Raw genomic sequence first — 57,671 nt, 5'->3', positions numbered from 1 at the left:
CGGCCTTTGATTGGGAGGCCTTTCAAGACCGGGACGCCCGGCGAAAAAGCATCCTTTTCGAACTGGAAGAACTTCGCCGCCAGCGCAACCAAGTGTCCGACGAAGTCGCCCGCATGAAACGCAGCGGAGAGAATCCCGACGCGATCATCGAGCGAATGCGGGATGTATCCGCGACCATCAAGAACCTGGAAAAAGACCTTGGTGAAGGTGAATCGGCCATCGACGAAATGGTCATGGCCATGCCCAACATCCCCCATGCCAGCGTACCGGTGGGCAAAAACGAAACGGATAACCCCGTGGTCAAAACGGTGGGTGACCCCACTGTCTTCTCCTATGCGCCCTTGCCCCATTGGACCATCGGGGAGAACTTGGGCATCCTGGATTTTACCCGTGCCGCCAAAATCGCCGGTGCACGCTTCCCTCTCTACCTGGGAGTGGGAGCACGCCTGGAGCGCGCCCTGATCAACTTCATGCTGGACCTGCACACCACCGAGCACGGGTATAAAGAGGTGCTGCCGCCATTTATCGTCAACCGGAAAAGCATGACCGGCACCGGCCAGCTGCCCAAGTTCGCGGCGGACCTCTTCAAGCTCGAGGGGTTGGACTATTTTCTCATCCCCACAGCGGAGGTCCCGGTCACCAACATCTACCAGGAGGAAATCCTGGACGAATCCCAGCTGCCGGCCTATTTCACGGCCTACACACCCTGTTTCCGCTCCGAGGCCGGGTCCTACGGCAAGGATACGCGCGGCCTGATCCGGCAACACCAGTTCAACAAGGTGGAGCTGGTCAAATTCAGCCGGCCGGAGACCTCCTACGACGAGCTGGAATCGCTCCTGGACAATGCCGAGACCGTGCTTCGCCGCCTTGAACTGCCCTACCGGGTGATCACCCTGTGTACCGGAGACATCGGATTCTCCTCAGCCAAGACCTATGACATCGAGGTGTGGATGCCGGCCCAGGGCGTCTACCGGGAGATATCCTCATGCAGCAACTTCGAGGATTTCCAAGCCCGGCGGGCCAACATCCGCTTCAAGGAGAAGGGCAAAAAAGGCACCCGGCTGGTCCATACCCTGAATGGCAGCGGACTGGCCGTGGGCAGGACCCTGGCGGCCCTGCTGGAAAACTGTCAACAGGAGGACGGCACCGTCGTCATCCCGGATGCGCTCAGACCGTACATGGGCGGAACGGAGATGATTCGCTCTTGAGACACGATCAATTCCCGGAAGAGATCCGGCCGAACCTGGTACCCGAACCCGGCGGCGCACTCGTCTACCGATGCCTGGGCTGCCGCGCCGAACACGGCATCGAGTCCCTGCTGTACACCTGCCCGGACTGCGGCAGCGTATTGCTCATCCATGATCGGCAGTTCGATCGGCTGAAGGCGATCGACGGCGAACAGTGGCAGCGGATTTTCGACTACCGGCGCATGCTCAAGATTCCGGCCGTCAAGGGCATCTACCGCTACCACGAGTTCATCGGCCCCGTGATCCCCCTGGATTCGGTGGTCTACCTGGGAGAGGGCCACACCCCCGTGGTGGAAGCCAACGGCCTGCTCCAGGACAAAGCGGGCATGCGGTTCTTCTATAAGAACGATGGTCAGAACCCCAGCGCATCCTTCAAGGACCGGGGAATGGCCAGCGCCCTGAGCTACATCAATTTTCTCATCCGGCAGGGGCTGGTCGATCAGGTACTCTCCATCTGTGCGTCAACCGGAGACACCAGCGCCGCCGCGGCACTCTACGCCGCTTATCTCAATCCCCGCATCAAGTCGGCAGTCCTTCTGCCGCACAAAAAGGTAACCCCGCAGCAACTATCCCAGCCGCTGGGCAGCGGGGCGGACGTCTTCGAGATTCCCGGCGTGTTCGACGATTGCATGAAGGTTGTCGAAGCGCTTTCCGAGCAGTACAACGTAGCCCTGCTCAACTCCAAGAATGCCTGGCGCATCCTGGGCCAGGAGTCCTACTCCTATGAAATCGCCCAGGACTTCGACTATATCATGGCCGACAAGGTCGTAGTGGTGCCCATCGGAAATGCGGGAAACATCACCGCCGTGATGAACGGATTTCTCAAGTTCCATGAGGTGGGAATCATCGAGGCCCTGCCTAAAATCCTGGGCGTCCAGTCCGTCCACGCCAACCCGGTGTTTCAGTATTACAGCGAACCGGAAGCCGAAAAACGCCGGTTCGTACCCATGACCGTCAAACCCAGCGTGGCCCAGGCCGCCATGATCGGCAACCCGGTCTCCATGCCCCGGGTGATCCATCTGGTGGAACGCTACAACCAGGTTGCCGGCCGCCCCCGGGTCTTTTTTGTGCAGGTGGCCGAACAGGACATCATGGACTGGCAACTCACGGCCAACCGCAACGGCCACATCGCCTGCACCCACGGTGGTGAATCGCTGGCCGGACTGGCGGTGGCCCTTGGAAAAGGATTTCTGGACTCCGGCGAAACGGCCATTGTGGATTCCACGGCCCACGCCCTCAAATTTTCCGGTTTCCAGGACATGTACTTCCAGAACCGTTTTCCGGATGGATATGCCGTTACACCGACCCCGGCACTGGTCAACCAGCCACGCTATGTCCATCCGAAAGGTCTGAAGCAGGTGCCGGCGCCGGGGAAACCGCTCGACCCGGAGGCGTTGTCCACCTTCATCAAGGCCATCTCCCGGCAGATCGCTGCCGATCTTGGATTAAAGAAACGGACTTAACCGGATGCGGCTGGAAGACGCGATCCCGCCAGCCGGAACCCCAACGACAAAGACAGGCAAACGCCCATGGCCATGAAACATGCAAACCTTTTTCGCCACTGCGCTAGCCGTCGAATGCTCGCGCCGGTGATGGTGTGTGTCCTGCTGTTCCTGACCGCAGACACCTATGGCGCCATGCTCTATAAAAACTACGTGGTGCGCTACGACCGCGGCTGGGACATCCTCTGTGACCCCTACCAGGTCCGGCAGGGGGATTGGGTGCTTAAGATCTTCCGCCAGAAAGGCGAACTCGCTCACAACGATTTCAGGGAATTTCTGGGTATCTTCGAGCGCCTCAACCCCCATGTGAAAGACATCGACCGCATCCGTCCCGGGCAGGTGGTGGACATTCCGCTTAAAAAGCTGGCCCAGGGCACCTTACCGGGCCAGGCCTCCGGCGTGGTCACCATCCCCGTCGTCATGATCTCCAGCCCCAAAGAGATGATCGAAAAGCATACCCGGACATACACCATTCAACGGGGCGACACCGTCTCCAAACTGATTGCCAACCGATTCGGCGGCCGCTTCGGAAACGTCACCTACAGCCAGGGATTGGAGCTGTTCAAGGCCGCCAACCCGCACATCAAGGACGTCAATCGAATTTACGCCGGGCAGAAAATTTACATGCCCGATCCCTCGATCCGGGAACAGAGCTGGTACAGCGCCCTGTTCGATGAAGCCGGCAAACTGGTCGAACAGGTGACGGAGGCCGAGGAATCCGAAGCCGCGGAACCCCAATCGCAAACCCAGCCCGTCGTCGCCAGCGCACCGGAGGTGGCTCCGCTTCCTTCGGAAACGACCGCCAGCGGCCCGGCTGCCGAAGCGGCATCGGCAATCGGCGGCCGCCTGCTGGACAAGGGGACCTATTTTTTTCCCATGAAGCAAGGCAAAGATTTCGAGCTGGACCTTTCCCGCTACCCTATGATCGATCTGCAGAACGGGTCCAAAGTGATTCTGACCACCCAGGACCGGGTGATGAACGTGGATCTGCCGCTGGTTCAATCCTACTGGGACAATGTCAAGGCGGTAAAAGTTTCCGAAAACGCCTCGTCCCAGGAAATTCTGGAAGCCGTCTTTTCGGCCTTTTCGGGTGAAGCATCGACCGACCACCTGGCCTTTGACGACGGGGCGGTGAGCATCCGCGTCAGCGCCAAATGGATCCGCACCGAACCGTCGGCCGATGGCCGCATTCCCCGGCATTCCTGCATCACCCCCATCATGTCCACCGCCGAGCGAACCCACGAGACCATCGTCCGCTACCTGGACCAGAACGACATTCTGATCAAGGAGATCCTGCCCGGCGCACCCGAGCCAGTCCGGCGACCGATACACTCGGCTGCAGCGGCGGGTGTCGAGAGCATCGACGGCACCGGCCAGAAAGCCCTCATCGAGTCGTTTGCCGCCTTCATGGGCTTTCATTACTCACCCAACACCAGCATCAGCTTCCCCTACGCCGGCATCCAGGTCCAGGCATTGTCGAACCTCCTCTCCTTCGGGAACGGGAGAGAAATTCTAATCGACTTCGGAGACCTGTACGGCGATGCGGTAGATGCCATCCGGGGCACGGGGCTTGAGATCCTGCAAATCAATGTGGACGCCGGACCGCTGGAGATCATTCAGCGCCTGATGGAAACCGCCGGGAAGGCCTATACCGCATCCCCCGTATTCTATGGTGCGAACCGGCCTGCCGCGTTCAATACGGCGATTTCCGTCAGCGGTATACTGATACCGGCCGACACCGGTGAAAATCGACTGATTACCGAAAAACGGATACCCGAATCGATCGAACCTTTTTTCCGGAACCAGGGCATCCAACTGGTCCGGATCGAAGGCACCGACCGACAATAGGTCAATCGGAGCATTGTCTAAGCAGATGAATCGACCCGGACACGCTCATTATAAAAGGAGAAGGTCCATGGCACGTTGGCGACCGGAGGCGACAGTTGCATTGCTTTTTGCATTGCTGCTGTTTTCGGCATGCGCGACCCCAGGCGGTTCCCCCCAGGACAAAAAAAAAGCGGCGGCGGCCATTAACCTGGGCGAAGCCTATATGAGTGGAGGAAATTACACGGCGGCCCTGGGAGAATTGCTCAAGGCGGAAAAGCTGACTCCGGACGATCCCATCCTGCATAACGATCTGGGATTGGTGTATATGGCCAAGGAGAAGTTCGACCTGGCCGTGGTGCACTTTGAAAAAGCGGTGCAGCTGAAGCCCGACTACTCCTTGGCCAAGAACAACCTCGGCAGTGCCTACCTGGTGCGCAAGGAGTGGGACAAGGCCATCGTCGTGCTCGAGGAGGTGATCGGAGACATGCTCTACGCCACGCCTCACTTTCCGTTGGCCAACCTGGGATGGGCATACTACAACAAGAACAATTATGACAAGGCCCGTCATTATCTGAAAGAGGCCCTGGAACTGCAGCCTGAATTTTTTATCGCCCAGTTGAATCTGGGCAGAACCTACCTGGCTACCGGCCAACTGCACGGCGCGCTGTCCATGTTCGAATCGGCTGCAAAACTCAATCCCAGGGACCCTGCTCTGCTGTTGGAACTGGGAAGGACGTATCGCCTGCTGGGAGACTACAACAATGCCAGGCTGGCCTTGAAGGGCGCCATTGAATACACGGAAGATTCGGACCTGGCCGTCAAGGCAACCGAGGAGTTGAGCAAACTTTACCAGTAGCGCCGCGACTATTCATCTGGACGATCCCCGTTCGCGGTTGGATGGCCTGCCGAGGGAAACGTTATGACCAGAGACGACCGCGCAACCGCGCATGGTCCGTCCGACCGGTTGAAGCAACAGGTCGCCGAGCTGACCCGCCGTCAGGCCGAGTTGGAAGCGATCAACCAGTCCCTCATCAACGAGCGCGACTCGCTCAACAGGAAACTGGCGGATTGCTCCCGTTTCATGCAGGCGTCTGCCACCGGCTTGATTTCGCTGGACAAGTCCGGTCTCATCGACGGCGTCAGCTCGCGCGCCGTCGGCATGCTCGGTGCAGACAAATCCTATCTGCTGAAAAAACCCATCAGTCTGTTCATCGCCACTGAAGACCAGGCCGTTTTTTTTATCAACCGCAGCCGCATCTTCGCCGGAACGCAAAAAGAGCCCTTCGAACTCACGCTCAAGACGAAAAGCGGAACCACATGGTCAGCCAGGGTTCATGCCCAGCCGGTGCAGGCGCCCAACCAGCGCCTGCCGGGCATGCTGTTGACCGTGGAAGACATCACCCCGTATCGACAGGCGCTGGAAGCCCTGCAGCACAAAGAATATTTTGTCAATCTGCTGTTTTCCATCATCGATGACCTCTCTGCCTGGTCCCCGGCCGATATCGACCCGATCATCGTCTATTCCCTGGAAAAAGTGGGCCTGGTTTCAGGGGCGGATCGGGTCTACGTCTGCCTGTTTCACGATCGAAAAACCCGGCTTTCCATCACTCATGAATGGCTCGGCGACGGAGTCCAAACGCCGGCGCCGGCGCTGAAAAACACCCGGTTGGATGCTTTTTCCAGGGTACTGGGCCAGGTGAAAAAAGGCGGCACCGTCTCCATTGCGGATGTCGACACCCTGGCCGCGATGGATCATGCCGCCCACGAAGGTTTCCATGCGCCTAGCGTCAAATCATTTTTTTTCGCCCCCCTGTTCTACGGGCGCTACCTGCTGGGAGTCATCGGCTGTGATGCCGTCAGGCAACCGGTCGCCTGGTCCGACGAAACGCAGAAACTGGTCACGTGCGTCGGCAGCGCCATCGTCAATGCACTGATCCGGCGGCAGGCCCAGAATGCGCCGGCCGCGGTTCGCCAGGCGATCCTCCAATTCGTCGCACCCGGTCCCCCATCCGCCGGCGACGACCTGATCGACTACGACGGACCCATCGAGGTCATTGACAATGACATCGACGCCGAAAAAACGGTTGGCTGGCATTTCGAGGAGGGGGAGCCCGACGGCCGGGAACTGCCGGTAACGGCACTGCTCAAGGACGGAAAAACAGCCAATATCGCCTGCAAGCACTGCAACCGCCAGAAACTGCTGGACATTTCCGAAATCCGGACCATCGGCACCCGCCTGAAGGCCACCTGCGTCTGCGGTAACGCCATGTACATCAACGTCGAACTTCGCCGGGAGCACCGCAAACGCGTCAATTTTGACGGCGTGTTCATCCGCGGCCGGAAAGACCGCCTGACCCTGAAATCCGACGACTGGGGAAGGATCCTGATCGACAACATCTCCCGCCATGGAATCGGCTTCAAGGTCTTCGGCAAACCGGACATGCGCGTCAACGACCGCTTCCGGGTCAAGTTCACCCTCGACAATACGGCCGGCTCGGTGATTCAAAAGACGGTGGTTGTGCGTTCGGTGGCCGGGGAGACGGTCGGCTGTGAATTCACTGGCCAAGACGCCTGCGATGTGACCATCGGCTTTTACATGATGACCTGACCGGCAATTAAGCTCGGCCGTCATAAATGGACAATGCCGTCGCCAACGCGGTCCAGATCAGCTAACCGTTCTTGAACTTGCCGAGGATCGCCTCGATGCTGTCGGCCACCGCATTGCCCACGCGCCAATGGGCTGAGGCATCCCAGTGAACCGGATCGGTGAGGCTTGGCGTGATGAATTCACCGGCATTCAAAAAGTGGATGTTGAGTTGTAATGCGACTTCCGAGAAATGCGGGGCCAGCTGTTTTGACTTGCCTGCAGCACCGTCAAACTCAGCCAGCATGGCCGATGTGGACCGGGGGATCGGTGGTGGCGCCACCAGCAGTAAATCGGGTGCAGCGCCGGCGCGGCCGCTATCTTTCGCCTGAGCGAGTTGGCACAACCGTTTGGCCCCCTGGGCAACGGATTCGGCCGATTGATCGAAACGGGCTTTCAAATCGTTGGTGCCCAGATTGATAATGACCAGATCTAACGGCGCATAATGCCTTAACACGGGCATGAGCGTCCGGAGACCATTGCGGCCCGGCGCATGAGGATCGTCGATTGCCGTTGTTCGCCCGCACAGCCCCTCTTCACAGACGATCGCGTCGCTGCCCAGCCGGCGTTGAAGCACCCCGGGCCAGCGGACATCTGCGCTGAACCGGGAGCCGCGGCCCGGCACATATCCCCATGTATTGGAATCGCCATAGCACAGGATCCTGAAGCAGTCCGGCTTTAACCGCAGCTTCAGATAGCGCCGTTTATATCGAAGGGCGGCAAGATAGGGGGACCAGATTCGCATAGTGGAGACATGTTGCGATGATAAGGAAACGGCTTGGTCACATTGAGCCCGAAAGGAGGAATGGGCCGCATGATTGAAAGCCCTCACACGGCGGCGCCAAGCCGGGTTGCGCGCTTGAATTGCCTGTCCTTCATCGGGGTCAAAGGATTCGCTCCAGGTTGATGATGGTTTTGGAGGGGCTGAAATGATTCGCGCTAAAAAAGTGCATCAGTTTTAAATCATTTCTGTCGACCAGGATGTTTACCTTTTGGACATTGAGATCTCTCAGGTGATCCATGAATTCGTTGATCAACCGCCCGCCGATACCCTTGCGCTGATGATTGGGATCGACACCGATGGTATCCAAGGTCGCCCCTTCCTTGGAGATGCCGTATTCTCCCATGTAGAGTTCGCCCATCACAAACCCCACCACGGTTCCATCCGCTTCCTCGGCCACCAGTGAGGTGGGTAAATACTCTTTGGATCTGAAGAGCTTTTCAAACTTCAGGTCATAATATTGCGGCCGGGAAGTCTTGAATACCTTCTCGTCTATCCTGACCACGGCGTCAAAATCGTTGGCATTCATGAGTCTGAATTTAATGGTGCTCTCGCTCACGGGGCCTCCTTTCCCTTTTGGGTCGTCTATTGAGAGGGGAACAAGGAACGCGGAAAGGCTAATGCGCAAATGGCTATTGTTTCAGCATAGCGGAGGCGTGGGATGGTTTGCAACCGTTTATCCATTCGGCGCGATCCTGAACAGGGACGCTCTGCGTCCCCGTCCCTTCTATTCGGACCTCAGCCCTCGGGTTTCTCTTTGAACACCCCGCAGGGACAGCATTTGGAAGGATCGACCGGACACGGAGCCGAGGTCCGGACGGCCAGCCCCCGATGATACGCGCTCAACAGGCAGGATTTGCCGAGGCCATGGGCGATGACAACAGCGCCATGCGCGGGTTTCAGCTGAGGACCAGGCTGCCGGCTGCGCAAAAAATGATGTTGCCGCGCTACCGGGGCATCACGGCGGATCCGATTCAGGAAGCCGAACTGGATGCGTTGAGCATTGAATCCTCAGCGCGGCAAGCGGCGGGGAATGCGCTCGCTATCGCGGTTCAAGGCAATCATGGTACCGAAATGACCTACCCGCTGAGTTTTTGTTAATTCTTGACTAACGATTTGATCCCGTATAAGAGGATAAATTATATTCCCGTCACGTTGACTGCAGCGATATATTCTGAAATCTGCACGCTTCCTGTAGCTGAAAACGCAAGCAAATCGGATCTCATCCCTTGTTTCGAACGCCTAAATCAAGTTAACGGACGTTCGGCAACAAAGTATGTCTGAACTTTTCCTGTGTCATCTAAATTGCGCTCTGATAAGCGAAGTGAAGCTCCTTTTCTTGGTGTATAAAACGGCGCGTTCAAAAAAATAGCACCTTGTATATTGAACTTACCCCGCGGCAAACAGCGTGGAGTGCGCTCGCTACCGCGGTTCATAAAATCGATTGGGCAGGTTCTCAAATAATCAGCCGGATATTTTAAATGGCCAGTGGTCGTATCTTCGACTTAGGCACATTTGGCTGTCGATACACGGGCCGTCAGCTTCTTGATGGGTTGACATGCCAAGCCGATCAGAATGGTGTCAATAGCATCTACATGACAATGCATCGCTCTTTCAAGTGAACTGAGCCGACACCCGATTTTTTTTCACTCTCACCCGCCCGGGAGGCGCTTATGCCAGACAATCAATCAAATGACGGTGGATCGCCAAGATCTGCCACGCGGTCCGACCTGCTCCGCAATATCCGCCCGACTGCCACCACTGGCGGATCGAGAATTATTTCCGGCCAACCAAGGATCGTCATACCCCGCCCAACGGTGCGCTTATCAGACCCGATCGGCAATTTTTTTGACGCCGGCAGGCCGGGTGACGCCGTTGTAAGGCCGGCGGATATGCTGGCCCTGCGCATCGAGCTGCACAACCTGACGGTCCAGCCCGGCAACCCGCCACGACTGAAAAAAATGGGCAGCGGCGCGGCTTATCTCACATTGCACTTTCCGCCCCAGGCCATCACCGAACAGACCTTTTTTGAGACGAAGCCGAAGGGTACGACCAATCCGGCCCCTCCGATTCCAGGCACACCTCCAAAGCCAGAACCTGCGGATGGGGGTAGCGAGGAACTTACCGGGCCACCCGTGCGCGCACGTATTTCGGGCGAGTCACGCCTGGTATTCGTGGTGCCCAACAACTTTGAGGCAGACTACACCCTGACGGGGGTGCTGGCCGCCGTGGAGAATCTCGCCCTGTCGGTGCCGGCAGCCGCCAGACCGCCGGGTGCCGGCCGCCGGTTACTCTTCGTGGCCGACATCTTCACCGCTCACGTCAGCAGCTTGAGCGCCTCCCAGCGCGCGGCGCTGTCGAGCTACGCCCTTCGTACGCTGCGAATCGCATCGGTTCAGGATGACATGCCCACCATTCATTTACGGCAGGCCATCGGCGGACCGGGGCTGCGCCCGTTTCGGCGCCCCGCAGGCGCTGATATCTCCGATGTCGGCGTCAGGCCAGGCCCGGTGGTGACGCAGCCCGCACGCAGCTGGCGACCGGCAATGCCCGGCCGCCGCCAGACCGCCATCGAACTGCCGTGGCGGTTGATCATCAGCCCCCACCTTGCCGAACGCTGGCGGCACGCCAAGCTGCCCGTCACATCGCCGGCTACCCGGCACACCGAACTCTGGCATTCGCGGCTGGTCGCACCCCGCCAGGATGGGTTGGTCATCGAACCGCCGCGGCCGGACAGCCAGCGTTCGGTGCGGGCGGTGTGGGCCCTGACCGGCGAAGGGTCGACCCAGGCCATGCAAAGCACATTTCCGGCCTCACCGCCAAATCCGAGCACCATTCCCTTCCGCATGCCGCTGGACGATTTTGACCGCTTCCAGATCGCGCACCTGTCGTCGAATTTCTCGAACTGGCGGTATACACCGGCCCCGGTTGGGGTCAACCTGCTGATGCTCTCGGCCCTGGGCGGCTGGCTGGACTCGCGCGGAACATGGGACCCGCCGGCGGGATTTTCGGTCGAGGAGTGGGTGCATCGGGCGGCAATGGCCCGCGACCACTACGTTCGCGTCGTTTACAAAGGGTTCCTCTTCCCCTTCGGCCACCGCGTGTCGCTGGTCAAGGTGAGCGAACGCAAATTCCACAACGGCGCGGCCGGCGCCGATAACAAGCCGACGATCGAGTACAAGCAGGGCAACCCTGCCTATTTGCGTCAGCGCCTGTTTATCGTGGTCAGGGAGCGCGAACGTCGCTACACCGACCCGACGCTCACCGTCAAGAATGGCAAGGTTTTTCTGCACCGCCAGTTCCCATTCACCAGCATTCGTATCCTCACCGGCGTCACCCCCAACCTCGATCGCCCGGATGTCGGGGACAGCAAAATTCTGGGCCAGACCATGTTCTGGCCCTATGTAAACGGCCAGCCGTTTGGCTTTCAGTGCGCGGCAACCGATCTCGACGGCCGGAGCGTACAGTTCGAATTGCCCATGATCTTCATGGACAACACGCAGGTCAACCCCGGACCCCTTGCCACGGCACCCAACTACGGCACCGCCGAAACAAATGCCCAAGTTGCTCTAAACGACTGGAATTCAACGAAACGCGCAAGCCTTCGCGCCGTCCGGTTCAAGCAGCAGCGTGTGGCGTTGGCGCAGAGTGTCAAAGCCGGTGACACGACGGTCCAGGCCGACGAGATCACCTTCAACAGTGAGGTAGAGGCGGGCAACAGCATGCTGCGAGACTACAGCCTCAAGTTGTCCCGGCCGGTGTTCTACCCGAAGGTAACCGACGCGCGTGTTCAAATCGCCGCACTGACCCAGCTCACCGGCAGCACGAAAAGCAATACCATCAAATGGAACGCCTTCTACCTGGAAAAGGGCTTCGCGACCACCAACCAGGGTCAGGTATTCGTCGACGTGGTGCCCGGACCGGGCATGGCCCAGCTAGATTTTTCCACCCAGGGCGACCGCGCCGGCGGCTTCGTTCAGCCCAACCTCACGCCGCGTGCCATTTCGCGGCTGAGCGGACCGGTGGCCGGCAAGGTTGACGACTTTATCTCCGGCTCGTTCACGGGCGCTGACGCCTTTCCGTCCTCGCTTTCGGATCTGCCGCTGCCTTTGCTCTTCGGCTGCATCCCGTTGGGAGAGGTGATCGAAGCGGTGACCAACCTCGCGGGCACACCCGATCGGATACCCAAGTTCGCCTCCGAGGCCAGCACCCAGATCGAAAGCTTCATCAACACCTTAGGGGGACTGTTCGCTTTTGTGGCCAGGCTGTCGGACCAGTCCGGGGGCATCGCCGAAGGTGCGGTGATCGCGGCCAAACACACCCTGCAGGATCTGGTCGATCAGACGCAGGCCTATGCCGCACCGCTGGTGGCCAGCGTCCTGACCGACATCAACGCGCTGGTCGCCGCCCTCAACGGGTTGATGGGTCAGGCGCAGTTGCTGAAGAACACCACCATCGACATCGCACCGGCGCTGCCAGGGCTGGCCGCCGAGATCGGCAGCGTGCAGGCCGCGGCAGCCGGCCTGCGCAACACCGCCAATGCCCAGGTTAACGGCGTGTCCCTGCCGTCAGGATTCCGGCAATCCGTGCTGCAGATTGCCGCGCAGGTGGACGCCTTCACCGGCGATCTGGCCGCACTGGGCACATTGTTGAACCAGGGCAAGGCGCTCTATAACGCCCTGGATGCCATCGTCGGCCAACCGGGTCAACTCGGGGACCTGCTGTCGAACCCGGCGCAGCTAAAAACCAAACTGCAGGCGGTTCAGGCGGCCATCACACCGCTGCGTATGACTCTGGCCGGCTTCCGCCTGTTGGAAGGTGCGCCGCGCCAGGCGTTGCTGGGTGCCATCGATGCCGTGTTGCAGGTCCTCGGCGGGGCAGCGGATTTGCTGAACCTTCTGGAGATGCTCACCGGAGACGAGCTCACCATCCGTTTCGACTGGAATCCGACGATTGCCAACTGGGCGCTGCCCGGCGGAGACCCGAACCAATCCCCGCTCTTCCGAGCCAATGACAAAAAGGGATTCCTGGTTGCCGTCGAGGCCAAAGTCAAGAAGAACGGCCAGAGTACGCCGAAGATCGGCGTCGTCTGCAGCCTCAAGCACTTCGACCTGGTCCTGATCGCACCGGCCAGCTTCATCGAACTCAACTTCGAGAAGATTGAATTCCGCGTGGACAGCGGTGCCAAGATGGATGTCGACGTGCTGCTCTCCGGCATCAAGTTTGTCGGTCCGCTGAGCTTTGTCGAAACCCTGCGCGACCTCATCCCTCTGGACGGCTTTTCAGACCCGCCGTTTTTGGATATCACCCCCCAGGGGATCGATGCCGGTTTTTCGCTCGCCCTGCCGAACATCTCCGTCGGGGTCTTCAATCTCGCCAACCTGAGTCTCGGCGCCGGTTTTACCGTACCCTTCATCGGCCAGCCGGTGGCGGTGCGTTTCAACTTCTGCACCCGCGAGCAACCCTTCAACCTGACCGTGTCGCTGTTCGGCGGCGGCGGTTTCTTTGGCATCACGCTCGATCCGCACGGCATTCAGATTATGGAAGCGGCCCTGGAGTTCGGCGCCAGCCTGTCCGTCAACTTAGGTGTCGCCTCCGGCGGCGTGCATGTGATGGCAGGCATCTATTTCCGCATGGAACTGGACGCCTGCTCGCTGACCGGTTATTTCCGCCTCGGCGGCCATGTAAGCGTGCTGGGTCTGATCTCGGCTTCAATCGAGCTCTACCTGGAACTGCGCTATGAATTCGAATCCGGCAAATGCGTGGGCAAGGCGCAGCTCACCATCGAAATCGAAATTTTCATGTTCTCGATGAGTGTAACCATCACCTGTGAGCGCAAGTTCGCCGGATCCAACGGCGACCCGACCTTCCGCGAGCTGATGGGCGCCCACCCGGAAATGCCGCTTGGCGACGAACTGGACTTGATTGACAACAGCACCACGTATGCGTGGCGCGAATATTGCGAGGCGTTTGCCTAAAGGAGTGGCCAAAATGGCTCAGCAAAAAATTGTTTGGAGTGTATTGCCGCATGGACGTGTTGAATCGGGCAATTTTGCAGATCGGCTGCGTGTGTCGATCGTCGCCTCCCCGCGGCTCACCCCCCAGACCGCTGCCGAACAGACGCTGCAGGCATTCCCGGAATGGGAAAACTGGCCGGAAACGGTGGACCGGGTGAAATTCCGCCTGCACATCGACGGAAAGCCGCCAGTCGTGTTGGAGCGGATCGGTGAATCCGACCCGAACCTGTGGAAGCGTCTGCTCCCACCGGATACACCGGTAGCCGGTTTCGTGTTCAAGGACATGAGCCGGGTCAACCTGCACTCTTATGCCGTGCGCAACGTTCTCGGTCTGATGCGCCGGCATTATGGATCGCTGGCCGTTCAGGCCGCGGGCACGCATCCGACCCTGCTGCCGTGGAACAACGCCCATCCCGGTCTGAAGGGCATGCTCAGGGAACTCGGCACACGCACCACCAAGGTCAATTTGGGAGATCGGTCGGTGGAACTGCCGCTGCCCGGGTTCGATCGGTTTTTCGACGAGAAGAATGAAAAAGGCATTGAAAAGTGGACGCGCGCCCTGGTTTTCGGGCCGGACAGTATTTACAAAGAACCCGTATGGGGCATCGACGGCAAACCGCAGGAAGGGCTCGCTTTTGCGGCCCGCGTCCTGCCGCCCGATTGGAACGATCCTGCCGGCGGCGGAGGCGATGCGCCGCTCATGTCCCAGTTTTCGACGGCCGCGGAGTACACCCTCTATCAGGCCAACCGATTCTATCGCCGCACTCCGGTGACAGATGACCAGCGCGCCATGCGGCGGCCCGATCTGAAGAAGGTGCCCCTGTCACCGAAACCACCGGAATTCGATTTTCACCGCATCGTCGCCTCATACGCCGACTATCCCGAACTGCTGCGTGCATTGGGCCTGGTGATCGACTGCATCCTGCCGCCCGATTCACCCATCGACCAGAAGATGGCTTCGTCGGCCCAGGCCCAGGCCCATGGCATAATGGGGCTCGAACCGGTGTGGAGCCTTGCTGGCCACAACAAGGATGACGACCATTGCCCGCGAACGGCCTGGTGGGTGGACAAGGAACGGTTTGTCATCAGGGAACGAACCGGCGACCACCAGCGGGGCATGCTGCGGCTGGCGTATGCCGACGACCGCTGGGGGAAGAAGAAGGAAGTAACCAGTCCCTTCGATGTCTACCAGGTGGACCCGGACGGAGCGGCGCTGAAAACGGCCGACTTTCTGCTTTCGGCCCAGAATCTGGTCGCCAAGCACCTTAAGCTGGGAGCCGACGGCGAAGTGACCTACACCACGGGCGACAGGCAGCCGGTGGCGGCGCTGCGTTCAGCTGGACTCGGCATATCACGCCACGGACGCGCAGCCGCCATTGCCCAAAGTGCGGCAACGGCGTCGCTCAAGGACAAGGCCATCCAGTCCGGTCCGGTGGAGGCGAAGAAGATCGTTCTCTTCGCCGAAGACGTCCTGCGCGGCTACCGCGTCGATGTCCAGGCCATTCCCGATGGTGCCGCTCAAAAGTGGCGCTCTTTGTGCAGCCGCCAGGGCGACTACCGTTTTTCCGGCAGCGCCGAGAAGATCAGCCTGCCCGACGACGAGGGCTATGTGAAGGGTGCCTCTGCCACCAGCAGCGCGGATGCCGGGAACGATCCCGACGACCACTATCTGCACGAGTCGATGTTTCGCTGGACCGGCTGGAGCCTGGTCGTACCGCGTCCCGGCCGCACCCTGCGGCCGCGCACGGACCCCGACACCGGTGTGCAGGGTGAGCGTGCGGAGGAGATCTCCGATGAGGTCACCGCCGGGGGCAACGGGCTGTCCGTTTCCTTCAAAACGGTCAAGGGCAGCCTGCCGCGGCTTCGCTTCGGCACGCCGTATCGGCTGCGGGCGCGGGTGGTCGATCTGGCGGGCAACAGCCTGTCTGTCGAGGACCAATCGCTGGAAGAAGACCCCAACGCCACGCTGCCGGTGATCTACTGGCGCTTCGAACCGGTTGATCCGCCGGCGCTGCTGCACCGGGCGCGCATCAGCGAAGGCGAGTCCCTTGAGCGGATGGTGATCCGCAGCAACTGGCAGGTCGATCCGGCCGGATATCTCGTCACGCCGCTGTTTTCGGCAGCGATTGCACAGCAGGCTTCCGCCGACTTCGAATACACCGCGATCAATGAGCGGCACGTGGTACCGCCCAAGTCATCACAGCTGCAGTGCGAGCAGCACGGCACCTTCGACTGGCTGTTCTCAGACCCCGGACGCATTAAAGACGCGTATGCCATTGCCGCACGCGAATCGGGCACCTTGTACGATGCCGGTCCGAAGACCCAGATCGAACTGGTCACGCCGGCATCGGTGAAGGATATCGCCACCACCAAGAGTGTGCCGCTGCGTCTGCCGTCGAAGGAGAATCCTACCGGCGACCGGATTGCACCCGGGCAGTATCTCATTCATCGTGAAGCGCAGGTTGAAACGCCATATCTGCCGGATCCCGCGGCGGGCGGAGTCGGGCTACGGGCAATGCCCGGCCATGCCATTCCGGGCGTCACCGGCCCGATGATCCTGGGTCCCAGCGCCGCCGTGGTGGTTGCCCCGAACGAAGAGTTGGTGCTACTGGTCGCCCATGCCGGGAAGTGGCCCGACACCTTGGGCTTTCGCATCGTTCTGCAAGAACGCAAGGCGGTGTTGACGGATCCGCCGTGCAAAGAGACATTCGCCGATGACGGTGCTCCCCGGTGGGACGAGGAGAAACGGGTGCTGACCCTGTTCGTGGCCAAGGGCCGCGTGGTGCGTCTGCGCTACGCCAGCTTCGTCCATAAAGATTTCATCGACGCGTTCGGCCTGCCCGACTGGGTCGACGCCACCGGAGAGCACGAGTTCGTTCGCGGCATGGCGATGGTGGGGTGTACCTGGATGATCGCTCCGTACCGGGCGTTGACATTGGTGCATGCCACCCAGCAGCCGGTGTGCGAGCCTGCTTTTCTGACGCTGACCCCAGATCGCAGGATTGGTGACCCGCACGCGATGCTGATCGCCCGGCTTCGCATGCACGGGCCCAGCACCGGCAAGTTCGAAATCGAGGCCGAGTGGGAGGAGTGGGTCGACGATATGGAAGCGGGCAAGGCACCCGAACGCATAACCTCCCGCGGCCAGCTCGGCGAAGTGCTGCTGGGAGAGAACCACGTAAACCAGTTCAGCCTGGATTCGGCGGTTCTGGCTCAGATGCACGACCCGGCCAATCGGCCACGGGCACAGGGTAACCGGCACGAGTTCGGTGACACCAAGTTTCGCCTGATCCGTTACCGCATAAGGGCGACGACCCGCTTTCGCGAATACCTGCCCGAGGCGCTCTACGCGAAAAACGACCAGGTGACGCGGCTGGGACCGATCGGCGAAGGTCCGGCCATGGCGGTTGGTGCAGCGGACGATCCCGGTGCACCGGTCCTGCGTGTCGGACCTGGTCCAGCGCCCAACACGGTCATTCCTGCCAGCGCGCCGCCGGATGAACCGCGCCCGCTCTACACGGTGCCCACCTTCCGCTGGCAGGAGACTCCCGGCAACCAATCGTTGGATACCACCCGCCTGGGCAACGGCCTGCGTGTGTGGCTCGAGCGACCGTGGTTTTCTTCGGGTGATGGTGAATTGCTCGGTGTGGTGATTTACGGCCACAACCGAAACTTTACCGACATCCCCAGCGCCATGGTGCCGCTGGTGACCCAATGGGGGCTCGACCCCATCTGGGACACCGCACTTCCCAAGTACCGGACACGGGTCAGCGACTTTACGGCGCGCGTGGCCGACGAACCGGTCGAACTGCAAGAGATCAACGGGCAGATGGTACACGTCGTCGGGCATCGGGTGCACTGGAATGCCGACCGAAGCCTCTGGCATTGCGATATCGAACTTGACCCCGGCCGCACTTACATGCCCTTCGTCCGTCTGGCGCTGGTGCGCTACCAGCCCAATGCGCTTTCGGCCGCAAAAATTTCCAAGGTCGTTCTGGGCGAATTCGCCCAGGTCTTGCCGCGGCGCCGCGCTACCTTCAAACGGCAGGACAGCAAACTCGATTTCACGCTGCGCGGTTTCGTCCCGGACCACGGCCCTATGAAATTCCCGCTCGACTCCGAATACCAGGATATCTCATTCATTCCTCCGTTTGGTCTCAGTGGTGAAACCGGGCGCAACCGGGTCGAACTGGTGCTGCAAACGCGTGACCCGGCCTTGAACTCTGACTTGGCGTGGAGCGACAGCAAAATACTGGCCTCGAATGTAGTGGCGCCGGCGTCGAACGTAATGGCTCGCGGCAGCGTCACACCCACACCGCCGTCATCCAGGCCAACGACGCCCGCTACCTTACGAGACCGTTTGGCGACACGGGTCGATCTTTCGCGAGCCGTCAACCTCAGCGCTGTCGGCTCGAACGTGACCAGCGTGGTTGGTGGCGCCGTCAGCGCAAATATTGTCGATCTGATCGATCCGGCCATTTGGAAGACCACGGTCACGCTGCCTGATACCGGCAATAAACCAGCGCGCGTAGCTGTACGTGAATATGAACGATACTATACCGACCGCACAATCAGTGAGAAAAAGGCCGGATCAACTCACCTCCGGCGTGTGGTAGAGGAAAGGCTCGTATACACAACCATCTACAACCTATGAAGACGAACAGCGCTCTTGCTCGATTCGCAAGTGCTGCCAGTATAACCGGATACCAACAACTGACCGGAAGATGACAGGCAAATTGACGCTGCATGAAAGGATTTTTTTCGGTGATTTCGGACAGGAAACCATTGAAGATCGAAAAGCGTGTTATCCGTGTAAACCGCGATAGTAAGCAAACTGCAAATCGATTTTGATCCTTACGGTGCTGGGCCGCACTACCGTTACCGGCAGGACATTCCCTGCGGTTTGCCGCGGGGAGGGTTTAATCCGCCGAAGAAAGAAAACCAACCTGGGCGTTATCCTGCCGCGACACCTCATCAGCCATAAAACCATTTTCGAGGCTGTCGGCTGCTATCAAAGATGCCTGGGCATCTTTTTGCCTCTTTGCCTTTAGCGGTCTGAATTTCCTTCACACACACCGCAGATACTGCATTTTGAAGGATCGACGGGACAGGGGGCCGAGGTCCGGCCGTCCAGGGCCCGTTGGTACTCTTTCCACAGGAAGGACTTGTCGAGACCGTGGTCGATGAAATCCCAGGGAAACTGCTCATCGGGAGTGCGCTCGCGGTGAACGTAATAGTGGGGATTGACCGGTGACGCCTTGAATGTCTGGGGCCAATTTCCCCGGTTTGCATGGGCCAGCAGCAAAAGGTCCGCCACCCGCCGATCCCCGCGGGCAATCACACCCTGCAGGTAGGCCCACCGGGGCACGTCGGCGTGGACCCGCACATTGGCCGTTCGCTTCAGTCCCGTCTTGACCATCTTGATCTTGGTCTTGAGCGTCTTCACCTCGTCCATGGGCGCCCACTGAAAGGGCGTGAAGGGTTTGGGGACGAAGGAACTGAGGCTCACGGTGATTTCTCCGATATGCCCCTTGCCCCGACTGGTGCGCAGGAAACGGTGCTTGATCCGCTTCACCAGGTCAACGATGGCCGCTACATCGGCATCGGTTTCCGTGGGCAGGCCGATCATGAAATAGACCTTCAGGTTGGGTATGCCGGCAGCCACCAGCGTCTCGGCGGCAGCCGTCACGTGGTCTTCGGTAATGCCCTTATTGACCACCCGGCGCATGCGCTCCGAGCCGGCATCCGGTGCGATGGTGGCGGTCTTCACCCGGCTTTTCTTTAGCGCCGCGATCAACGGGCCGTCCAGGGCGTCGGCACGCAGGCTGCTGAAAGAAAAGCGGACCTCGCGTCCCCGATCCTTGCCGCACAATTCGTGGAGGTCCGGCAGATCGGACACGGCGGCCCCCACCAGGCCGATGCGGTCGGTGAATGCACACCCGTCGTCCACCTGCCGGTCAAGCAGGCCGAAAGGGCGGAACCGTGGCGGCCGGTACACATATCCGGCACTGCAGAATCGACACCCATGGGGACAACCGCGGGAGACCTCGATCAGATAGGTGTCGTCAAAGGTGGTGTCCGGTGTCAAAATGGTACTGGCCGTCGGCACACCCGAAAGATCCGGAACGATTAATCTGCTGACGGAGGCAGGCACATCGGCCAGCCGTTCAACCTCGGCCAGGGAGCTGTCTTCACGATAACGGGGTTGGTAAAATGCGGGAACGTAAAGGCCGGGAACCTGTTGGGCCATGGATAGCAGATTTTCCGGCCTGTCGGCCGATGGATCGAAGATCTGAAAGAATCCCGGTACCAGTGCCTCGGCCTCTCCTAAAAGGAATGCATCGATAAACGGGGCCAATGGTTCGGGGTTGAGAAAACAGAAGACGCCCCCTGCCAGCACAAGGGGGAAGGTCGCGCCACGCTGGGCGGCCGGCAGGGGGAGTCCTGCTGCTTCCAGGATGGTAAGCACACCGGGCGCATCGTTCTCATAAGAGATCGAAAAGGCAATCATGTCGAAGTCTTCGATGGGCTTCTGGGACTCGACGGTTAACACCCGGCGGTTTTTACCGCCATCCTGTTCCGGTAAAAAGGCACGCTCGCAAACCACATGGTCAATGTCGTTGAAGAGGCGGTACACGGTCTGGAACCCCAGGTTGGACATCCCCACGTGATAAAGGTTGGGATAGACCAGCGCCACGCGGATTCGCCCGGCGGCCGACTTTCGGATAACGCCGCGCTCAGTCGCCGCATGCCCGCCGGGTAGCTGTTGGGATCCTGATACCATGGTAGTCCGCAGACCTTTGTCCGCTCACCCCGTCAATCCATAGCTGTTGAAGATCGGCGTGGAACGGTGGTGGCGGTCTCATCGGCATTCACCATCATCGAGGTAATCCGGCTCTGCTGGCGGCGGTCTCTCCCGCTGCGGCGATCCTTGCCGCTTCGTCGTTCGGGGATGCAACAGGCATATGCATATTCCCGCCGCTCACCACCCATCCTGCGTCCACCGGTCAGTAAGTCGCTGCATTCATCAATAGGCTGCATCATCCGTCCTCTGGTTCAACGTTATCGCAGCTGGTCCTCGTCGATCCGGTTCCAGTCGGAGACGGGATTAGTCCGCCTTTCTTCTCAAAAACGTGGGAACGTCCAGGTCATCGTTGTCGATGACAATCCCCTTGTACTCCCGGTATAGCTCACTGGCCGTCCCTTGATTGGAGGCTTGGCGCCTGCGGATGAAGGTCGGCTCGTCCAGTTCCGTGGACCGGGCCAGATCCGCCGGCGTGATGTCACGCACCTTACCGCCGTAGGTAGGGTCCAACGCTTTGGCGCCGGTCTCTTTCTCCTTGCCTTTCTCACCAATGCCGGTGGCGATGACGGTAACACTCATCTCGTCGCCCACACTGTCGTCAATGACCGCACCCCAAATGATCTCCGCCTCTTCACCCACTTCATTGTAGATGCGTTCGGAGGCCTCGGTCATCTCCTCCATGGTGAGGTCGCTGTTGGAGGTGATGTTCATCAGCACGCCCTTGGCACCGGAGATGTTGATATCGTCCAGCAGCGGGTGTGAAATGGCCCGCTCAGCTGCTTCCAGTGCCCGATTTTCACCACTGGAGATGCCGATGCCCATGATGGCCATACCGGCCCTGGACATGGTGGTTTTCACGTCGGCAAAATCCAGGTTGACCAGGCCGGGCATCATGATCAGGTCGGTGATGCCCTTGACCGAGTGCAACAGGATCTCGTCTGCCTTTTTGAACATGTCCACCATCTTGGCGTTTTTCGAGGCCAGGCCGCGCAGGCGGTCGTTGGGAATGGTGATCACCGTATCGGCCGCTTTTTTCAATTCGAGGATGCCTTCCTCTGCCTGTTTGGCCCGTTTTCTGCCCTCGAAGGAGAACGGCCGGGTGACCACGGCCACGGTAAGGATGCCCATCTCCTTGCACAGCCGTGCGATCACCGGTGCAGCGCCTGTTCCCGTACCGCCGCCGAAACCCGCGGTGATGAAGACCATGTGGGAGTCGGCCAATGCGTCCTTGAGCATTTCCGCATTCTCCAGAGCAGCCTCCCGCCCCACCTGGGGATTGGCGCCGGCGCCCAGGCCTTCGGTAATCTTCGTCCCCAACTGAAAGCGCATTTCCGCCTGGGATACATCCAGGGCCTGGGCATCCGTGTTGGCGGAAATGAACCTGACGCCCTGCAGATTGCTTGCGATCATGTTATTGATCGCATTGCCTCCCGCACCGCCAACACCAATCACTTTGATTTTTGCCGATCGATCACTCTCCATGTACGTAAACATACCAGTCATAATTTCCCCCTTTGCTTGTGTTGCCCATGATGGCGCTTGCCTGTACGCCATGGTTTATATTTTATATCCTCCCCGCCGCAAGCGGCGGGAAATGCATTCCCCGTCTCGGTTTAGATGACGTCCTTGAACCATTTTTTCATCCTCGAAATGAGGCTGTTGAAGATATTCCTGTCCCGTATGCGGAATTTTTTCTCCGGCTCCTTTCTGGCACCGTAGATGACCAGCCCCACACCGGTGGCATACATGGGATTGTTCACTACGTCGGTGAGGCCGCCGATGCCACGCGGCCTGCCCAGGCGCGTGGGAACGCCGAAGATGGCCTCGGCGATATCGGTGGTGCCTTCCAACAGCGCCGTCCCTCCGGAAAGAACGATTCCCGAGGCGATCATGTTTTCCATTCCGGCACGGAAAATCTCCCGCTGGAGCAGCGTGAAAATTTCCTCCATGCGCGGCTCCAGGATTTCCCCTAAAATCTGGCGGGGAAGCTTGCGGGGTTGGCGGCCGCCCATCCCCGGCACCTCGATGGTTTCGTCCGGGCTGATCGCCGCCCCGTTGCAGGTCCCGTATTTACGTTTGATGCGCTCCGCCTCGTTCAGAGGGGCCCTCACACCGATGGCGATATCATTGGTCAGGTTGTCACCCCCAAGGGCCAGGACAAACGTGTGCTTGATGTTCTTGCCCGAAAAGATGGCCAGGTCGCTGGTCCCGCCGCCCAGATCGATCAAGCCGGTTCCCAGCTGCTTCTCCTCTTCGGTGAGCACCGCCTCTCCCGAGGCCAGGCTTTCCAGGACGATATCGCACACATCCAGGCCGGCCCGGTTGGCACACTTGACGATATTATGCGCCGACGTGACCGCCCCGGTGACGATGTGGATCTTGGCCTCGAGGCGGACACCGGCCATGCCCACTGGATTCTGGATACCGATCTGGTCGTCGACGATATACTCCTGGGGCAGTACATGGATCACCTCCCGGTCCATGGGGATGGCCACCGCCCGGGCAGCATCGATAACCCGGTCCACGTCCTGCTGGGTGATCTCCTGCCCTTTGATGGCAACGATCCCCCGGCTGTTGAAACCGGTGATGTGGCCACCGGCAATGCCGGCGTATACCGACGAAATCTCACAGCCGGCCATTAATTCAGCCTCTTCCACCGCCTTTTTAATGGACTCCACCGTGGATTCGATGTTGACCACCACGCCTTTGCGCAAACCAATGGACGGATGGGTGCCGATGCCGATGATATTGATCTCGCGGCCGGTCACTTCGCCAACCACGGCACAGATTTTGGTGGTCCCAATATCCAGGCCGACAACGATGTTTCCCTCTCTTGATCCCTGCAACTTAACCCTCCTTGCGATCCGAAGATGACGGATCAACCGATGCCAGCGTGATTACAATTCGATCGACATCGAACAAATCAATGGCTGTGTAGCGGGTCAGCCGGCTGTCTCTGTTCAGGCGCGATATCAGCTGTCCCAGCGCCTGGCACTTTTCACGATAGCGGCCGAACCCCAGCTTCACCACCCGGTTGTTTTCGCCGGTATACACGGTGGCTCCGATTTCTCGGTCCATTCGGATCCGGCGGATTCCGGAGAGGGGCAGCGGGCTGTCTTTCTCCCCGGCCAGTTGGAACAGGGTCATCACCGCTTTATAGGCCTCGCTGGCCGGCATGCCGGAAACGGGCAGGTCTGCATGACCCAGGCCCTGCACCCGGGGCAGTGCGCCGCCGTCCGAGTCATCCCGTCGTTTGAATACCTCGCCGGCAAGATTGATTAAAAACCCCTCGCCGTCCTCCATGTCCAAAATTGCCAGCGGGATTTCTTCCTGGATGTGCAGGCGCAACCCCGAAGGGATTTCCCGGCTGACCGTTGCCTCGGCGACCCATGGATCGGCCAGCAGCCGTTTGCGGGTGGTGGCCAGATTCAGGGACAGGATGTTCGTCTGCATCCCGACGCCGGCAATCTCCATGACCTGCGGGCGGCTAAGCCGCTGCATGCCGCTCACCACAATCTGGCGCACCTGGAAATGCCGCGTCTGGGTAAAAAAATCATGGGCAAAGATGAACGCCGCGCTGGCCGCCACCAGCGCCGTTGCCCCAAAAATCCCTTTGGCGACTGCAACGGCCCGCTGCCGCAACAGGGCCCGGTTGGCCTTTCTGTTTTTCTTGAACTGATTTTTACGGATCGGCTTTGCTTTCAATGATTCGGTCTCTGGTTTCTGATTTCTGGTCTTGTGACTTCCGACTTCCGACCTCTGTCCACTGTCCTCACGCCCCAGACCATCGCTCCAACACCATTTCTCCCACCCGATAGACATCGCCGGCACCTAAGGTCAGCAGCAAATCGCCGGATGCCAGGCTTTTCTCGAGATGATCGACGCATTCCGCCAAGCCGTTCAGGCAGATCACGTTCCGGTGGCCATGGGCGCGGATGGATTCACCCAGCGCCTCACCGCTGACACCTGCGATAGGTGCCTCGCTGGCGGCATAAATGGGCAGCACCACCAGTACATCGCTGTTGTTGAACGAGCGGGTGAATTCCTGCAGCAGAGCCCGTGTGCGCGTGTAGCGGTGCGGCTGGAAAACCACCACCTTGCGGCGGTTCGGCCAGTTCTCCTTGACCGCCTCGAGGGTCACCTGGATTTCAGTGGGATGATGGCCGTAGTCGTCCACCACGGTAATGCCGTTTACTTCCCCCTTGATCTCCAGCCGGCGCTGCACCCCTTCGGCCGTCTCCAGGGACCGCTTGATGGATTCCAGGGGAATATCCAGTTCCAGGCCCACGGCGATGGCGGCCAGGGCGTTGGATACATTGTGCATGCCTGGCATGGCCAGGGTAAACTCGCCCAGGTCGTCGTCCCGATGGATGACCGTAAACCGGCTTTTCATCTCGCCGAAGCTGATGTTCCGCGCCTGGTAATCGGCCTGGGTGCTCCGCCCGTATGTGGTCAGCCGTTTCTTGATATGGGGGAGGAGGCCCTGGAGCGGCTCGTTGTCCAGGCAGAGCACGGCCAGGCCGTAAAAAGGGATCCGGTCGATAAAATTGAGAAAAACGGTCTTTATCGCATCCAGGTCCGCGTAAAAATCCATGTGCTCCCGGTCGATGTTGGTGACGACGGCAATGGCCGGCGAGAACTTGAGAAAGGAACCGTCGCTCTCGTCGGCCTCGGCCACGATGAAGTCGCCCTGACCCAGCACCGCATTGCGGCCAATGCTCTTGAGCTTGCCGCCGATGACCACTGTGGGATCGAGACCGCCGCCGGCCAGCACGTTGGCCACCAGGGAGGTGGTGGAGGTCTTTCCATGGGCGCCGGCAATGGCCACGCTGTATTTGAGCCGCATGAGTTCAGCCAGCATCTCGGCCCGGGGAATGACAGGAATCGCCGCCTGCCGGGCGGCCGACACTTCCGGGTTTTGCCTGTCGATCGCTGAGGAGACCACCACCACATCGGCGTCGGCGATCTGCCCGGCCCGGTGGCCGATATGAATGGTGCCGCCCAACCGTTCCAGATTGGCCGTGATGTCCGATGCCTTCACGTCGGATCCCGAAACCCGGTAGCCCAGGTTCAGGAGCAGTTCGGCAATGCCGCTCATACCGATGCCGCCGATGCCCACAAAATGAATATGGTATTTTTTCAGATACATGCGTTTTTTCCTACCAGTTGATAGCAGTCGTCCACGATGGATCGGGCCGCATCCGGTTTGCCCAGCACCCTTGACTTCGATGCCATGGCCGCCAGCAGATCGGGTGCGTCGGCCAAGTCGTCCAGACGCCGGGCAAGGTCCGCCCCGGTCAGTTCCCGTTCGAGCACCATTTGTGCCGCACCCTGGTCGACCAGGGCCCGGGCGTTGTGTTCCTGATGGTTGTCCGCCGCAAAGGGATAGGGAATGAACAGCGCCGGTTTGCCCAGGGCGGTCAACTCGGCCACTGTGGTGGCGCCGGCCCTGCAGACAACCAGATCAGCCCGGCTGTAGCGGGATGCCATATCATGAAAAAATGCCTTCACTTCTGCTTCCATCTCTGCCTTCTGATAGGCATCGGCGACCTGATCCTGATCCTTGCTGCCGGTCTGGTGGACGATCCGCATTTTTCGGCGCTGTCGGAGGCGTGGCAGCGCGTCCATGACCGCCAGGTTGATGGCATGGGCCCCCTGGCTACCGCCGACGATCAGAATCGTGAACCTATTTTTCGCTTCCGTTTCGAAGCACGATGCGTCCAGGATTTGCCGGCGTACCGGATTACCGGTAACGCGTTTCTTCAAGGGATCGATCTTGCCGCGGGTATTTTCGAAACTGACATAAATCCGCTTGGCAATCGGAAACAGCATCCGGTTGGTGATGCCCGGCACGGTGTTCTGCTCGCAAATGACCACCGGTATGCCTTTTATCCAGGCGGCCAGGGCCACCGGCCCGGTAGCGTACCCACCAACCCCGACCACCAGATCCGCCTGCGCCTGGGCCAGGATGCCCGCCGAGTGAAGCAGGGCTCCGGGAATTTTCATGGCCGCCCGTGCCTTTGCCAACGGCCCTCTTCCCTTGATCCCCTCGATGGCGATGGTTCGCTGGGGATAACCGGCCCGCGCCAGGGCCTCTTTTTCGAAGGGCCGGCCGGCGCCCACGAAGAGGATCCGGCTTTGCGGATTTCTCGCGGCAAACTCCGCTGCCACGGCAATTCCGGGGAACAGGTGTCCGCCGGTTCCTCCACCGGCAACGACCACCCTGAGCGGACGCCAGGTATTTTCCGGTTCAGCAGCGTGCATCCCGCGCTCCGATATTCATCATGATCCCCACCGCCGCCATGTTGATCAGCAGGCTCGTCCCGCCGTAGCTGAGAAAGGGCAGGGTCAACCCTTTGGTGGGCAGCATGCCGAGCGCCACCCCCATGTTGATGCAGACCTGAAGGCCCAAGGTCACGGTGATGCCCATGGCCAGAAAGGAACCGAAGCGGTCCTGGGTGTGACGGGCGATGCGAACCCCCCGCATGAGCATGATGCCGTAAAGCAGAATCACGATCATGACCCCGATGAGCCCCAGCTCCTCCCCCACCACGGAAAAAATGAAATCCGTGTGGGGTTCGGGAAGGTAAAACAGTTTCTGGTAACCCTTGCCGATGCCCGCACCGGTGATCCCCCCGGTACCGAATGCCATTAGCGAATGGACGATCTGGTATCCCTCGTCCGCCGGGTATTGCCAGGGGTCCATGAAGCTCATCAGCCGTCTGACCCGGTATTCGGCGTGGGTCATGAACAGCCAGGCCATGGGCGCCAGCACCAGGACCACCGACAGCAGGTGGGTAATGCGGCACCCGCCGACAAACAGCATGATCCAGGTCAGGGCGGCAAAGATCACGATCGATCCAAAATCGGGCTGGGCCAGCAACAGGCCCGTTAACAGCCCCAGGACCAGAAAATGGGGCAGAAAACCCACGTAAAAATCGCGCAGCCGTTCACCCTTCTTGCTCATGGAGTAGGCCATGTAGATGACCAGGGCCAATCGGGCCAGTTCCGACGGCTGAAACTGGACCGGCCCGATTTGCAGCCAGCGGGCGGATCCGCCCGCCGTCACACCCAATCCGGAAAAGACCACCGCCACCAGCATCACGATGGCCGCCGCCAGAACGGGGTACACGAGCACCCGGTATAGGCGGAAAGGAATGTAACTGAAGGTCACCAGCACCACGATGCCGATCAGGGAAAACATGGCCTGTTTTTTCAAAAAGAAGTAACCGCTGCCGAACTTCTTGATGGCCAGGGCGCTGCTGGCGCTGTAAACCATCACGATGCCCATGCCCACGAGCAGCAAAACAGGAAACAGCAGTCCCAGGTCGTAGACCAATGGTTGAACCCCGTTTCGTTTTGCAGTAGCGGTCATCCCAGCCTTTCGACGATATCCCGGAACCGGTCGCCCCGCTGGGCATAGTTGTCGAACATATCGAAACTGGCACAAGCCGGAGAGAGCAGCACGACCTCACCGTCGGCAGCCGCACCGAATGCCTTTTCAACCGCCTCTTGCATGGAGCCGGCCTCCAGGATTCCCTTTTCCGGGTCCCCGGCCAGGGCGGTAACGATCTCGTCCTTGGCTTCTCCCATGGCCACCAGGGTTTTGACCCGGCGTCGCACCTGGGATTTGAGACCGGTGAAATCACCCTTCTTGTTCTGCCCGCCCATGATCAGGATCACCGGAACGTCGAAACACGCCAGTGCCCGGACCACCGCATCCACATTGGTGGCCTTGGAGTCGTTGACAAAGCGCACACCGCGCACCCATCCCACCGTCTCCAGACGGTGGGAAAGTCCCTGGAATTCATCGATGGCCTGCTGGATGCCTGCATCCGAGGCACCCTGTTCACGTGCGGCCAGACAGGCGGCAGCCATATTTTCCCGGTTGTGGGGACCGATGAGACCGGACTTGTCCAGCGTGAAACAGCCCGTCTGCCGGCCCGCATCGATCAGAAGGATCTTGTCCTTCAATATCTGTGCGCCGTTAACGACGGCCCTCTCCGAATAGAGTTTCCGGCGGGCATGGGGAGGACGGCGGTCGATCATGGCCGCCACCGTGGCATCCATGGCGTTGAGCACCGCCACATCGCCGGGCAGCTGGTTTTCGAATATCCGCCACTTGGCGTCCGCATAGGCGGAAAAAGACGGATACCGGTCCAGATGGTCGTCGGTGATGTTGAGCATCACGGCGGTATCCGGCCTGAAATCGATGATGGTGTCCAGCTGGAAACTGCTCACTTCGGCCACCACCACGTCGGCCCGGTCATGGGCACCGTCTGCGTAGGCAACCAGTGGTGTGCCGATGTTTCCTCCCACAAATACGTTCTTTCCGCTTTTTTTCAGCATGTTCCCGACCAGTTCAGTTGTCGTGGTCTTTCCATTGGTTCCCGTAACCGCCAGAATCGGTTCGGTGATATGTCCGGCAGCCAGTTCCATTTCTCCGATAACCGGGGTTCCTTTGGCCCAGGCCGGTTCCAGCATCGGCAGGGTGTGGGGTACACCCGGGCTGAGCACCACCACATCGGCGGTTTCAAAATCCAGGGCATCATGCCCGCCCAGCTTCAGCTGGACGTCCAGTCCCTTAAGGGCTGCCGCAGCGGCCTTCAGGGTTTCGGCCGGGGCGCGGTCCGTCACCGTTACCCGGGCACCCTGGCGGACGAGGAACCGGGATGTGGCCACACCGGACCGCCCGAGTCCCACCACCACGATGTGTTTGTTCTTAAGGTTCATTATCGCAGCTTCAACGTACTCATGGATATCAATGCCAGGGCAATGGCGATAATCCAGAATCTGACGATCACCTTCGGTTCCGGCCAGCCTTTCAATTCAAAATGGTGATGGATGGGGGCCATTCTGAAAATGCGGCGGCCTTTGGTCATCTTGAAAAAACCCACCTGAAAGATCACGGAGAGGGCCTCGATGACAAACAGGCCGCCCACCAGCGCCAACAGGATCTCCTGCTTGGTGATCACGGCAATCGTGCCCAACGATGCGCCCATGGAAAGCGAGCCCACATCCCCCATGAACACCTGGGCCGGATAAGCGTTGAACCACAAGAATCCCAACCCGGCGCCGGCCAGTGCGCCGCAGTAGACCGTGATCTCCCCGCACCCCGTCACCGGGGTGATCTGCAGGTAGTCGGCGATGCGCGCATGACCGGCCGCATAGGCGAAAATCATATAGGTGACGGCGGCGATGATCACCGGCCCGATGGCCAGGCCGTCCAGACCGTCGGTCAGGTTTACGGCGTTGGACGCCCCCACAATGACCAGGGCGGCGAAGAAAATGTATCCCCATCCCGGATCCGGGGTCAGCCGCTTGAAGAAGGGTACGCTGAGTTTGGTTGAAAACTCGGGCACCATGTATGCCAGCAGCCCCACCAGCAGGGCCAGCAGTACCTGCAGAAGCAGTTTCTGGCGGGCCGTCAGACCCAGGCTGCGCTTTTTCACCTGCATCAGGTAGTCGTCGGCAAAACCAATGGCCCCGAACCCCAGGGTGGCCAGCAGGGCGATCCACACGTAGCGGTTGGTCAGATCGGTCCACAACAGGGTGGAACCGGCCACCGCAAAAATGATCAGCACGCCGCCCATGGTGGGTGTGCCCGCTTTTTTGAAGTGGTCCTTGGGCCCGTCCTCCCGGATGTACTGTCCCACCTGCATCATCGAAAGCCGCCTGATCACCCATGGCCCGAGCAGAAAACAGATCAAAAAGGCCGTCAGGCTGGCGTAGATGGTCCGGAAGGTGATGTACCGGAACACGTTGAAGGCTGCAAAGGTCGTATGCAGCGGATATAACAGGTGATAGATCATCTGTGGGTCTCGCGCCCTTGCGCTCCGGGTTGCCGATCTGTCCAGGTGACGATCGCCTCGACCACCTCTTCCATGGCCATGCCGCGTGACCCTTTCACCAGGATCAGGTCCCCGGGCTGCAATTCGTGGTTTAACTGCTCGATGATGCCCGCCTTGGTTCCGCAAAAGATCCGGTCTGCTTTCATCTGCCGGTCCATGGCGCCGTCGGCCACGGATGCGGCGAAATGGCCGGCAACGTACAGGCGATCGAGCCGGGCATCACCGGCCGCCCGGCCGATTTCCCGGTGCAGGTCAGCCGATTGCGGCCCCAGTTCGAGCATGTCCCCGAGAACCGCGATGGTGCGGCGTTTGGGGCTCATCGCGGCCAGGGTCTCGATGGCCGCAACCATGGAGCCGGGGTTGGCGTTGTATGAGTCGTCCACCAGGCGGATGTCCCCTTTGAGGACACGGATGCCCATGCGCCCGGCCTGGGGAACAAAGGCCTCCAGCCCCGCCTGGATCTGATCTAGCGGCACGCCCATGACTTCTCCGGCAGCCGCTGCTGCCAGGGCATTGGAGACCATCACCCGCGCGGGGGTCGCCAGGGTCACCGGCCGGCTGCCCGACGGCGTGGTCAGGGTGAAAACCATGCCGGCTTCGGTGGGACGGATATCGTCCGCCCGAACCTGCGCCGCGACGGCATTGCCGAAAAAAATCACCGGACGGTCCACACGGTCGGCCAGGGCTGCAACCCGCGGATCGTCGGCGTTAAGAATGGCCGTGCCGCCGGGACGGATGGTCGGCAGCAACTCCCCCTTGGCCCGGGCCACGTTGTCGATGGTGCCCAGCCCTTCTAAGTGGGCCGGCCCCACATTGGTGATTACGCCCACATCCGGCTCGCAGATGCGTCCCAGACGGGTGATTTCGCCGGCATGGTTCATGCCCAGTTCCAGCACAGCGGCTTGGTGTTCCGGTGCCAGACGGAACAGCGTCAAGGGCAGGCCGATGTGGTTGTTCAGGTTCCCGCTGGTGCTCAGGGTTGAAAAGGTCCTGGAAATCACCTGCTCCATGAGCATGCGGGTTGAGGTTTTACCGTTGGAGCCGGTGATGGCCAGCACCTTGAGCGTTCCACGGTGGCGGTTGAAGCGGGCCATCGCTCCCAGAGCCCGGGTGGTGTCGGCCACGGCGATACAGACGATGCCGGCGGCGGTCATTCGTTCCATGGGCAGGCTGGCCACCTGGTCGTCAGCCACCACCACGCCCTTGACGCCGCGATCCAGCACATCGGCCACAAAACGGTGCCCATCGTGGGATTCGCCCGCAATGGCCACAAAGAGGCCCTCCGCAGCGATCGTGCGCGAATCGATGCCGATGCCGGCAAAGGCCATGTCCGCCGGCCCTGAAATCCGGGACCCGCCGGTTGCCGTCAGCACCTGTTCAGTCGTCCACCCGAATGGCCTCATGGTCTTAAGCTCCGGCCTCGTTCATGGCTTCCAGCACTTGGCGAGCCACTTCCCGGTCGTCGAAATGGATGGTTTCGCCGGCCAGGATCTGATAGGTTTCGTGTCCTTTGCCGGCAATCAGCACGGCATCGCCTGCCTGGGCGGTCGCGATGGCCGAGGCAATGGCCGCGCGCCGGTCCGGTTCCACCAGGTAGGCTTTTTCCTGCCACCCGGTCGTCAATGCACCGGCAGAGAGCCGCCGGGTGCAGACCTCCCGTACCCCCGACTCCACCTGGGCAATGATCGCCAGCGGGTCCTCCGACCGCGGATTGTCCGACGTCACCACGGTAAGATCGCTGAGCCTGGCGGCGATTTCTCCCATTACCGGTCGTTTGGCGCGATCCCGATCCCCACCGCATCCGAAAACGGTGATCAGGCGTCCCGTCGTATGCGCCCGCAGGGCCGAGATGGCGTTTTCCAACGCGGCCGGCTTGTGCGAATAATCCACGAAAACATACCGGTCGCCGCCCTCAGGGATCCGCTCCAGGCGACCGGGCACACATCCGGTGGCGTCGATACCCGCGGCAATCGCAGCCGCCGGGATCCCCAGAGCCAGGGCCGCACCGGCGGCACTGAGTATATTCTCAAGGTTAAAATCCCCCACCAGCGACGAATCGAAGGGAATCTTTCCATTCGGCACGGCGATGCCGCCACGAATGCCCGTCAGGTCTCGAACCACACCAAGAGGAACGATGTCCCCCTCTCCGTATACAGCGGTCCGCAGGGCCATGGTCCCCAGTGTCGCGGCCAGATCTCTACCCTTGGGATCGTCCGTATTGACCACGGCGCGAACCGGATGATCGCGGTCGGCCGGTTTAAGATAGTCGTTGAACAGCCTTTTTTTGCTGTGCCAATAGCGGTCCATGGTGCCGTGATGATCCAGGTGGTCATGGGACAGATTGGTGAAAACCGCCACATCGTAACAACAGCCGTCGACGCGATGCAGGTCCAGAGAGTGCGAAGAAACCTCCATGACAACATGACTGGTCCCGCTGTCCGCCATTTGTCGAAGCATCTCCTGAAGCTCGAGGGATTCGGGCGTCGTAACCGGATTCGTGAATGTTTGGCCGGCATACCGGTAGTTGATCGTCCCCACCACGCCCGGTCGATGACCGGCCTTTTCCAGGATTTTCTCCAGCAGGTAGGTGACCGTGGTCTTGCCGCTGGTGCCGGTCACCCCCACCATCGTCATCCGGTCTGAGGGCTGGCCGAAAAACCGGCAGGACAGCTGAGCCAGCGCCGCCCGGGGATCCGCCACGCGAATCACCACCGCGTCGACCGCGACCGATTTGCGGCAGATCACGGCGACCGCACCCTGCTCGACGGCGTCCGGGATGAAGCGATGCCCATCGGCGGAAAACCCCTCGATGGCCACAAATACGGCTCCCGGGGTCACCTTGCGCGAATCGTAGCAGACGGCGGTAACCTCCGGATCCACAAACGGGTGGGCACCGGTCGTCTCCTGCACGCTCAGCTGATCCGTAAGCAATGATAGCTTCATCCGTTGGCCCTGTTTTCCCTGGATACGCGTAATCGATCCGCATCGGGTCCCGGTGGAATGTTAAGATAGCTCAACGTTTCCAGTGCGATCTGGCGAAAGGCGGGTGCCGCCACGATGCCTCCGTAGCTTTGGCCCTTGGGTTCGTCCAGAATCACCAGGATGGCCAACTCCGGGTGATCGGCCGGGGCGAGCCCCACGAAAGACGACAAGTAACGCCCCTTTGCGTAGGAACCGCTGCTGTCGATTTTCTGGGCGGTGCCGGTTTTGCCGCACACGGAGTACCCTTCCAGGGCCGCATTCACCCCGGTGCCACCTTCGGTGATCACGGTTTTAAGGATTCGCCGCACCGTGGCGGCGGAGTGGGAGGAAACCACCCGCCGAACCGGCTGGGGAGAAAAGCGTTGCACCGTCTGTCCGTCCCGGTCCGTTATTTCCTTGACCAGCATCGGCTTCATCAGCAGCCCATCGTTGGCGATGGCCGATGCGGCCGCAATCAGCTGGATCGCGGACACCGAGATGCCCTGTCCGAACGAGATGGCCCCCGCATCGATGGCGGACCATGACTTGAACGGGCTGAGGCTGCCGGCGGTTTCACCGGGGCAGGTGATGCCGGAACGCTGACCGAATCCGAAGGCGGTCAAATACGCATGGAGCTGACGTGACCCGAGCTTCTCCGCCATTTTTACCGATCCGATGTTGCTCGAGTACTTGACGATCTGCTGCAGTGACAACCACCCGTGGGACTTGGTGTCGTGAATGGTGTTCCTGCCGATCCGGTACTCTCCGTTTTCGCAGTAAAAAATGGTGGACGGGGAACAGACGCCGCTGTCGATGGCCGCCGCCACACTGAATATTTTCATGGTGGAACCCGGCTCGAATGGATCGGTAATCGCCCGGTTTCTCCACAATTTTCGCTCGAAGGACCCGTAGCTGTTGGGATTGAAAAACGGATAGTGCGCCAGGGCGAGCACCTCGCCGGTAGCCGGCGCCATGACGATGGCCATACCCGATTGGGCGGCATACTCGGTCACCGACGCCTCCAGCGCCTTCTGGACGATGTGCTGGATCGTGCGGTCGATGGTCAGCACCACGTTATGCCCCCCGGCCAGGTTCGCCGGCATTCCGGCGCCCTCGAAGCGGCGCCCCAGGGCATCCTTGAGAATGGTGATCTCCTGCTCCCCGCCTTTGAGGACGGCATCGAAATAGAATTCCATGCCCTCCAGGCCGTGGCCGTCGATGCCGGAAAACCCTACCAGCTGAGCCGCCAGCGTCTTGTTGGGATAGTAGCGGCTGTGCTCGGTGATAAAGTCGACGCCCTTGATTCCCAGCGCCTGGACCGTTTCGGCCTGGCGCGGCGTGGCCTGGCGTTTGAGCCACACAAAGGATCGCTCGGGATCCAGCTTCTTGAGCATGTCCCGTTGCGGCTGATTCAGCGCCCTGGCCAGCTGCTTGGCCGCCGCCTGGCGATCTTTGATCCGGCGGGGATAGGCGGCAACTGACGGGCTGTCGATGCTCACCGCCAGCGGGCTTCCGTTGCGATCGGTGATGGCGCCCCGTTTGCCCTGCACCACCATGGCACGCTCGTACTCGCTGGCCGCCCGTTCGGAAAGCCAGGCGCCCTGGAATACGTGGAGACGGATCGCCTGCACACTGATGGCGCAAAGGGCCATCAGGAAAAGCGCCCCAACGATTCCGGTCCGCAGCCGAGTCCGTGTGGTTGCCGTGGTTGTCATGGAAGCACCACCTTCTGTTGCACATCCGGCATAACCAGACCCAAGCGGGTCCGGGCAATGGTTTCGATCCGCTCCGGCGATTTGAGCCGGGCCAACTCAATTTTCAGGGTGTTTCGCTCCTTGAGCAGTGCCTGGTGCCGGCTGTTCTCCCTGTCGATGCCGTATCCGGCATTGACGCACTGAACCCGGCACCACGCGTAAAACAGGGCCTCCACGAAGAACAGAACCATCAAAACGATCCAGAGGACCGTCATTCTTTTTCTCGGCGGCCGCAACTTCCGGTTGCGGCTGCTGCTGCCCTGCCCGGACCTGGTCCTGGGCCTGTTTTCCGCCACCGGGCGATTGGTTTTGCCAGCCGCCATCACAACGCCTCCACGGCTCTCATCCGCGTGCTGCGGGCCATGGGATTGTTTCGGATCTCCGCCTCTGTCGGACGCATCACCTTGCGCGTCAGCAACCGCACCCTTGCCCGACGCCCGCACACACACCGGGGGAACGTCGGCGGACAGGTGCACGGGTGCGCCATGGTTCGGAACCGGTGCTTGACCATCCGGTCCTCCAGGGAGTGGAAGGAGAGCACACACAGGCGCCCCCCCGCATTGAGCAGATCCACCGCCGTTTCCAGAAATCGATCCAGCACGTCCAGCTCCCGGTTCACGGCGATACGAAGGGCCATGAACACCCGGGTGGCGGGATGGATCTTCTGTTTGCGCGCCGCGGCGGCCGGAACTGCTTCCGAGACCAGGCGGGCCAGCTGGCCGCTGGTGGTCACCGGATGCGTCCGGCGCTGCGCAACCAGATGCCGGGCGATTCGTGCCGCCCAGCGTTCTTCTCCATAGCGGCTGAACGTCTGCGCCAGTTCCCGCTCTTCCAAGGTCGCCACCAGATCGGCGGCCGTAACGTCAGAGCGGACATCCATACGCATGTCCAGGGGTTCATCCCGGCTGAAACTGAAACCGCGCCCGCTGGCCTCGATCTGATGAAGGGAAAGCCCGATGTCAATGAGAATACCGTCCACGGCGCCAATGCCCAATTGAGAAAGAAACAACGACAGGTCTGCAAAATTGCCGTGAACGATATGGATCCGGCGTTCGTCGGCGGGAAGGACCCTGCGGGCCCGGTCGATGGCGTCCTTGTCCTGGTCAATACCGATAAAAACGCCGCCGGGGCTGATTTGCTCGCAGATTCGCCGGGCGTGGCCGGAGCCGCCGAGCGTGCCATCCACGATGATCTTGCCCGGCCGGCACGCCAGCATGCCAACCGCTTCTTCGAGCATGGCGGTGACATGGTAGTCGGACATGGGCTAAATCCCCAGTTGGGCGATCTCGCGCCGAACCTGGTCGTCGCTCATATCCTTTTCCATCAATTCGTTTTCCCGATCCCAGTTTTCCCGCGACCAGATCTCAAATCGGGCGGTTACCCCAACCAGGACGATCTCCTTTTCCAGCTTGGAATACTGCTTCAGAAAAGGTGGAATCAACACGCGCCCCTGGGCGTCGCACTTGCAGTCGTGAGCCCCGCCGATAAATGTGCGCTGAAACCGGCGCATGGCCTCGCTTTTTTCGGGAAGTTCGAGTATCTTTTGTTCCAGCCTGCCCCATTGATCGTGGGTGTAGGCAAAAAGGCAGCGGTCCATGCGGGTGATCATGATACTGTCGATACCGCTGGCCTTGATCACATCCCGAAACCGAGCCGGGATGATAATCCGCCCTTTTGGGTCAATGGTATGGAAGGAGCTTCCCCGGAACATTTTTCACCAATATTATCCACTTTGATCCACTTCCTTTGGATAAAAGTACAAAATTACTGATTAGTCAAGAAAAAAACGCTTTTAATATGTATTATTTTGCTAATAATTTTTGAAAGTTAAACACAAATTTGCTTAAGGGTCAACAAGGTGGAGCAAAGTGGATCATAAATTCAAAAATCACCCCCTTTGGCAGACAGTTCCCGAACCTTGATCCGCGGATGACCGACAACGCTTTTTTTGTTGCCTGGACCCGCAGTTTAATATATCGATATCAATGCAGAATCCATTTCTGCTCCGGCATAACCCATAGGCGGGAATCGGCCCCATGCGACTCAAACAATTTTCTTACGGCGGCGACAATCTGGGGTACCTGCTGTATGCCGACACCCGTGCGCTGGCCATCGACGGCGGCGCCGTGGATGAAATCATGGCCTTTGTCCGGCAAAAGGGTCTGACGCTGGAAATGGCCACCAACACCCATGGGCACGGCGACCATACCACCGGCACCCGGCGACTGGCGAAAGCGGCAGGGGCCGCTCATCTCGACCATCGCCGGTTCACCGATGGCGAGACGCTCGTCCTGGCGGGCCAACCAGTGACCGTCCGTCTGACCCCGGGCCACACCGCGGATTCAGTGGTATTTGCCACCGAAGGGTGTCTGGTTACCGGCGACACCTTGTTCAACGGCACGGTGGGCAATTGCTTCTCCGGAGACCTGAAGTCCTTTTACCGCTCCATTTGTCTGCTCATGGGCTACCCCGGTACCACCCGTGTTTATGCCGGTCACGATTACGTGGCGGCATCACTGGCCTTTGCCCGGCAATTGACCCCGGGCAACCGCGCCATCGATGCCTACGCCGACCGCTACGACAAAAACCATGTGACCTCCACCCTGGACGACGAGCGGGCCGTCAACCCCTACCTGCGGTTCAACGACCCGGAAATCATCCGCCTGCTGGAATCGAAAGGATTGCCGACAGGCACCGAATACCAGCGGTGGGAAGGAATCATGTCCATCGAATGAGACGAGAAGAGAAAGCGACCGTGGATCGCCGAACAACTCCGGCGGCATTGAATAAAGCCCGGGTGGACAGACCGTCCGGGCGCGACCCGGACACGTGTAGTCCTGCGATGCTCGGATCATGAACGAATCCGCGGCTGCCATCCTGTCAGACATCCGGGAAAAGGCCCGGGCGCTCTTTTCTCAGGCCAAAGGGAGCCACGACTGGGACCATACCTTGAGGGTGCACCGGCTTTGCCGGCGCATCGGTGCGGCCGAGGGGGCGGATCTGCTGGTCACGGAAGCGGCCGCCTACCTTCATGATATCGGCCGCGGGCACCAGGACCGGGCCAACGGTACGCTCTGCCACGCCGAAAAAGGTGCTGCCATGGCCCGGAAAATGCTGGCCGCCTGCCCCCTGTCAGACGAGCGCAGGGAGAACATTATCCATTGCATCGCCGCCCACCGGTTTCGCCGGGGCGCCCCCCCCCGTACCGTGGAGGCCAGGGTGTTGTTCGATGCGGACAAGCTGGATGCCATCGGTGCCGTGGGGGTGGCCCGGGCCTTTTTGTTCGCCGGCGAACTGGGCGCCCGGCTGCACAGTCCGGAGATTGACGTGGCCCAGGCAAAGGCGTATTCCATCGACGACACGGGATACCGCGAATACCTGGTCAAACTCTCCAGGATCCGGGACCGTATACTGACCGTCACCGGCCAACACCTGGCCGACGAACGGCACCGGTTCATGGCCCGATTTTTCGACCGGTTCCTGGAAGAATACGAAGGAGAAAGGTAGAGTCATATGACAATGAACAAGGTAGAGAAAATTGATGACCGGGTCCGAGTGAACCACGTGCTGATCAGCGTTTCCGACAAAAGCGGGCTGGAAAGTTTCGTCCCCCGGATGCTGGCGATCAACCCCGACATACGGATATTCTCCACCGGTGGTACGTTTACCCGGCTTCGGGAAATCCTGGGCGGGCAGGCCGGCGACCGTCTCACCCAGGTGGCCGAGTATACCGGCCAGCCGGAAACTCAGGGGGGGCTGGTGAAAACCCTGGATTTCAAGATATACCTGGGGCTTCTCACCGAGACTTACAATGAGGCCCACCAGTCCGACCTGAAACGAACCGGTGCCGTGCCCATCGACATGGTGGTGGTGAACCTCTATCCGTTCAAGGAGACCATCGCCAAGGCCACTGTCACGCCGGAGCAGGCCCGCGGCAACATCGACATCGGCGGGCCATGCATGATCCGTGCATCGGCCAAGAACTTCATCCGGGTCGCATCGGTGGTGGATCCCGCCGACTATGGGCAGATTGCCGACGAAATGGACGCAGGCAAAGGGAGCATCGGTCTGGCGCTGCGCTACCGGCTGGCCCGCCAGGCGTTCGCCCACACCGCCGCCTACGATACGGCCATCGCCGGTTACCTGGCCGACACTGCCTTCAGCGCCGTCGAGAAAGAATACCGACTGAAGAACCGTTAAGTTTGTTGGGTTTGTTGCGTTCGTTGGGTTAGTTGCGTTCCCTTGACCCCTTGAATCCTCGACCCCTTGGACCCTTTTTCATTATTAACCAAGGAGCAACAATATGGCTGACGATCTTAAAAAAATGTACCGAACAATCATGGACGACCATTTTCCCCCGGAAATGGAGATCAGCTTCGTGGATCGGGACCGGCGGCAGACCCTGTTCTACGAAAAGGTAACCTGGACGATCGACGCTGTCCAAAAAGGGTTGCGCTATGGAGAGAACCCCGGCCAGGAGGCAGCCCTTTACCGCATGGTCAACGGCAACCTCGTACTCGGAGAAACCGAGACCATCCAGCCCGGCCAGTACCTGGCATCGGACATCGAGCTGCTCCAGTCCGGCAAGCACCCGGGCAAAACCAACCTCACCGATGCTGACAATTCTCTCAATATCCTGCGTTATTTCGCCGGCCGGCCCACCGCGGTGATCGTCAAGCACAACAACCCCTGCGGCGTCGCCCAGGCCGAAACGCTGGAGCAGGCCTATGTCAAAGCCAACCTCGCGGACCGCATCGCTGCCTTCGGCGGCTGCATCGCCGTGAATCGCAGTGTGGACAAGGCTGCCGCCGAGGCCATATGCAGCCAATATGCCGAAGTGGTGGTGGCACCGGATTTCGAGCCGGGGGTCATGGATGTCTTCTCCCGCAAAAAGAACCTGCGGGTGATCCGCATCGGCAACATCAACCGGCTGCAGGATTTCGTCGGCAAACGCTGCGTGGAGTTCAAGAGCCTCATCGACGGCGGGATCATCGCCCAGTGGTCCTTCGTACCCCAGGCCCGCACCCGGGCCGACCTGAAGCCCGCCCGGTGCGAAGCCAACGGGAAGGTCTACCAGACCAACCGCATGCCCACCGACAGGGAGGCCGAGGACCTGCTGTTCGGCTGGCTGGTCGAGTCAGGCGTCACATCCAATTCGGTGCTCTACGTCAAGGACCTGGTCACCGTGGGCATCGGCACCGGTGAGCAGGACCGGGTCGGCGTGGCGGAGATCGCCCGGGACAAAGCCTACCGCAAACTGGCCGACCGCTACAGCTTCGAAGCCTGGCAGACGCCCTACAACGACCTGGATGATCCGGAACGCAAGGCCGAGATCGACGCCCGTGTATCAGCCGAAAAAGGCGGGCTGGTCGGTGCGTCCATGGTCAGCGACGCATTCTTTCCTTTCCGGGACGGCGTGGATGTGGGTATCCGCGAAGGCATCACCGCGGTGGTGCAGCCGGGTGGGTCGAACAACGACTACCAGTCTATCGAGGCCTGCAACGAGTCCGATGTGGCCATGGTTTACACCGGACAGCGCAGTTTCAAGCATTGAAGTCGGATTTCTTCTTCCAAACCCTTGTTTCATGCGGTTTCGCTGTTGACACGGTCCAAGAATTGCTGTAATGCCAAAAATTAAGTATAATTATTAGGTTCCTATTTCACACCCATCAAAGGAGGAAACGATGACAAAAGCTGAATTAGTTGAGAAAATGGCAGAAGACTCAGGTATCACCAAAGTTGCCGCTGCCGCAGCGCTGGATTCTTTTACCGCCAACGTCGCCAAAGCCTTGAAGAAAAAAGACGGGAAAGTGACTCTGGTGGGTTTCGGAACCTTCATGAAAGTTCGTCGCAAAGCCCGTAAGGGGCGCAATCCCCAGACCGGCGAAGTGATCAAGATCAAGGCTGCCAACGTGGTTAAGTTCAAACCCGGAAAGAAATTGAGAGACGCCGTTTAATCTCCTCCCCATCGATTTTAAAAAGCGGCCACCGGTTTCACCTGAACCGGTAGGCCGCTTTTTTTATTACTTCATGACCCGGCTGAATACGGCCAGCGCCTGCTTTACATTCGCCGCGGTCACATGGTAGTTGAGCACCGCCCGCATCTGATCCTTGGCTGTCGGCAGCACCCGGACCCCTGATTCACCCAGTTGCGCCACCATCGCCGGTGCATCCATTCCGTTTTTCGCCACGCGGAAGTAGACGATATTGGTAGCAATGGCATCGGGATCGACCAATACCCCCGGAATTTCGGCCAACCCTTCGGCCAGGTTCCGGGCATTGAGGTGGTCCTCGGCCAGCCGATCCACCATCTCGGTCAGCGCCACGATGCCGGCTGCGGCAATGACACCCGCCTGTCGCATGCCGCCCCCCACGGATTTGCGCATTCGTCTCGCGCGGGCGATAAAGGCCTCATCACCGCAAACAACCGATCCGACCGGTGCAGCCAGTCCCTTGCTCAGACAAAAGGTCACCGAGTCAGCCGGTGCGGCCAGGTCAGCGACATCCATGCCCAGGGCCACCGCGGCATTGAAGATTCGGGCGCCGTCGATGTGAAGTTTCAATCCATGCTGCTTGACCAGCCGGGCCACCGCTGTCGTGTAGGCGGGCGTAAGCGGCGTCCCGCTGCAGCGGTTGTGGGTGTTCTCCAGTATAACCAGCCGCGAAATCGGGAAGTGCACATCATCAGGGCGGATGGCCGCCTCGATCTTCTCCAGGGCAATCGTGCCGTCCATGTCGTTGGGAAGGGTTCGCGGATGGATGCCGCCCAGGGCGGACGCCCCGCCCTGTTCGTAGAAGAAAACATGGGACTGGTCTCCCAGGATCGTCTCGTCACCCCGGCCGCAGTGGGACAACTGGGACACCAGGTTGCCCATGGTGCCCGATCCCACCAGCAGCGCGGCGGGTTTGCCCACCCGTTGGGCCGCCAGTTCCTCCAGACGGTTGACCGTGGGGTCCTCCTTGAAGACATCGTCCCCCACCTCGGCCTCTGCCATGGCTTTTCTCATGGCCGCTGTGGGCCGGGTGATGGTGTCCGATCTCAGGTCGATAATGTCCATGGGTGAAGTTATCCTTTGGTTTTGGAAAGGCGAAGCTGAATGGCATTGGCATGGGCACCGAGCCCTTCGACGGTGGCCAGGCAGATGATATCGCGGGCCTCTTTCCTGAGCGCCGCCTGGGAATAGCGGATCAGGCTGGTTCGCTTAATGAAATGGTCCACCGACAGAGCTGAGGAAAAACGTGCCGTGCCGGCGGTCGGCAGCACGTGGTTGGGACCGGCCACATAGTCCCCTACCGGTTCCGGCGTGTGGGGTCCCAGGAAGATCGCGCCGGCATTGCGGATCCTCGGCGCCATGTCCATGGGTTCCGCCACCTGGAGTTCCAGGTGTTCCGGGGCGATGTGATTGGCCAGCTCGATGGCGATGTCCAAATTCCTTACGACCATGATGGCGCCGAAAGCGGACAGGCTCTGCCTTGCAATGTCGGCGCGGGACAGGTCCCCCAGTTGATTCTCGACCGCCGCGTCCACCGACTGGGCCAGGTCCGCAGAATCGGTGACGAGGATGGCCGACGCCAGGGGATCGTGCTCCGCCTGGCTGAGAAGATCGGCGGCGATGTATTCGGGATCCGCCGCTGCATCGGCGATGATCAGGATTTCGCTGGGACCGGCGATCATATCGATGCCCACCGTCCCGGCGACGATTTTCTTGGCCAGGGTAACGAAGATGTTTCCGGGCCCTACGATGACGTTGACCTTGGGTATGGTCTTCGTCCCATATGCCAGAGCGCCGATGGCCCAGGCGCTGCCCACCTTGTAGACGGCGTCCACGCCCGCTTTCTTGGCCGCTACGAGAAGATGGGGGGCCACCTCCCCGGAGGGCATGGGCGGGGTGACCATCACCACGTTGGGCACACCGGCGATTTTGGCCGGAATGGCTCCCATGAGCACCGAAGAGACCAGCGGGGTATTGCCGCCCTTGCCGCCCGGCACATAGACGCCGGCGGCATCGACCGGATTGACCATCTGCCCTAAAAAGGTGCCGGGCCGTCGGGTATCGACCCACGATTTGGGCAGCTGTTGACGGTGAAACGCGTCGATCTGCGCCGCGGCACGGTTCAGCGCCCGCATGAACGCCCGGTCCACCTTTGCGCGGGCCGCCGCCATCTCTTCGGGTGTAACCGCTATCGTATCGACGGTCATGCGGGGGGCATCGAACGCCTGGCAGTATCGGATCAACGCCTCGTCTCCATTCCGCTTGACGTCGTTGAGAATCCGCGTGACGGCCTGGACGTCGGCTTTCCTGAAATCGATATCCCGGCCGATGATGGCCCTCATCTTTTTATCGGCGGCGGCGGACGGGTAGCGTAGGATTTTCATCGGATCGTTTCCTTTCTCCTGAGTTGTCCTCCTTTAAGGTGGATTGTCGGGGTTTGTCAATAGAAGCACCGGACGGGGCCGATGCGGTGGCCCGCTCGGTGCCAGCGCGTGGCCGCATTCAGGGTCCGGATGAAGAGTTGCTGAACTGCAATCATTATATAATTGATGTTACAAGTTGACAGATCGGCTTCCATCTGTAGAAATATGGAACTGATTTTCCGATGCCAGCGTGAAAACCGCCTCGGCACCGCCCCCCACCCGAGACATTCCAAACGGAGGATATTTACGATGAACGCGGTCAGAATCCACAACTTCAACGCCGGACCGGCGGCCCTGCCCCTGCCGGTATTGGAAGAAATCCAGGAATCCTTTCTCAATTTTGCCGGCTCCGGTATGTCGATCACCGAAATCAGTCACCGGTCAAAATGGTTCGACGAGGTGATCAATGACGCCGTGGCACGGGTCAAGCGGATCCTGAAGCTGGACAACCGCTATCACGTGCTATTTCTCCAGGGCGGCGCCAGCATGCAGTTCTGCATGGTGCCCATGAACCTGCTGGGCCCCGGCGACCCGGCTGACTACGTCAACACCGGCACCTGGTCCACCAAGGCCATCAAGGAGGCCAGGATCCAGGGCAAATCCGTCAAGGTGGTGGCCTCTTCCGAGGATCGCAACTTTTCCTATATCCCTCAATCGATAGGTTTCAGCAGCGATGCGGTCTACGCCCACATCACCTCCAACAACACCATCAAGGGCACCCAGTGGGCGCAGTTTCCGGCAACCGGCGGCGTTCCCATCGTATCGGATATGAGTTCGGACATCTTTTCCAGACCGCTGGAGATGGAAAAATTCGGGCTGATCTATGCCGGTGCCCAGAAAAACATGGGACCGGCCGGTGTGTGCCTGGTAGTCGTCCGGGATGATCTGCTGGCCCGCACCCCGGCTGACATCCCCACCATGCTGCGTTACACCACCTATGCCGAGAAGAACTCCATGTACAACACCCCGCCCTGCTTTGCCATCTACACGGTTCAGCTGGTGCTCAAATGGCTGGAGGAAACCATCGGCGGGCTGGATAAAATGGCGGCGCTGAACCGGAAAAAGGCCGGCCTGCTGTACGACACGATTGACCGGAGCGGCTTTTACACCGGAACCGCTGAAAAGGAAAGCCGGTCGCTGATGAATGTCACCTTCCGCCTGCCCAGCGAGGACCTGGAAAAAACTTTCGTGGCCGAAGCCGCGGCAAACGGCATGGGAGGGTTGAAAGGCCACCGCAGCGTGGGTGGATGCCGGGCCTCCATTTACAATCCGACGCCCTTGGCAGCCGTGGAAGCACTGGTGGCGTTCATGAAGGGATTCGAAGGCAAACACGGGTAAATCTGCGCACGGTCGACCCGTCAGTTGAAAATTACCGGCCCGGCAATCTTTTTCACCCATTTGGCTGAAAGCGGTCGTCGGGCTTTTTTGACGTTGTACCTGCCGTTAACGGTTGGATTTGCCCCGCCTACCCCGTCCCTTTTCCCATCGTGCGAAAAACCGACGCAAACCGCCTGAAATCGCCGGTACGCCGATTGGGCGTACCATTGCGGTCGTTTTTGGTTTTTCTTGACATTACCGGCAAACACCCATAATTACAGGAATAGGTAACCAAATACCCCTATCTTTTGTTAAACATGACCACCAGACTACGGATCGCTTTTTTTTAACCCCAGCCTCATATGGACAGGAGGGACGCTATGGACAAGATTCTGAGAATCAACATGAGTGCCCAGGGGGGACCGGCCGTCAAGACCGAAGCCCCAGGAAAATATGCCGGTTTGGGCGGCCGGGCAATGACCTCGGCAGTCATTGCCGGGGAAGTGCCCCCCACCTGCCACCCCCTGGGAGATGCCAACAAACTGGTCATCGCACCGGGAATACTCAGCGGTTCGGCGGCGGCCATGTCCGGTCGGGTCAGTGTCGGCTGTAAAAGCCCGCTCACCGGCGGCATCAAGGAGGCCAACTCCGGAGGACAAGGGGCTCAGGTGATGGCCCGACTGGGCTACGCAGCCATCATCCTGGAGGGGAAGCCCGCAGATGACAGCCTGTACAAGGTCTTCATCAACAAGGACGGCGTCAAAGTGGAATCCGCCGCCGATCTCAAGGGACTGGGAAATTACGCCACGGTGGACAAACTCGCCGCCCAGTACGGCAAGAAAGTCGCCTGCATCACCATCGGCCAGGCCGGCGAAATGAAAATGTCCGCCGCCTCCGTCGCCTTCTCAGATATGGAGCAGCGCCCCACACGCCACGCCGGGCGCGGGGGCGTCGGTGCCGTCATGGGATCCAAAGGCATCAAAGCCATCGTCCTTGACGACGACGGCATGAAAATTCGAACGCCGGCGGAGCCCGAAAAGTTCAAGGCGGCCAACAAGGCTTTTGTCGAGGGGTTGCGCAAGCATCCGGTCACCGGCGAGGGCCTGCCCGCGTTTGGCACCAACGTGCTGACCAACGTGGTCAACGAGGCCGGGGCATACCCCACCAATAATTTTCAGAAAGGCCAGTTTGCGGGTGCATCCAACATTTCCGGCGAAACCCAGGCCGCCCTGGAAAACAAGCGTGGGGGTGAAGGGTCGGCCACCCACGGCTGTCACCGGGGATGCGTGATCCGCTGCTCCGGCACATTCTACGACAAAGACGGCAACTACGTCACCAAACAGCCCGAGTACGAAACCGTCTGGGCCCACGGCGGCAACTGCGGCATCGACGATATCGACATCATCGCCCAGCTGGACCGCATGGATGACGATTTTGGCCTGGACACCATCGAAATGGGTGCCACCATCGGCGTGGCCATGGAAGCCGGTCTGGCCACGTTCGGCGACGGCCAGGCAGCCATCAAACTCCTCCGGGAAGTCGGCGAAGGTACCCCGCTGGGAAGGATTCTGGGCAACGGCGCCGCGGTTGCCGGCCAGGTTTTCGGTGTAGAGCGGGTGCCGGTGGTCAAGCGCCAATCCATGCCTGCCTATGACCCCCGAGCAGTCCAGGGCATCGGTGTGACCTACGCCACCACCACCATGGGTGCCGACCACACCGCCGGCTACGCCGTGGCCACCAACCTGCTGGGGGTGGGCGGCAGCGTCGACGCCCTCAAACCAGAAGGCCAGGTGGAGCTGTCCAGAAACCTGCAGATCGCCACCGCGGCCATCGACTCCACCGGCATGTGCCTGTTCATCGCCTTTGCCATACTGGATCAGCCGGACACCTTCAATGCGCTGGTGGACCTGGTCGGCTCATTCATCGGCCAGCCGATGACCGCCGATGACGTCACCGCCCTGGGCAAAACGGTGCTGAAAAACGAGCGCGCATTCAACCTTGCCGCCGGCTTCACCGCCAAGGACGACCGTCTGCCCGACTACTTCAAAAATGAAGCCCTGGCGCCCCACAACGTTACTTTCGGCGTCAAGGATGAGGAGTTGGACACCGTCTTCAACTGGTAGGATGATTTTTTGAAGCGGTTTTACAGCAACACACGGGGAGGTCCGCAAGGATCTCCCCGTTTGCTTAACGATGACCCACCTGTCTCCCGCGGAGAAAGACCCATGATCCGACTTCACCTGCATGTCAACGCGCCTGGTGTGCCTCTGTTTTGCTCGCTGTTTGAAAAAGGGGTCGTCCTGCCCACGAGGACCGGTTGCACCCTGCGCGATTTTCTGTGCGGTCAGCTCGGCCTTTCCGGCGAGTACCTCGACCGGCGGGTCCAGACCCTGTTTCTGGATGCCCGGCCGGTGGACGATGTGGACAAGGCAAGGGTCCGGGACGGATCGGTGCTGGCCCTGAGTGCAGCCATGCCCGGCCTGCTGGGGGCCACCATGCGCAAGGGCGGACGATACGCCGCTTTTCGTGAAGACATCTCACAACATGGTGATGAGTGCGGCATCTGCGAAACATCAGGGCGGGTAACGGTCAAGCTGTTCAACATGGTTGCCAAAGAGGTCGGCGGCGGTCTGCTGCAAGCGGGCATCGAGGTGGATGGTAGCGATCTTCAACGGATCGCGGATCGTTACCCCGACGAGTTGGCCCGCAGCATCCGACAAGTCCGAATAGATGATCGTATAGTAACACCGGACATTACCTTTTTCTCAACCCTGCCGGATGAGCGGGTATTGCTGTCCGTCAGCATCGCCGGGTAAAAACCGCACCCAGGCGGTTCCCTTTTGCTGTCAAACCGGATAACGCTGTCACCTTCCTGGACCGGTTAAAAAAACCACGCGCCCCCCTTCCCGATCACCTTCGATTCGCCCCAGTGAGGTCTCTTGTCCCTATCGTTCGGCAACCGGTGAGCACGAAATTTGTTTCCCGCCCTTTCATCCATCGTTTTCAGCGCAACCAACATTTCACCACAAGCATTCCATTTCGATCGGCGATATGGGAAGATGGTTACCGTCATGTCCGCATTGGCCGGAAATGGACGATAATTGATCATGGAGAGATAACATGGAAGATGACCAGTCCATCGCCGAACTGCTGTCAACCGTAGCCGGACAATACCAAAAGCAGATCGCAGACGACACCCTGGCGAAAAACAAAACGCGGCTGGAGATCCTCCGCAAACTGGAACTGATTTCCCAGAGCATCAAAGGCCTAATGAAATACGAACAGGAAGGGCTGTAGCCGCCGCAGCCGCCTTCCCTGCCATTGAACGCAGCCTTGACGAAAGCGGACATCGATGAAATACTTTGCCCCATTCATGCATCATCAAAACCTGCTGTGATACCGCATGAGTCGGAAATGCCCCTGCAGGCAGCAGCCATCTTTCTGAAAAAAGCATTGAACCCTCCCCGCGGCAAGCCGCGGGGAATGCGCTCGCTATCGCGGTTCAACGCTGGACCGGGAAACGGATCGCCATGAAGGGTTATCCTTCTGTTGGACCGGCACTGGCCCTGACGATGCTATTCCTGTTCCTGGCCACCGCCGGTTACGGCGAACCGCTGGCCCCGATTCGAATCGGGGCCACGGTCTCCTTATCCGGCAGGTTCAGCGAGCACTCGGCCATGGTCAGGGACGGCTACCGGCTCTGGGAAAGGCAGGTCAACCAGCATGGCGGGCTGATGGGCCGCCCGGTGGAGCTGGTCGTCTACGATGACCGCAGCGATCCAGAAAACGTTTACACGCTTTATCAGCAGCTGATCCACCAGGACCGCGTCGACCTGGTTCTCTCACCCTACGGAACCCCATTGACCCTGCAGGCATCCCAGGTCAGCGAAGCCCAACAGATGGTGATGCTGGCCTGCGCAGCCTCGGGCAAGGCAATCTGGAACCGCGGGTACCGGCATGTATTCGGCATGTATGCCATGGCCGACCGCTATTTCATCGGCATGCTTGACCTGATGGCCAGGCAGGGCCACGACTCCGTGTGCATCATTTATGAAAATAATCCCTTTAACGTCGACGTGGCCGAGGGTGCGGAAAGGTGGGCCAGACGGTTCGGCATTGCCGTGGTCCTGAAGCAGTCCTTCGCACCCGGGTCGAGCCAGTTGAGCGCGTTGCTGAACGACGCGGTCGAGAAAAACGCGGCCGGGATGATCCTCTCCGGCTACCCGCCCGAGGCTTACCGCCTTCTCAAGCTGATGCAGGCGGCCGACTGGCGACCCAAGGCAATCGGCATGACCATCGCCCCCATCCACCCGCACTTTTTGCGCAATGCCGGTCCCATTGCCGAGGGCATTTTCGGGCCGTCCCAATGGGAGCCCGATGAGCGCATTCCGTTTCCCGGGACCATCAAATTTATCAGGGATTTCAAGGCGGCTTACAACAAGCTTCCCTCCTACCACGCGGGGTCGGCCTATGCCGGCTGCCAGATTCTGGAACGGGCCATCACCGACCTTCAGGAAATCAACCACGCCCGGATCAGGGATTATATCAGTTCCCTGGACACCGTCACCGTTATCGGCCGGTTCAAAGTGGACCACCAGGGCAGGCAGGTGGGGCACAACCCCATCCTGGTGCAATGGCAGGACGGCCGAAAAGAGATCGTCTACCCCACCAAAATGCAGACCGCAAGCCCACGGTTTTAGCAACCTTTCGGAGCAAGTGCCGTGAAAACGAACACCACCCGGCCCTTTCAAAAACGCATTCTCCTCTCGATCCTGCTTCCCGTCCTGGGCATGGGTATTGTCTTCTGCATGGTTTCCACCAGTTTGATCACCCCTCCCATCCTCGAGGTTATCCAGACACGGATCGATTCCGAGTTGCACCACGCAACCAACATGGCACTCCAAATCTGTGAAACCCATCTCAACTACCTGATGGATCTCCGGCTGGAAGATGACCGCGAAATGAACGCTGCATTGAAAATGGAGGCCGCCAAGGAAATCAGGGGAATCACCCGGCGGTTTAACGACGTCCAAATGATGGTGGTCACCGGGGATGGCCGCGTCCTGGAGACATCCGAACGTCTGGAGCGGGACGATCTTCGTCTCCCGTTGATCAAACAAAAAATGACGGATATACGAAATCTCCACTTCTGGGGCAGCCCGGTACGGACATACTACTTGTATTTCCCATTCTGGGACTGGTTCGTGGTCGGCTATATTCATGAAAAGGACTACCAGGCTCCGTTGGCACTGGCGCGTCGGGTCATCTACATCGGGACTTTCGGCCTATTGGCAGCCATCTGGATGGTTCTGCTGGTTGTCGTCAACAACCTGATCAGTTCGCCGCTCAGGCGCTTGGCCGATGCCACCCGCAGGGTGGCAGAAGGAGACTTCTCCCTGCTGTCCAATTCCCGCAGGGATGAAATCGGCCAGGTGGTGGATACCTTCAACACCATGGTGGAGAGCCTGGAAAGAAAAAACAGGGAAGTATCCGTACTCATCGACGCCCTGAAGGATTCGGAAAAGCGTTACCGGGATCTGTTCGATGGTGCTGCCGAAGGCATCCTGGTAGCCGAGGCGGCCACGAAACGGTTCCGCTACGCCAACCCCGCCATCTGCCGCATGCTGGGCTATTCGGAGGCGGAGCTGACGTCGATGGCAGTCACGGATATTCATCCCAGGGAAGAGCTTGCCAGGATTTTAACCAATTTCGAAAACCAGGCCCGGGGAATTGGCAATTCAATGACATCTGAGATTCCGTGCTTGCGCAGCGATGGTTCCATCATCTATGTGGATATCAAAGCGACCCCGGTCACCGTCGACGGGGTCCGATGCAATCTGGGGTTTTTTACGGATGTAACCAGCCGTCGTGCCGCGGCGGCCGAGCACCAGGAGCTGGAAAACCGGCTCCACCGTTCGGAAAAGATGGAAGCCCTCGGCCTGCTGGCCGGCGGGGTGGCCCATGACCTGAACAACATTCTCAGCGGGCTGGTCAGCTACCCGGAATTGCTCCTGATGGATCTTCCCGAAGAGAGCCCCCTTCGCGGTCCCATCCGAACCATCGAAAAATCGGGTAAGCGGGCGGCGGCCATCGTCCAGGATCTGCTGACCCTGGCTCGGCGGGGGGTGGCCGTGTCCCGGGTAACCAACCTCAACCGGATCGTCAGCGACTACCTTCAATCCCCGGAACATGAGAAGCTGAAACAGTATCACCCCAATGTTGTCATCGACATGGATCTGGACGAACGTCTGCTGGACGTCAAAGGCTCTCCCGTCCACCTGTCCAAAACCGTGATGAACCTGGTGTCCAATGCCGCCGAGGCGGCTGGCCCGGCCAAAGGGTTCATCACGCTGTCCACCCGCAACCAGTACGTGGACCGCCCGATTCGAGGCTACGACGAGGTCAGGGAGGGCGATTATGCCGTGCTGACGGTGTCCGATGACGGCAGCGGCATTGCCCCCGAAGACCTGAAACGGATTTTCGAGCCCTTTTACTCGAAGAAAGTCATGGGCAGAAGCGGCACCGGATTGGGCATGGCCGTGGTGTGGGGCACGGTGAAGGACCACAACGGCTATATCGATGTAGTGAGCACCCCGGGACGGGGCACCACCTTCACGCTCTATTTTCCGGTGACCCGGGAAACCCGTCACGCCGAGATCGCCGAGCGTTCCATCCACGGTCTGCAAGGCCGCGGCGAAACCATTCTGGTCGTGGATGACATCCCGGAACAGCGAGAAATCGCCACCCGTATCCTGACCCGCCTGGGCTATACCGTGGAATCGGTTCCCAGCGGAGAGGATGCCGTCGAATACATGCAGACGGGGCACGCAGACTTGATGATACTGGATATGATCATGGACCCGGGCATGGATGGTCTGGACACCTACCGGGAAATACTCAAAACCCATCCGTACCAAAAGACAATCATCGCCAGCGGCTTTTCCGAAAACGACCGTGTCCGGGAAGCCCATCGCCTCGGCGCCTCCCAGTATGTGAAAAAACCCTATACCTTAGAGAGCATCGGAATGGCGGTAAAAGCCGAGCTTGGATCTGACGCGGACAGAGCCTGATCCGGCTCATGCACGCAGACCGATGTCCACCGGCAGCCCCCTGACCATCCATCCATCACTCAGGCGCCTATCGCCGCTGTGTACATCAGCGCGTCCTTCCCCCAAACCAGTCGACCATCTCGCGCACGGTCTGCTGGTCGAACTTGAGGCGGAACTGCATAAAGGGGCCTTTGGCGGTATAGCTGCCAGCCGAAAAATCCTCGTCCTCGAATCCGGTGAAGTTGTACCCCACGCTAAGCCAGGCATTTTTCACGATGGCATACCCGACGGAGGCGCCGGTACTGTACTCAACCTGACCGGCATTCCAGGAGTGCAGCACGCTGCCGCGAACGCCAACATCCCAGTGCCGGGTGATGTCGTAGCGCGCCTCCAGGCCCACCAGGTCCGTAAAACCCGTGTAGGTGTCGTCGTCAAAGCTGTCCAGCACATACTTGGCGCCATACTGCAGGGCCAGCTGCAGCCGGTGGTCAGGTTTGTAATTGAGGTTGAGGTTGTTGACGATGCGCCGGCTGTCGGTATCTGCACCGCTGCCGTCGGTACTGTCGAATTTGTAATCCAGCCGATCGAGAACGATCCAGCGGGTGTTTTTGGGCCGCCAGGCCAGGCTCAGCCGGATATTGCCGGTGGTGTCGTCCGGTCCGGTTTCCGAATCGGTGATATTGAGCTGCAGCCCGGCAGACAGCCCCAGTCCCCGCATCGGCTCGACGATGAAGCCGGAAAGCAGGTTCCACTTCTCCTCGTCGTCCGCAAAACGGGTTTCCGCACGTGACGTCCAGGACCAGCGATCGGCCCGGTATCCTGCACCCAGGCTCAGGGCGGTGAAATCATCATCGGCGAAGCTGTCCATGCCGGCGTCGCCGGAAGCCTCGATGGTGTGGCTGCGTTCGAACCCGCCGTCCATGCTCCAGCGGTCATTGATCTGCCAGGTCTGGTTGAGCCCCAGGTTGGCGAATACCCGCTGGGAGGCGTCGGTGATTTCCCGACCCACGGATGTGCCCAACTGGCCGCCGCTCCAGGGGGTGGCCTTGACGCCGGCACGGGTTGACTGGGTGTCTTCGTCGCTGCCCCAGGTCAGCTCCTGTTCGCCGAAGAGCGATACCGCGTCGGTGAGACGAAAATCGGCCCCGGCCACGGTGCGGGTAGGATAGGCAGGACTGTTGGCTCCATCGTTGAGCAGCTGTTCGTGATCCAGGCGAAGCCGCAGGCGGTCCTCGTAAAAGGTCCGTGCCGCACCGGCCAGCAGCAGATTGGAGCGATCCACCGAGCCGTCGGCGAGGCGATCCTCGGCCAAACGAAGGCCGCTGTAAAGCCGATAAAGGTTGTTGTCAAATGTGACCCTTCCTTCACCCATATCCTGTTCGGCATCGGTGACCAGATCATAATGCCGATAGAGGTCACCGCTCAGGGTGAATTGCCGGTTTACTCGGTAGTCGGCCTCGGCTCCGATCTTGCGGGTGCCGGTTTCGCTGGCATTCTGCTGACCGAGACCGAAATGCTCACCCTCCTCGCGGGCGTATACCCTGGCCTGGAGGTTACCGGAGGCCCTGTATACTTCAGCCAGCCAGGCGCTGTCACGCAGGACCTGGCCGGTCTCTTCTCGACGGGTGGCGGCCAATTCCGCCTTGAAGGTGCTTTTCTCATCCAATTTCACGGTCAGGTCGGCACCGCCAAGGTCCCCGTCGGCGTTGACCGGTCCTTCGTGGATGTAGGTACCGCCGACTTCCACCCGCTCGTCCATCATGCGGACAGCACCACGCCCGCCGTAGGTATAGGATTCATCCGTCTTGTCGTCGGATTCGTATTCGACAACGATATAGATCGGGTTGAACCCGCCGTCCCGGCTGTACACCGGTGATTTGAAAAAGAGGGTCCCGGCATCGTAGTCGATGCTGTAGTCCACGTAGCGGGCCATGGACTGGGTGGAGAGGATGACCTCGCTTTTGTAGCGGTCGCGGGTTTCGATGGTCACCTTTTCCGAGTTGATCAGGATATTCTTGCGGGTCAATCGGTAAAGGCCCGAGGTGCCGTCGCCCCGGATCTCGTCCTTGACGAAGGCCTGGTTCGTATCACTGGCGAAGCCGTTGAAGCTGAAGGTCTCTCCGGCATATTCGCTTTTCAGGCCGTTGAGGGTGCGGCTGTACTTGCTCAGTTCGGTAACCGTAAGACCGGTGTCATAATCACCGAAAAGCAGGTAAAACTGCTCACGTTCCAATTTAATGTACAATTTGCGAACGCTGGCCGCATCGTACTGCTGCGTGGTGTTATCTCCGTAAAGGGTGTAGTAGGTGTCCGGATCGATGCTCTGGAACAGCGAGTTGTCGGGGTCCTGCCGGTCTTTCTCCGAATCGTAGGCCAGGGTCAGCAGCCACTTGCCGCGAACCTTGCCCTTGGCGAAAAATGCCATGCGGCCGTCTTTGTAGAATTGCTCTTCTTCATCGGTCTCGGCGAGACTTTCCATGTTCCCTGAAACCGTGTTGTACCCGGCGGTGCCTTCGGCCAGACCCACGATGATCCACTCGCGCAGGTGCGGCTTGACATAGATCTCGGCGTCCACCCGGGCATCGTTATAACCCAGGGAGACCCGGTAGCGCCCGCTGGCGGTAACCGGGGCGAAACTGGCCCGGCCGTCGGCCGCCACATGGACCGTCTTCGTCTTCTCCGGCGGCCGCCTGCTGAGCGTGTCACCACCGGACTGGCAGGACTTCAGGTTGCCGTCACGGATTTCCAGTTCGGCCGGGGCATCGATGGGCTGGCCGTCGCCGTCCAGCAGCTGAAGGGAAAGGGTGACCGGGGTCTTGCCGTCGGCCACGTTGTCTCCGGCAGCGATCACCCGGATAGCGGCAATCTGGCCGGTGCGGACGACACGGCAGGTCCTTTTAAACCGGACGTTGCCGAAGGGGCCGATGCCCTGGAGTTCCAGCGTATGCCGGCCGGCGGCGCCGAAATCCACACCGATGTAGGAGTAGAGCGTGGTCTTGCTGGCCGGGTCCTTCAGCGTAAAGCCGATGCGCTTGGCGGAGATCTCGTTGCCGTCGAGCAGCAGGCGGGGTTTGAGTCCGGCATCCAGGCGCACGCGAACGGCGTTGATCGGATTCGTCAGCCGGCTGCCGTCGGCCGGGGCCAGGATGCCCGGTGCTTCTGCAATCGCGGCGGTGTCGCTTGCAACGGCGGCTGCTGCTTCGCCCGGAATGCCGCAACCGGACGTGAGATCGCTTCCCACTGCCGGCGTGGACGGGTCCGAACCGGGTTTGCGCGTCACATGAAAATCGGCCCGCCACAGGGTGCCACCCTGGAGGTCGACGAATTGGGACCAGGGCGTACCGGCGAAGCGGGTATTCATTTCACAGGCATCCGGCTCAACGGTTTCCGGCAGACTGTCGACGTCCAGTTGAACCACGTGGACACCCTTTGAAACCCCTTCAAAGTGGTACATGCCCTGCTCGTCGGTAATCACGAAGGTGCCGTCTTCCATGTAGATCCGGACACCCTGGACCCCGTCGGCCGCATCGGTAGCCGCGTCATCGCAATTATCGGCAATCACCCGCCCCACGATGATGTTCTCGCTGCGAAACAGATCCTCTTTCACCCGGACGGTGGCCGATGCCGAGTTGGAACCGTTGCCGGCATCGTCGCCGGCTGTGGCCGTATTCACGGCCTCACCTGGCCGGGCCCCTGCAGCGACTTCCACCACATAGCGCACCTGGGTCGTTGCAGCGGCGGCCAGGTTGCCCAGGTTGAAAGAGAGCGTACGGCCATCGGCGGTTATTTGTGGGTTGGCGATGCGGATGCCGTCCTGCCTGGCCGACCCGTTTTGATATCGAAACCCCAACGGCAGGCGGTCGACGATGGCCACGCCACCGGCAGGATCCGCATCGGTGTTTTCCAGATCCAGGATGTACTGGAGGAAATCACCGATGGCGACGGTATCCGTTGAAGCGGTTTTTCTCAACCACAGGGTTCCTGACAACGGATCGACGGGAATGTCCAGATTCACTGACGGCCCCGGATTGACAGTAAAGACATCTGCACGAGAACCCGGCTCCCGGATGGCGAAGGGGCCGCCCGGCAGGGCCTGGAGGCGCGCCGTTGGCACCACTGAAGGCGCACCGTATCCTGCCAGCGGGTTGATCTCGATGCGGTAATTTCCGGGAGCCACGAAGGGGAAGCGAAACCCGCCGTTGGGAAAGCTGTACGTCCGTCCCGAACTGTCGGTGACCGTTCCGCCGGAAGTGATGGTTGATGGAAAGACGCTGATGCCGTCGTCACCGAACACTGTGGCCGGCAGGCCGGTGGCGGCATTGATCAGGGTAAGTCCCACCCCGTCCAGCGGGTTGCCCGTACTGCTGTCGAAAACGATGCCGTAGGGATCGACCAGCACCGAGGCCGTCGCCCGATCCATGGCATCGACGCTGTCCACATATTCGCCCACCAGGGGTTCAGCCGCGCTCACGTGAAGCACACCATCGAATGGCGTTGCGGATCCGTTGCCGGTGCTCTGGATGTATCCGCAAAATATACCGCTGCTGGGGGCGGTTTCCGTGAGCAGCAGCAGCTCGCTTTCTCCGATGGACGCCACCGAGACGAGCACCCACACCGTTTCTGCAACCGATGGATCCTGGTTCTGGTCGCCATCGGCCACCTCGATGAAGATCGGTTCGTTCTGGTGATAGGTGGTGGCCGCCAAAAGGGGCACCGGGCTGCTCAGGTCGATGGGCGTGCTGCTGCCGGCGGCGTATATCAGGTTGAGGGTCTGGGTACCGCCGGAGGTGGTGCCGTCGTTGCTGCTCAACGTGGGGGGAACCATGAGCGGTGTGGCGCCGGGTGCGGTGGGCGCATATTGGTAAAAGGTGATTTCCGATGGGGTGGGGGCGTCCAGGAATGCCGTTACCGACGTCGAGGAAATCACGCTGCCGGCGCTGGTCAATTGGGCCGAGTTGGTGAAAGGCGTTACAGCATACGCCGCCCCCATATGGAGAAGCACCGTCAGCAGCACCGCGGGGAGGAGGCGCGCGATGCGGCTGACGGTGCTTTTTCCCCTGTCACGCACCACTGCCGACCTGCCGTGCAAGGCAGGCGAGCAGTCATGGCGAAGCGGTCCCTTTCCAGGGGCTTGGCTTCCGCGAAGTGACAGGCTGTGGATCATGGGTTAACGCTCGTTGCTCCGGTTAGTTGTTGATGGTTACCCGGTAAACGATGAAAACTTCGCTTGATGAAGCCACGCTACCCCCGGAAACAGCCGTGGCGCCGGTACCCACGTGGACCGTCAAGTCCGCACCAGCCAATGTGGCGGCATCATCGCCGGATCCTTCGGTCAGCGACGTCTCCGTGCCGCCGGTGACATCCACATAGATCACTTCATTCGCGCCATAGGCATCCGAAACGAAGGTCACGAAATCCGTAGGCAACACATCAGCGATGGTGCAATCACTGACAGCGCCGGCACCGGAATTGTCCACCAGCAGCAGGTACTCCAGCGTAT

Annotated in this window: 40 protein-coding genes (1 of these 40 running past the window's edge); 19 read left to right on the top strand and 21 right to left on the bottom strand. The window is 60.1% G+C overall.

What is annotated here, in order from left to right; translation table 11 throughout:
• The 5 genes from serS to ACZCED_RS12355 form a co-directional block, all read left to right on the top strand.
• Nucleotides 1–1,208: the 3' portion of a serine--tRNA ligase gene (gene serS / locus ACZCED_RS12375; RefSeq protein WP_464860902.1), read on the top strand. Its footprint begins 67 nt before the window's first position; 1,208 of the gene's 1,275 nt are visible here — the last part of the coding sequence; its start codon lies off the left edge, out of view; the stop codon is at nt 1,206–1,208.
• Nucleotides 1,205–2,710 carry a threonine synthase gene (gene thrC / locus ACZCED_RS12370; protein WP_462967514.1) on the top strand — a complete coding sequence of 502 codons (1,506 nt, stop codon included), beginning with the start codon at nt 1,205–1,207 and terminating at the stop codon, nt 2,708–2,710. The genes serS and thrC overlap by 4 nt, the downstream gene beginning before the upstream one ends.
• Nucleotides 2,711–2,776: 66 nt before the next feature.
• Complete coding sequence (locus tag ACZCED_RS12365; protein ID WP_464860901.1) at nt 2,777–4,597, top strand: LysM peptidoglycan-binding domain-containing protein; 1,821 nt, start codon at nt 2,777–2,779, stop codon at nt 4,595–4,597.
• Nucleotides 4,598–4,664: 67 nt separating this feature from the next.
• Complete coding sequence (locus tag ACZCED_RS12360) at nt 4,665–5,432, top strand: tetratricopeptide repeat protein (RefSeq protein WP_462967512.1); 768 nt, start codon at nt 4,665–4,667, stop codon at nt 5,430–5,432.
• A 63-nt stretch (nt 5,433–5,495) separates the two neighbouring features.
• Nucleotides 5,496–7,184: a PAS domain S-box protein gene (locus ACZCED_RS12355; protein ID WP_464860900.1), complete on the top strand. Its 1,689-nt coding sequence runs from the start codon at nt 5,496–5,498 to the stop codon at nt 7,182–7,184.
• A gap of 61 nt (nt 7,185–7,245) precedes the next feature.
• On the opposite strand, the gene ACZCED_RS12350 is transcribed toward ACZCED_RS12355, so the two are convergent.
• Nucleotides 7,246–7,965 (bottom strand): SGNH/GDSL hydrolase family protein, encoded by a 720-nt coding sequence (locus tag ACZCED_RS12350; RefSeq protein ID WP_464860899.1) that lies wholly within the window; start codon nt 7,963–7,965, stop codon nt 7,246–7,248.
• Between the two features lie 139 nt (nt 7,966–8,104).
• The gene (locus ACZCED_RS12345; protein WP_462967509.1) at nt 8,105–8,560 is read right to left on the bottom strand and encodes a GNAT family N-acetyltransferase; all 456 of its coding nucleotides are present in this window, start codon (nt 8,558–8,560) and stop codon (nt 8,105–8,107) included.
• A 308-nt stretch (nt 8,561–8,868) separates the two neighbouring features.
• On the opposite strand from ACZCED_RS12345, the gene ACZCED_RS12340 reads away from it, so the two are divergent.
• The 3 genes from ACZCED_RS12340 (at nt 8,869) to ACZCED_RS12330 (ending at nt 18,672) form a co-directional block, all read left to right on the top strand.
• Nucleotides 8,869–9,102, top strand: coding sequence for a hypothetical protein (locus ACZCED_RS12340; protein WP_462967508.1), 234 nt, complete (start codon nt 8,869–8,871; stop codon nt 9,100–9,102).
• 572 nt (nt 9,103–9,674) lie between these two features.
• A complete protein-coding gene (locus tag ACZCED_RS12335; protein WP_464860898.1) occupies nt 9,675–13,979 on the top strand; it encodes a hypothetical protein in 4,305 nt (1,434 codons plus the stop codon).
• Between the two features lie 13 nt (nt 13,980–13,992).
• Nucleotides 13,993–18,672 carry a hypothetical protein gene (locus ACZCED_RS12330; protein WP_464860897.1) on the top strand — a complete coding sequence of 1,560 codons (4,680 nt, stop codon included), beginning with the start codon at nt 13,993–13,995 and terminating at the stop codon, nt 18,670–18,672.
• Between the two features lie 393 nt (nt 18,673–19,065).
• On the opposite strand, the gene ACZCED_RS12325 is transcribed toward ACZCED_RS12330, so the two are convergent.
• The 15 genes from ACZCED_RS12325 to mraZ all read right to left on the bottom strand — a co-directional run bounded on the left by ACZCED_RS12325 (nt 19,066) and on the right by mraZ (nt 37,100).
• Nucleotides 19,066–20,802 carry a radical SAM protein gene (locus tag ACZCED_RS12325; protein WP_462969769.1) on the bottom strand — a complete coding sequence of 579 codons (1,737 nt, stop codon included), beginning with the start codon at nt 20,800–20,802 and terminating at the stop codon, nt 19,066–19,068.
• Between the two features lie 324 nt (nt 20,803–21,126).
• Nucleotides 21,127–22,317: a cell division protein FtsZ gene (gene ftsZ / locus ACZCED_RS12320; RefSeq protein ID WP_462969773.1), complete on the bottom strand. Its 1,191-nt coding sequence runs from the start codon at nt 22,315–22,317 to the stop codon at nt 21,127–21,129.
• Between the two features lie 119 nt (nt 22,318–22,436).
• Nucleotides 22,437–23,669, bottom strand: a complete 1,233-nt coding sequence (ftsA, locus tag ACZCED_RS12315; protein WP_462969768.1) for a cell division protein FtsA — start codon at nt 23,667–23,669, stop codon at nt 22,437–22,439.
• Between the two features lies 1 nt (nt 23,670).
• Nucleotides 23,671–24,528 (bottom strand): cell division protein FtsQ/DivIB, encoded by an 858-nt coding sequence (locus tag ACZCED_RS12310; RefSeq protein ID WP_462969767.1) that lies wholly within the window; start codon nt 24,526–24,528, stop codon nt 23,671–23,673.
• Nucleotides 24,529–24,595: 67 nt separating this feature from the next.
• Entirely contained in the window at nt 24,596–25,972 is a 1,377-nt protein-coding gene (murC, locus tag ACZCED_RS12305; RefSeq protein ID WP_462969766.1) for a UDP-N-acetylmuramate--L-alanine ligase, read from the bottom strand.
• On the bottom strand, nt 25,963–27,087 hold the full coding sequence (gene murG / locus ACZCED_RS12300) for an undecaprenyldiphospho-muramoylpentapeptide beta-N-acetylglucosaminyltransferase (protein WP_464860896.1): 1,125 nt from the start codon (nt 27,085–27,087) through the stop codon (nt 25,963–25,965). Before murG ends, murC begins: the two co-directional genes overlap by 10 nt.
• Nucleotides 27,074–28,198, bottom strand: a complete 1,125-nt coding sequence (gene ftsW / locus ACZCED_RS12295; protein ID WP_462969764.1) for a putative lipid II flippase FtsW — start codon at nt 28,196–28,198, stop codon at nt 27,074–27,076. Before ftsW ends, murG begins: the two co-directional genes overlap by 14 nt.
• Nucleotides 28,195–29,556: a UDP-N-acetylmuramoyl-L-alanine--D-glutamate ligase gene (gene murD, locus ACZCED_RS12290; RefSeq protein ID WP_462969763.1), complete on the bottom strand. Its 1,362-nt coding sequence runs from the start codon at nt 29,554–29,556 to the stop codon at nt 28,195–28,197. The genes ftsW and murD overlap by 4 nt, the downstream gene beginning before the upstream one ends.
• Entirely contained in the window at nt 29,556–30,635 is a 1,080-nt protein-coding gene (gene mraY / locus ACZCED_RS12285; RefSeq protein WP_462969762.1) for a phospho-N-acetylmuramoyl-pentapeptide-transferase, read from the bottom strand. The genes murD and mraY overlap by 1 nt, the downstream gene beginning before the upstream one ends.
• The gene (locus tag ACZCED_RS12280; protein WP_464860895.1) at nt 30,632–32,077 is read right to left on the bottom strand and encodes a UDP-N-acetylmuramoyl-tripeptide--D-alanyl-D-alanine ligase; all 1,446 of its coding nucleotides are present in this window, start codon (nt 32,075–32,077) and stop codon (nt 30,632–30,634) included. The genes mraY and ACZCED_RS12280 overlap by 4 nt, the downstream gene beginning before the upstream one ends.
• Before the next feature lie 4 nt (nt 32,078–32,081).
• Nucleotides 32,082–33,617, bottom strand: coding sequence for a UDP-N-acetylmuramoyl-L-alanyl-D-glutamate--2,6-diaminopimelate ligase (locus tag ACZCED_RS12275; protein WP_462969760.1), 1,536 nt, complete (start codon nt 33,615–33,617; stop codon nt 32,082–32,084).
• Entirely contained in the window at nt 33,614–35,350 is a 1,737-nt protein-coding gene (locus ACZCED_RS12270; protein ID WP_462969759.1) for a peptidoglycan D,D-transpeptidase FtsI family protein, read from the bottom strand. The genes ACZCED_RS12275 and ACZCED_RS12270 overlap by 4 nt, the downstream gene beginning before the upstream one ends.
• A complete protein-coding gene (locus ACZCED_RS12265; protein ID WP_462969758.1) occupies nt 35,347–35,712 on the bottom strand; it encodes a septum formation initiator family protein in 366 nt (121 codons plus the stop codon). Before ACZCED_RS12265 ends, ACZCED_RS12270 begins: the two co-directional genes overlap by 4 nt.
• Nucleotides 35,712–36,650, bottom strand: a complete 939-nt coding sequence (gene rsmH / locus ACZCED_RS12260; protein WP_462969757.1) for a 16S rRNA (cytosine(1402)-N(4))-methyltransferase RsmH — start codon at nt 36,648–36,650, stop codon at nt 35,712–35,714. Before rsmH ends, ACZCED_RS12265 begins: the two co-directional genes overlap by 1 nt.
• Before the next feature lie 3 nt (nt 36,651–36,653).
• The gene (mraZ, locus tag ACZCED_RS12255) at nt 36,654–37,100 is read right to left on the bottom strand and encodes a division/cell wall cluster transcriptional repressor MraZ (protein WP_462969756.1); all 447 of its coding nucleotides are present in this window, start codon (nt 37,098–37,100) and stop codon (nt 36,654–36,656) included.
• Nucleotides 37,101–37,425: 325 nt separating this feature from the next.
• On the opposite strand from mraZ, the gene ACZCED_RS12250 reads away from it, so the two are divergent.
• From ACZCED_RS12250 to ACZCED_RS12230, 5 genes are all read left to right on the top strand, one after another.
• Nucleotides 37,426–38,124, top strand: coding sequence for a hydroxyacylglutathione hydrolase C-terminal domain-containing protein (locus ACZCED_RS12250; RefSeq protein WP_462969755.1), 699 nt, complete (start codon nt 37,426–37,428; stop codon nt 38,122–38,124).
• A gap of 118 nt (nt 38,125–38,242) precedes the next feature.
• Entirely contained in the window at nt 38,243–38,896 is a 654-nt protein-coding gene (locus ACZCED_RS12245; RefSeq protein ID WP_462969754.1) for an HD domain-containing protein, read from the top strand.
• 6 nt (nt 38,897–38,902) lie between these two features.
• On the top strand, nt 38,903–39,589 hold the full coding sequence (locus tag ACZCED_RS12240; protein WP_464860894.1) for a hypothetical protein: 687 nt from the start codon (nt 38,903–38,905) through the stop codon (nt 39,587–39,589).
• A gap of 103 nt (nt 39,590–39,692) precedes the next feature.
• A complete protein-coding gene (locus tag ACZCED_RS12235) occupies nt 39,693–40,943 on the top strand; it encodes an IMP cyclohydrolase (protein ID WP_462969752.1) in 1,251 nt (416 codons plus the stop codon).
• A gap of 130 nt (nt 40,944–41,073) precedes the next feature.
• Nucleotides 41,074–41,346 (top strand): HU family DNA-binding protein, encoded by a 273-nt coding sequence (locus ACZCED_RS12230; RefSeq protein ID WP_464860893.1) that lies wholly within the window; start codon nt 41,074–41,076, stop codon nt 41,344–41,346.
• A gap of 66 nt (nt 41,347–41,412) precedes the next feature.
• On the opposite strand, the gene ltaE is transcribed toward ACZCED_RS12230, so the two are convergent.
• Together ltaE and hisD are read right to left on the bottom strand one after the other, a co-directional pair.
• Nucleotides 41,413–42,447, bottom strand: a complete 1,035-nt coding sequence (ltaE, locus tag ACZCED_RS12225) for a low-specificity L-threonine aldolase (RefSeq protein ID WP_464860892.1) — start codon at nt 42,445–42,447, stop codon at nt 41,413–41,415.
• Between the two features lie 8 nt (nt 42,448–42,455).
• Nucleotides 42,456–43,766 carry a histidinol dehydrogenase gene (hisD, locus tag ACZCED_RS12220; protein WP_462969750.1) on the bottom strand — a complete coding sequence of 437 codons (1,311 nt, stop codon included), beginning with the start codon at nt 43,764–43,766 and terminating at the stop codon, nt 42,456–42,458.
• A 288-nt stretch (nt 43,767–44,054) separates the two neighbouring features.
• On the opposite strand from hisD, the gene serC reads away from it, so the two are divergent.
• The 6 genes from serC (at nt 44,055) to ACZCED_RS12190 (ending at nt 52,192) form a co-directional block, all read left to right on the top strand.
• On the top strand, nt 44,055–45,143 hold the full coding sequence (serC, locus tag ACZCED_RS12215) for a 3-phosphoserine/phosphohydroxythreonine transaminase (protein ID WP_462969749.1): 1,089 nt from the start codon (nt 44,055–44,057) through the stop codon (nt 45,141–45,143).
• 359 nt (nt 45,144–45,502) lie between these two features.
• The gene (locus ACZCED_RS12210; protein ID WP_464860891.1) at nt 45,503–47,245 is read left to right on the top strand and encodes an aldehyde ferredoxin oxidoreductase family protein; all 1,743 of its coding nucleotides are present in this window, start codon (nt 45,503–45,505) and stop codon (nt 47,243–47,245) included.
• A gap of 102 nt (nt 47,246–47,347) precedes the next feature.
• Nucleotides 47,348–47,938 carry a hypothetical protein gene (locus ACZCED_RS12205; RefSeq protein ID WP_464860890.1) on the top strand — a complete coding sequence of 197 codons (591 nt, stop codon included), beginning with the start codon at nt 47,348–47,350 and terminating at the stop codon, nt 47,936–47,938.
• Between the two features lie 304 nt (nt 47,939–48,242).
• Nucleotides 48,243–48,419 (top strand): hypothetical protein, encoded by a 177-nt coding sequence (locus ACZCED_RS12200; RefSeq protein WP_462969746.1) that lies wholly within the window; start codon nt 48,243–48,245, stop codon nt 48,417–48,419.
• A gap of 233 nt (nt 48,420–48,652) precedes the next feature.
• Nucleotides 48,653–49,822, top strand: a complete 1,170-nt coding sequence (locus ACZCED_RS12195; RefSeq protein WP_464860889.1) for an amino acid ABC transporter substrate-binding protein — start codon at nt 48,653–48,655, stop codon at nt 49,820–49,822.
• Between the two features lie 21 nt (nt 49,823–49,843).
• Complete coding sequence (locus ACZCED_RS12190; protein ID WP_464860888.1) at nt 49,844–52,192, top strand: hybrid sensor histidine kinase/response regulator; 2,349 nt, start codon at nt 49,844–49,846, stop codon at nt 52,190–52,192.
• An 85-nt stretch (nt 52,193–52,277) separates the two neighbouring features.
• Here ACZCED_RS12190 and ACZCED_RS12185 read toward each other — a convergent pair whose 3' ends face one another.
• Complete coding sequence (locus tag ACZCED_RS12185) at nt 52,278–57,335, bottom strand: hypothetical protein (RefSeq protein WP_464860887.1); 5,058 nt, start codon at nt 57,333–57,335, stop codon at nt 52,278–52,280.
• A gap of 22 nt (nt 57,336–57,357) precedes the next feature.
• Nucleotides 57,358–57,671, bottom strand: a 314-nt coding sequence (locus ACZCED_RS12180; RefSeq protein ID WP_464860886.1) for a hypothetical protein, incomplete at its 5' end; no start/stop codon positions are given.

It is taken from the genome of Desulfosarcina sp., from assembly GCF_055467485.1.
Note: the sequence above shows the minus strand (reverse complement) of the source record. Positions and strands in the feature narration are given on the sequence as shown.

Excerpts from the sequence above, each read along its gene's own strand:
- murC (WP_462969766.1), bottom strand. The coding sequence starts at position 25,972 with ATGTATCTGAAAAAATACCATATTCATTTTGTGGGCATCGGCGGCATC.
- ACZCED_RS12360 (WP_462967512.1), top strand. The coding sequence starts at position 4,665 with ATGGCACGTTGGCGACCGGAGGCGACAGTTGCATTGCTTTTTGCATTG.
- ftsZ (WP_462969773.1), bottom strand. The coding sequence starts at position 22,317 with ATGTTTACGTACATGGAGAGTGATCGATCGGCAAAAATCAAAGTGATT.
- ACZCED_RS12330 (WP_464860897.1), top strand. The coding sequence starts at position 13,993 with ATGGCTCAGCAAAAAATTGTTTGGAGTGTATTGCCGCATGGACGTGTT.
- hisD (WP_462969750.1), bottom strand. The coding sequence starts at position 43,766 with ATGAAAATCCTACGCTACCCGTCCGCCGCCGCCGATAAAAAGATGAGG.
- ACZCED_RS12230 (WP_464860893.1), top strand. The coding sequence starts at position 41,074 with ATGACAAAAGCTGAATTAGTTGAGAAAATGGCAGAAGACTCAGGTATC.
- ACZCED_RS12350 (WP_464860899.1), bottom strand. The coding sequence starts at position 7,965 with ATGCGAATCTGGTCCCCCTATCTTGCCGCCCTTCGATATAAACGGCGC.
- ftsW (WP_462969764.1), bottom strand. The coding sequence starts at position 28,198 with ATGACCGCTACTGCAAAACGAAACGGGGTTCAACCATTGGTCTACGAC.
- ACZCED_RS12250 (WP_462969755.1), top strand. The coding sequence starts at position 37,426 with ATGCGACTCAAACAATTTTCTTACGGCGGCGACAATCTGGGGTACCTG.
- ltaE (WP_464860892.1), bottom strand. The coding sequence starts at position 42,447 with ATGGACATTATCGACCTGAGATCGGACACCATCACCCGGCCCACAGCG.
- ACZCED_RS12205 (WP_464860890.1), top strand. The coding sequence starts at position 47,348 with ATGATCCGACTTCACCTGCATGTCAACGCGCCTGGTGTGCCTCTGTTT.
- ACZCED_RS12195 (WP_464860889.1), top strand. The coding sequence starts at position 48,653 with ATGAAGGGTTATCCTTCTGTTGGACCGGCACTGGCCCTGACGATGCTA.
- ACZCED_RS12355 (WP_464860900.1), top strand. The coding sequence starts at position 5,496 with ATGACCAGAGACGACCGCGCAACCGCGCATGGTCCGTCCGACCGGTTG.
- ACZCED_RS12245 (WP_462969754.1), top strand. The coding sequence starts at position 38,243 with ATGAACGAATCCGCGGCTGCCATCCTGTCAGACATCCGGGAAAAGGCC.
- ACZCED_RS12265 (WP_462969758.1), bottom strand. The coding sequence starts at position 35,712 with ATGGCGGCTGGCAAAACCAATCGCCCGGTGGCGGAAAACAGGCCCAGG.
- ACZCED_RS12210 (WP_464860891.1), top strand. The coding sequence starts at position 45,503 with ATGGACAAGATTCTGAGAATCAACATGAGTGCCCAGGGGGGACCGGCC.
- serC (WP_462969749.1), top strand. The coding sequence starts at position 44,055 with ATGAACGCGGTCAGAATCCACAACTTCAACGCCGGACCGGCGGCCCTG.
- ACZCED_RS12280 (WP_464860895.1), bottom strand. The coding sequence starts at position 32,077 with ATGAGGCCATTCGGGTGGACGACTGAACAGGTGCTGACGGCAACCGGC.
- murG (WP_464860896.1), bottom strand. The coding sequence starts at position 27,087 with ATGCACGCTGCTGAACCGGAAAATACCTGGCGTCCGCTCAGGGTGGTC.
- ACZCED_RS12270 (WP_462969759.1), bottom strand. The coding sequence starts at position 35,350 with ATGACAACCACGGCAACCACACGGACTCGGCTGCGGACCGGAATCGTT.
- mraZ (WP_462969756.1), bottom strand. The coding sequence starts at position 37,100 with ATGTTCCGGGGAAGCTCCTTCCATACCATTGACCCAAAAGGGCGGATT.
- ACZCED_RS12185 (WP_464860887.1), bottom strand. The coding sequence starts at position 57,335 with ATGATCCACAGCCTGTCACTTCGCGGAAGCCAAGCCCCTGGAAAGGGA.
- ACZCED_RS12235 (WP_462969752.1), top strand. The coding sequence starts at position 39,693 with ATGGCTGACGATCTTAAAAAAATGTACCGAACAATCATGGACGACCAT.
- ACZCED_RS12240 (WP_464860894.1), top strand. The coding sequence starts at position 38,903 with ATGACAATGAACAAGGTAGAGAAAATTGATGACCGGGTCCGAGTGAAC.
- mraY (WP_462969762.1), bottom strand. The coding sequence starts at position 30,635 with ATGATCTATCACCTGTTATATCCGCTGCATACGACCTTTGCAGCCTTC.
- ACZCED_RS12275 (WP_462969760.1), bottom strand. The coding sequence starts at position 33,617 with ATGAAGCTATCATTGCTTACGGATCAGCTGAGCGTGCAGGAGACGACC.
- rsmH (WP_462969757.1), bottom strand. The coding sequence starts at position 36,650 with ATGTCCGACTACCATGTCACCGCCATGCTCGAAGAAGCGGTTGGCATG.
- ACZCED_RS12365 (WP_464860901.1), top strand. The coding sequence starts at position 2,777 with ATGGCCATGAAACATGCAAACCTTTTTCGCCACTGCGCTAGCCGTCGA.
- ACZCED_RS12340 (WP_462967508.1), top strand. The coding sequence starts at position 8,869 with ATGGGCGATGACAACAGCGCCATGCGCGGGTTTCAGCTGAGGACCAGG.
- ACZCED_RS12200 (WP_462969746.1), top strand. The coding sequence starts at position 48,243 with ATGGAAGATGACCAGTCCATCGCCGAACTGCTGTCAACCGTAGCCGGA.
- murD (WP_462969763.1), bottom strand. The coding sequence starts at position 29,556 with ATGAACCTTAAGAACAAACACATCGTGGTGGTGGGACTCGGGCGGTCC.
- ACZCED_RS12325 (WP_462969769.1), bottom strand. The coding sequence starts at position 20,802 with ATGGTATCAGGATCCCAACAGCTACCCGGCGGGCATGCGGCGACTGAG.
- ACZCED_RS12335 (WP_464860898.1), top strand. The coding sequence starts at position 9,675 with ATGCCAGACAATCAATCAAATGACGGTGGATCGCCAAGATCTGCCACG.